The sequence below is a fragment of the Thermovibrio guaymasensis genome, from assembly GCF_003633715.1.
In the GTDB taxonomy this organism is placed as follows: Bacteria; Aquificota; Aquificia; order Desulfurobacteriales; family Desulfurobacteriaceae; genus Thermovibrio; species Thermovibrio guaymasensis.
The window spans coordinates 1-46,100 of sequence record NZ_RBIE01000006.1 but is presented as its reverse complement, the minus strand read 5'-3'; the positions used below and the strand labels follow the sequence as shown (position 1 = coordinate 46,100).

Annotated in this window: 76 protein-coding genes; 66 read left to right on the top strand and 10 right to left on the bottom strand. The window is 37.7% G+C overall.

Annotated features, from left to right (window positions below):
* From C7457_RS08870 to C7457_RS08545, 3 genes are all read left to right on the top strand, one after another.
* On the top strand, nucleotides 1–1,973 hold a 1,973-nt coding region (locus tag C7457_RS08870), incomplete at its 5' end, for a hypothetical protein (protein WP_211321844.1).
* An 83-nt stretch (nucleotides 1,974–2,056) separates the two neighbouring features.
* A complete protein-coding gene (locus C7457_RS08555; RefSeq protein WP_211321843.1) occupies nucleotides 2,057–2,392 on the top strand; it encodes a hypothetical protein in 336 nt (111 codons plus the stop codon).
* A 245-nt stretch (nucleotides 2,393–2,637) separates the two neighbouring features.
* Entirely contained in the window at nucleotides 2,638–3,150 is a 513-nt protein-coding gene (locus C7457_RS08545) for a glycoside hydrolase family 108 protein (RefSeq protein WP_121172016.1), read from the top strand.
* A gap of 98 nt (nucleotides 3,151–3,248) precedes the next feature.
* Here the strand turns inward: C7457_RS08545 and C7457_RS08540 are convergent, their stop codons facing one another.
* The 10 genes from C7457_RS08540 to C7457_RS08490 all read right to left on the bottom strand — a co-directional run bounded on the left by C7457_RS08540 (nucleotide 3,249) and on the right by C7457_RS08490 (nucleotide 8,484).
* Nucleotides 3,249–3,470, bottom strand: coding sequence for a hypothetical protein (locus tag C7457_RS08540; RefSeq protein WP_121172014.1), 222 nt, complete (start codon nucleotides 3,468–3,470; stop codon nucleotides 3,249–3,251).
* Complete coding sequence (locus C7457_RS08535; RefSeq protein WP_121172012.1) at nucleotides 3,467–3,697, bottom strand: hypothetical protein; 231 nt, start codon at nucleotides 3,695–3,697, stop codon at nucleotides 3,467–3,469. Before C7457_RS08535 ends, C7457_RS08540 begins: the two co-directional genes overlap by 4 nt.
* Nucleotides 3,690–4,235, bottom strand: a complete 546-nt coding sequence (locus C7457_RS08530) for a MazG-like family protein (RefSeq protein WP_121172010.1) — start codon at nucleotides 4,233–4,235, stop codon at nucleotides 3,690–3,692. The genes C7457_RS08535 and C7457_RS08530 overlap by 8 nt, the downstream gene beginning before the upstream one ends.
* 160 nt (nucleotides 4,236–4,395) lie before the next feature.
* The gene (locus C7457_RS08810; protein WP_121172008.1) at nucleotides 4,396–4,587 is read right to left on the bottom strand and encodes a hypothetical protein; all 192 of its coding nucleotides are present in this window, start codon (nucleotides 4,585–4,587) and stop codon (nucleotides 4,396–4,398) included.
* Nucleotides 4,584–4,877 (bottom strand): hypothetical protein, encoded by a 294-nt coding sequence (locus C7457_RS08520; protein WP_121172006.1) that lies wholly within the window; start codon nucleotides 4,875–4,877, stop codon nucleotides 4,584–4,586. The genes C7457_RS08810 and C7457_RS08520 overlap by 4 nt, the downstream gene beginning before the upstream one ends.
* Complete coding sequence (locus C7457_RS08515) at nucleotides 4,878–5,633, bottom strand: translocation protein TolB precursor (protein ID WP_121172004.1); 756 nt, start codon at nucleotides 5,631–5,633, stop codon at nucleotides 4,878–4,880. It abuts the gene before it with no gap.
* Nucleotides 5,630–6,529 (bottom strand): recombinase RecT, encoded by a 900-nt coding sequence (locus tag C7457_RS08510; RefSeq protein WP_121172002.1) that lies wholly within the window; start codon nucleotides 6,527–6,529, stop codon nucleotides 5,630–5,632. The genes C7457_RS08515 and C7457_RS08510 overlap by 4 nt, the downstream gene beginning before the upstream one ends.
* A 145-nt stretch (nucleotides 6,530–6,674) precedes the next feature.
* On the bottom strand, nucleotides 6,675–6,857 hold the full coding sequence (locus C7457_RS08505; RefSeq protein WP_121172000.1) for a hypothetical protein: 183 nt from the start codon (nucleotides 6,855–6,857) through the stop codon (nucleotides 6,675–6,677).
* On the bottom strand, nucleotides 6,857–7,189 hold the full coding sequence (locus tag C7457_RS08500) for a hypothetical protein (RefSeq protein ID WP_121171998.1): 333 nt from the start codon (nucleotides 7,187–7,189) through the stop codon (nucleotides 6,857–6,859). Before C7457_RS08500 ends, C7457_RS08505 begins: the two co-directional genes overlap by 1 nt.
* A gap of 509 nt (nucleotides 7,190–7,698) precedes the next feature.
* A complete protein-coding gene (locus C7457_RS08490; protein WP_211321842.1) occupies nucleotides 7,699–8,484 on the bottom strand; it encodes a hypothetical protein in 786 nt (261 codons plus the stop codon).
* A gap of 99 nt (nucleotides 8,485–8,583) precedes the next feature.
* On the opposite strand from C7457_RS08490, the gene C7457_RS08485 reads away from it, so the two are divergent.
* The 63 genes from C7457_RS08485 to C7457_RS08145 all read left to right on the top strand — a co-directional run bounded on the left by C7457_RS08485 (nucleotide 8,584) and on the right by C7457_RS08145 (nucleotide 45,976).
* A complete protein-coding gene (locus tag C7457_RS08485; protein ID WP_121171994.1) occupies nucleotides 8,584–8,778 on the top strand; it encodes a helix-turn-helix domain-containing protein in 195 nt (64 codons plus the stop codon).
* Between the two features lie 516 nt (nucleotides 8,779–9,294).
* A complete protein-coding gene (locus C7457_RS08470; protein ID WP_121171988.1) occupies nucleotides 9,295–9,537 on the top strand; it encodes a hypothetical protein in 243 nt (80 codons plus the stop codon).
* Nucleotides 9,534–10,250 (top strand): DNA-methyltransferase, encoded by a 717-nt coding sequence (locus tag C7457_RS08465; protein ID WP_211321841.1) that lies wholly within the window; start codon nucleotides 9,534–9,536, stop codon nucleotides 10,248–10,250. The genes C7457_RS08470 and C7457_RS08465 overlap by 4 nt, the downstream gene beginning before the upstream one ends.
* Before the next feature lie 141 nt (nucleotides 10,251–10,391).
* Nucleotides 10,392–10,565, top strand: coding sequence for a hypothetical protein (locus tag C7457_RS08805; RefSeq protein WP_170137402.1), 174 nt, complete (start codon nucleotides 10,392–10,394; stop codon nucleotides 10,563–10,565).
* A gap of 9 nt (nucleotides 10,566–10,574) precedes the next feature.
* On the top strand, nucleotides 10,575–11,291 hold the full coding sequence (locus C7457_RS08460; RefSeq protein WP_121171986.1) for a phage antirepressor KilAC domain-containing protein: 717 nt from the start codon (nucleotides 10,575–10,577) through the stop codon (nucleotides 11,289–11,291).
* 135 nt (nucleotides 11,292–11,426) lie between these two features.
* Nucleotides 11,427–11,738, top strand: a complete 312-nt coding sequence (locus C7457_RS08455) for a hypothetical protein (protein ID WP_121171984.1) — start codon at nucleotides 11,427–11,429, stop codon at nucleotides 11,736–11,738.
* The gene (locus C7457_RS08450; RefSeq protein ID WP_121171982.1) at nucleotides 11,731–12,501 is read left to right on the top strand and encodes a replication protein; all 771 of its coding nucleotides are present in this window, start codon (nucleotides 11,731–11,733) and stop codon (nucleotides 12,499–12,501) included. Before C7457_RS08455 ends, C7457_RS08450 begins: the two co-directional genes overlap by 8 nt.
* Complete coding sequence (locus C7457_RS08445) at nucleotides 12,479–13,183, top strand: hypothetical protein (protein ID WP_121171980.1); 705 nt, start codon at nucleotides 12,479–12,481, stop codon at nucleotides 13,181–13,183. Before C7457_RS08450 ends, C7457_RS08445 begins: the two co-directional genes overlap by 23 nt.
* A gap of 1 nt (nucleotide 13,184) precedes the next feature.
* Nucleotides 13,185–13,394, top strand: a complete 210-nt coding sequence (locus tag C7457_RS08440) for a hypothetical protein (RefSeq protein WP_121171978.1) — start codon at nucleotides 13,185–13,187, stop codon at nucleotides 13,392–13,394.
* Nucleotides 13,391–13,660 carry a hypothetical protein gene (locus C7457_RS08435; RefSeq protein WP_121171976.1) on the top strand — a complete coding sequence of 90 codons (270 nt, stop codon included), beginning with the start codon at nucleotides 13,391–13,393 and terminating at the stop codon, nucleotides 13,658–13,660. Before C7457_RS08440 ends, C7457_RS08435 begins: the two co-directional genes overlap by 4 nt.
* 679 nt (nucleotides 13,661–14,339) lie before the next feature.
* Nucleotides 14,340–14,747, top strand: coding sequence for a hypothetical protein (locus tag C7457_RS08420; RefSeq protein WP_211321840.1), 408 nt, complete (start codon nucleotides 14,340–14,342; stop codon nucleotides 14,745–14,747).
* A complete protein-coding gene (locus tag C7457_RS08415; RefSeq protein ID WP_121171970.1) occupies nucleotides 14,744–15,319 on the top strand; it encodes a hypothetical protein in 576 nt (191 codons plus the stop codon). Before C7457_RS08420 ends, C7457_RS08415 begins: the two co-directional genes overlap by 4 nt.
* Nucleotides 15,316–15,480 carry a hypothetical protein gene (locus C7457_RS08800; protein ID WP_170137401.1) on the top strand — a complete coding sequence of 55 codons (165 nt, stop codon included), beginning with the start codon at nucleotides 15,316–15,318 and terminating at the stop codon, nucleotides 15,478–15,480. Before C7457_RS08415 ends, C7457_RS08800 begins: the two co-directional genes overlap by 4 nt.
* Nucleotides 15,477–16,007: a hypothetical protein gene (locus tag C7457_RS08865; protein ID WP_211321839.1), complete on the top strand. Its 531-nt coding sequence runs from the start codon at nucleotides 15,477–15,479 to the stop codon at nucleotides 16,005–16,007. Before C7457_RS08800 ends, C7457_RS08865 begins: the two co-directional genes overlap by 4 nt.
* The gene (locus tag C7457_RS08405) at nucleotides 15,991–16,353 is read left to right on the top strand and encodes a RusA family crossover junction endodeoxyribonuclease (protein ID WP_121171968.1); all 363 of its coding nucleotides are present in this window, start codon (nucleotides 15,991–15,993) and stop codon (nucleotides 16,351–16,353) included. Before C7457_RS08865 ends, C7457_RS08405 begins: the two co-directional genes overlap by 17 nt.
* Nucleotides 16,354–16,489: 136 nt before the next feature.
* Nucleotides 16,490–16,729, top strand: coding sequence for a hypothetical protein (locus tag C7457_RS08400; protein ID WP_121171966.1), 240 nt, complete (start codon nucleotides 16,490–16,492; stop codon nucleotides 16,727–16,729).
* Nucleotides 16,730–16,792: 63 nt separating this feature from the next.
* On the top strand, nucleotides 16,793–17,011 hold the full coding sequence (locus tag C7457_RS08395) for a DUF551 domain-containing protein (protein WP_121171964.1): 219 nt from the start codon (nucleotides 16,793–16,795) through the stop codon (nucleotides 17,009–17,011).
* A gap of 120 nt (nucleotides 17,012–17,131) precedes the next feature.
* The gene (locus tag C7457_RS08390; protein WP_211321838.1) at nucleotides 17,132–17,350 is read left to right on the top strand and encodes a hypothetical protein; all 219 of its coding nucleotides are present in this window, start codon (nucleotides 17,132–17,134) and stop codon (nucleotides 17,348–17,350) included.
* On the top strand, nucleotides 17,347–17,673 hold the full coding sequence (locus tag C7457_RS08385) for a hypothetical protein (RefSeq protein ID WP_121171960.1): 327 nt from the start codon (nucleotides 17,347–17,349) through the stop codon (nucleotides 17,671–17,673). Before C7457_RS08390 ends, C7457_RS08385 begins: the two co-directional genes overlap by 4 nt.
* Nucleotides 17,673–18,083 carry a DUF551 domain-containing protein gene (locus C7457_RS08380; protein ID WP_121171958.1) on the top strand — a complete coding sequence of 137 codons (411 nt, stop codon included), beginning with the start codon at nucleotides 17,673–17,675 and terminating at the stop codon, nucleotides 18,081–18,083. The genes C7457_RS08385 and C7457_RS08380 overlap by 1 nt, the downstream gene beginning before the upstream one ends.
* Complete coding sequence (locus C7457_RS08375) at nucleotides 18,080–18,289, top strand: hypothetical protein (RefSeq protein WP_121171956.1); 210 nt, start codon at nucleotides 18,080–18,082, stop codon at nucleotides 18,287–18,289. Before C7457_RS08380 ends, C7457_RS08375 begins: the two co-directional genes overlap by 4 nt.
* Nucleotides 18,286–18,501, top strand: a complete 216-nt coding sequence (locus C7457_RS08370; RefSeq protein ID WP_002061614.1) for a hypothetical protein — start codon at nucleotides 18,286–18,288, stop codon at nucleotides 18,499–18,501. Before C7457_RS08375 ends, C7457_RS08370 begins: the two co-directional genes overlap by 4 nt.
* Before the next feature lies 1 nt (nucleotide 18,502).
* Complete coding sequence (locus C7457_RS08365; RefSeq protein ID WP_121171954.1) at nucleotides 18,503–18,703, top strand: helix-turn-helix domain-containing protein; 201 nt, start codon at nucleotides 18,503–18,505, stop codon at nucleotides 18,701–18,703.
* Nucleotides 18,704–19,082: 379 nt separating this feature from the next.
* Entirely contained in the window at nucleotides 19,083–19,280 is a 198-nt protein-coding gene (locus tag C7457_RS08355; RefSeq protein ID WP_121171950.1) for a hypothetical protein, read from the top strand.
* The gene (locus C7457_RS08350) at nucleotides 19,277–19,480 is read left to right on the top strand and encodes a hypothetical protein (RefSeq protein WP_121171948.1); all 204 of its coding nucleotides are present in this window, start codon (nucleotides 19,277–19,279) and stop codon (nucleotides 19,478–19,480) included. Before C7457_RS08355 ends, C7457_RS08350 begins: the two co-directional genes overlap by 4 nt.
* Nucleotides 19,470–19,697 carry a hypothetical protein gene (locus tag C7457_RS08345; protein ID WP_121171946.1) on the top strand — a complete coding sequence of 76 codons (228 nt, stop codon included), beginning with the start codon at nucleotides 19,470–19,472 and terminating at the stop codon, nucleotides 19,695–19,697. Before C7457_RS08350 ends, C7457_RS08345 begins: the two co-directional genes overlap by 11 nt.
* A gap of 54 nt (nucleotides 19,698–19,751) precedes the next feature.
* A complete protein-coding gene (locus tag C7457_RS08340) occupies nucleotides 19,752–20,192 on the top strand; it encodes a terminase small subunit (RefSeq protein ID WP_121171944.1) in 441 nt (146 codons plus the stop codon).
* A complete protein-coding gene (locus C7457_RS08335) occupies nucleotides 20,155–21,591 on the top strand; it encodes a PBSX family phage terminase large subunit (RefSeq protein ID WP_211321837.1) in 1,437 nt (478 codons plus the stop codon). The genes C7457_RS08340 and C7457_RS08335 overlap by 38 nt, the downstream gene beginning before the upstream one ends.
* A complete protein-coding gene (locus C7457_RS08330; RefSeq protein ID WP_121171940.1) occupies nucleotides 21,584–23,005 on the top strand; it encodes a DUF1073 domain-containing protein in 1,422 nt (473 codons plus the stop codon). Before C7457_RS08335 ends, C7457_RS08330 begins: the two co-directional genes overlap by 8 nt.
* Nucleotides 22,992–23,162, top strand: a complete 171-nt coding sequence (locus tag C7457_RS08795) for a hypothetical protein (protein ID WP_170137400.1) — start codon at nucleotides 22,992–22,994, stop codon at nucleotides 23,160–23,162. Before C7457_RS08330 ends, C7457_RS08795 begins: the two co-directional genes overlap by 14 nt.
* Entirely contained in the window at nucleotides 23,163–23,933 is a 771-nt protein-coding gene (locus C7457_RS08325; RefSeq protein WP_211321836.1) for a phage head morphogenesis protein, read from the top strand.
* A 28-nt stretch (nucleotides 23,934–23,961) separates the two neighbouring features.
* Nucleotides 23,962–24,189, top strand: a complete 228-nt coding sequence (locus tag C7457_RS08320; RefSeq protein WP_121171938.1) for a hypothetical protein — start codon at nucleotides 23,962–23,964, stop codon at nucleotides 24,187–24,189.
* A gap of 600 nt (nucleotides 24,190–24,789) precedes the next feature.
* Nucleotides 24,790–25,191 (top strand): hypothetical protein, encoded by a 402-nt coding sequence (locus tag C7457_RS08315; protein ID WP_121171936.1) that lies wholly within the window; start codon nucleotides 24,790–24,792, stop codon nucleotides 25,189–25,191.
* 382 nt (nucleotides 25,192–25,573) lie between these two features.
* On the top strand, nucleotides 25,574–25,759 hold the full coding sequence (locus tag C7457_RS08305) for a hypothetical protein (RefSeq protein ID WP_121171932.1): 186 nt from the start codon (nucleotides 25,574–25,576) through the stop codon (nucleotides 25,757–25,759).
* A complete protein-coding gene (locus C7457_RS08300) occupies nucleotides 25,756–26,169 on the top strand; it encodes a hypothetical protein (RefSeq protein ID WP_121171930.1) in 414 nt (137 codons plus the stop codon). The genes C7457_RS08305 and C7457_RS08300 overlap by 4 nt, the downstream gene beginning before the upstream one ends.
* Nucleotides 26,159–26,341, top strand: a complete 183-nt coding sequence (locus tag C7457_RS09045; RefSeq protein WP_057095432.1) for a DUF1653 domain-containing protein — start codon at nucleotides 26,159–26,161, stop codon at nucleotides 26,339–26,341. The genes C7457_RS08300 and C7457_RS09045 overlap by 11 nt, the downstream gene beginning before the upstream one ends.
* Entirely contained in the window at nucleotides 26,334–26,651 is a 318-nt protein-coding gene (locus C7457_RS08290; protein ID WP_032032940.1) for a hypothetical protein, read from the top strand. Before C7457_RS09045 ends, C7457_RS08290 begins: the two co-directional genes overlap by 8 nt.
* A gap of 1 nt (nucleotide 26,652) precedes the next feature.
* Nucleotides 26,653–27,045 (top strand): hypothetical protein, encoded by a 393-nt coding sequence (locus C7457_RS08285; RefSeq protein ID WP_121171928.1) that lies wholly within the window; start codon nucleotides 26,653–26,655, stop codon nucleotides 27,043–27,045.
* Nucleotides 27,046–27,706: 661 nt separating this feature from the next.
* A complete protein-coding gene (locus tag C7457_RS08270) occupies nucleotides 27,707–29,059 on the top strand; it encodes a DUF2213 domain-containing protein (protein WP_121171920.1) in 1,353 nt (450 codons plus the stop codon).
* Nucleotides 29,059–29,553, top strand: a complete 495-nt coding sequence (locus C7457_RS08265; protein WP_211321835.1) for a structural cement protein Gp24 — start codon at nucleotides 29,059–29,061, stop codon at nucleotides 29,551–29,553. The genes C7457_RS08270 and C7457_RS08265 overlap by 1 nt, the downstream gene beginning before the upstream one ends.
* Before the next feature lie 10 nt (nucleotides 29,554–29,563).
* Complete coding sequence (locus tag C7457_RS08260) at nucleotides 29,564–30,556, top strand: major capsid family protein (RefSeq protein ID WP_121171917.1); 993 nt, start codon at nucleotides 29,564–29,566, stop codon at nucleotides 30,554–30,556.
* A 79-nt stretch (nucleotides 30,557–30,635) separates the two neighbouring features.
* A complete protein-coding gene (locus tag C7457_RS08985; RefSeq protein ID WP_274540979.1) occupies nucleotides 30,636–30,761 on the top strand; it encodes a hypothetical protein in 126 nt (41 codons plus the stop codon).
* 3 nt (nucleotides 30,762–30,764) lie between these two features.
* A complete protein-coding gene (locus tag C7457_RS08255) occupies nucleotides 30,765–31,115 on the top strand; it encodes a hypothetical protein (RefSeq protein ID WP_121171915.1) in 351 nt (116 codons plus the stop codon).
* Nucleotides 31,116–31,117: 2 nt separating this feature from the next.
* A complete protein-coding gene (locus C7457_RS08250) occupies nucleotides 31,118–31,570 on the top strand; it encodes a DUF4054 domain-containing protein (protein ID WP_121171913.1) in 453 nt (150 codons plus the stop codon).
* Nucleotides 31,571–31,696: 126 nt separating this feature from the next.
* Nucleotides 31,697–31,825: a protein NinD gene (gene ninD, locus C7457_RS09040; RefSeq protein ID WP_170137399.1), complete on the top strand. Its 129-nt coding sequence runs from the start codon at nucleotides 31,697–31,699 to the stop codon at nucleotides 31,823–31,825.
* Between the two features lie 466 nt (nucleotides 31,826–32,291).
* A complete protein-coding gene (locus tag C7457_RS08240; RefSeq protein ID WP_121171909.1) occupies nucleotides 32,292–32,477 on the top strand; it encodes a hypothetical protein in 186 nt (61 codons plus the stop codon).
* A gap of 66 nt (nucleotides 32,478–32,543) precedes the next feature.
* Nucleotides 32,544–33,245 (top strand): DNA adenine methylase, encoded by a 702-nt coding sequence (locus tag C7457_RS08235; RefSeq protein ID WP_121171907.1) that lies wholly within the window; start codon nucleotides 32,544–32,546, stop codon nucleotides 33,243–33,245.
* A gap of 106 nt (nucleotides 33,246–33,351) precedes the next feature.
* Nucleotides 33,352–33,786, top strand: coding sequence for a hypothetical protein (locus C7457_RS08230; protein ID WP_211321834.1), 435 nt, complete (start codon nucleotides 33,352–33,354; stop codon nucleotides 33,784–33,786).
* Nucleotides 33,783–34,196 carry a hypothetical protein gene (locus tag C7457_RS08225; RefSeq protein ID WP_121171903.1) on the top strand — a complete coding sequence of 138 codons (414 nt, stop codon included), beginning with the start codon at nucleotides 33,783–33,785 and terminating at the stop codon, nucleotides 34,194–34,196. The genes C7457_RS08230 and C7457_RS08225 overlap by 4 nt, the downstream gene beginning before the upstream one ends.
* A complete protein-coding gene (locus C7457_RS08220) occupies nucleotides 34,193–34,690 on the top strand; it encodes a phage neck terminator protein (RefSeq protein WP_121171901.1) in 498 nt (165 codons plus the stop codon). The genes C7457_RS08225 and C7457_RS08220 overlap by 4 nt, the downstream gene beginning before the upstream one ends.
* A complete protein-coding gene (locus C7457_RS08215) occupies nucleotides 34,680–36,143 on the top strand; it encodes a DUF3383 family protein (protein WP_121171899.1) in 1,464 nt (487 codons plus the stop codon). Before C7457_RS08220 ends, C7457_RS08215 begins: the two co-directional genes overlap by 11 nt.
* A gap of 12 nt (nucleotides 36,144–36,155) precedes the next feature.
* Nucleotides 36,156–36,605: a phage tail fiber protein gene (locus tag C7457_RS08210; RefSeq protein ID WP_121171897.1), complete on the top strand. Its 450-nt coding sequence runs from the start codon at nucleotides 36,156–36,158 to the stop codon at nucleotides 36,603–36,605.
* Nucleotides 36,606–36,650: 45 nt separating this feature from the next.
* A complete protein-coding gene (locus C7457_RS08205) occupies nucleotides 36,651–37,076 on the top strand; it encodes a phage tail assembly chaperone (protein WP_016049011.1) in 426 nt (141 codons plus the stop codon).
* A 244-nt stretch (nucleotides 37,077–37,320) separates the two neighbouring features.
* Nucleotides 37,321–39,369, top strand: coding sequence for a lysozyme family protein (locus C7457_RS08860; RefSeq protein WP_211321833.1), 2,049 nt, complete (start codon nucleotides 37,321–37,323; stop codon nucleotides 39,367–39,369).
* 7 nt (nucleotides 39,370–39,376) lie between these two features.
* Nucleotides 39,377–39,994, top strand: coding sequence for a phage baseplate protein (locus C7457_RS08185; RefSeq protein ID WP_211321832.1), 618 nt, complete (start codon nucleotides 39,377–39,379; stop codon nucleotides 39,992–39,994).
* The gene (locus C7457_RS09050; protein WP_484600300.1) at nucleotides 39,991–40,266 is read left to right on the top strand and encodes a phage baseplate plug family protein; all 276 of its coding nucleotides are present in this window, start codon (nucleotides 39,991–39,993) and stop codon (nucleotides 40,264–40,266) included. Before C7457_RS08185 ends, C7457_RS09050 begins: the two co-directional genes overlap by 4 nt.
* Before the next feature lie 130 nt (nucleotides 40,267–40,396).
* Nucleotides 40,397–41,290, top strand: a complete 894-nt coding sequence (dcm, locus tag C7457_RS08175; RefSeq protein WP_170137398.1) for a DNA (cytosine-5-)-methyltransferase — start codon at nucleotides 40,397–40,399, stop codon at nucleotides 41,288–41,290.
* Nucleotides 41,291–41,325: 35 nt separating this feature from the next.
* Nucleotides 41,326–42,216, top strand: a complete 891-nt coding sequence (locus C7457_RS08170; protein ID WP_121171889.1) for a baseplate hub protein — start codon at nucleotides 41,326–41,328, stop codon at nucleotides 42,214–42,216.
* A complete protein-coding gene (locus tag C7457_RS08165; protein ID WP_121171887.1) occupies nucleotides 42,197–42,841 on the top strand; it encodes a hypothetical protein in 645 nt (214 codons plus the stop codon). The genes C7457_RS08170 and C7457_RS08165 overlap by 20 nt, the downstream gene beginning before the upstream one ends.
* Nucleotides 42,842–42,986: 145 nt before the next feature.
* Entirely contained in the window at nucleotides 42,987–43,340 is a 354-nt protein-coding gene (locus tag C7457_RS08160) for a contractile injection system sheath initiator (protein ID WP_121171885.1), read from the top strand.
* Complete coding sequence (locus C7457_RS08155; RefSeq protein ID WP_121171878.1) at nucleotides 43,337–44,521, top strand: baseplate J/gp47 family protein; 1,185 nt, start codon at nucleotides 43,337–43,339, stop codon at nucleotides 44,519–44,521. The genes C7457_RS08160 and C7457_RS08155 overlap by 4 nt, the downstream gene beginning before the upstream one ends.
* Nucleotides 44,521–45,147, top strand: a complete 627-nt coding sequence (locus tag C7457_RS08150; RefSeq protein ID WP_121171876.1) for a baseplate wedge 1 family protein — start codon at nucleotides 44,521–44,523, stop codon at nucleotides 45,145–45,147. The genes C7457_RS08155 and C7457_RS08150 overlap by 1 nt, the downstream gene beginning before the upstream one ends.
* Entirely contained in the window at nucleotides 45,140–45,976 is an 837-nt protein-coding gene (locus C7457_RS08145; protein WP_211321831.1) for a gp53-like domain-containing protein, read from the top strand. The genes C7457_RS08150 and C7457_RS08145 overlap by 8 nt, the downstream gene beginning before the upstream one ends.
* Nucleotides 45,977–46,100 lie beyond the last annotated feature (124 nt).

The window sequence follows — 46,100 nt, the reverse complement described above, 5'->3', positions numbered from 1 at the left end:
CGTTCGCTGAAAATGGCGATAAAAACATTATTCCAGAATCAGTTGGCGCTGAACCGCAAAATGCGACCATGCAAGTTGGATTCCCTCCAATCACTCAACAAAAGATTTCTGAGGGGGGTATTCCTCCTGAGCGAAATGATTTCAATGGAATGTTCAACCTAGTTACGCAACATTTAGTACATCTTAACAACGGCATGTCTTATGAGTTCGATCAAGAGCATGCAGATAAGATAGGTGGTTATCCGTTAAATGCTCGTTTGATGCTTGATAATGGTGATATTGTTCAATCAACAATTGCTAATAATGTCAATAATCCGAATATTGGCATGGCTGGTTGGTTGATGAAGCTTAAAGGTGTTGTTAGCTCAAAAGTAGAATTAGAAGGGCTTTCAGGCAGTGATGGTCAAGTTGTACTGATGACTGGATATTACGTGGGGCAATATCTGGGTGGCGATCATTTTAAATATGACTCTACGCAATCCTCAATAAACAACGGCGTAACAGTTATTAATGGCTGGGTAAAACAGTTTTCATCAAATGTGCTGACTGTATCGGCTTGTGGAGCAGACCCGTCTGCAAGTGACCACTCCGCAGCACTGGATTTAGCTGTAAACATTGCAACGGCGTTAAAAGTGAAATTGATTGTAGATTTCGATCTAAAAGTCAACACAACTACAGAACTAGACGCAACTCTCAGAATCGAAGGTGATGGTGGGGCAGTTCAATTTAGCAGAAGCATTACAGCTACGGCTGACATCCCAATATTTACAGTGAAAGCAGGGTTTAGCTCTGAGTCGTCTTATTTCGGTAAGTTGATGTTTAAAGCTAGCACTGGTGGAACAGCTACAGCGTTTCGAAGCACAAGCAATGGATATTTATCTCAAAGCACTTTTGATCATTGTGTTTTTGACAGATCATTGCGTTACGGGATCGATGCTAACTTAATCTTATGTGATTTTCAAAAGTGTGATTTTGGAACATACATGTCTACCACAAACTCTGTCGGATTTAAAGCTATTCGATCACTTGGTATAGTTGGTACGCGAGAACCAAACGCCAACACTTTCTACAACTGTATCTTTAGAAGGGGTACAGATGATTGTATGATCGAATGGGACTCTTACGGTACGCAATGGCACTTCTTCGCATGTGATTTAGAACAAAATCTCTGCACAGAAGCTTTGATTAAATGTACAGCATCTAGCCCAATCATGTTCATAGGTGGTTATATTGAGGCTAATACCAGTACGCCATACGTGATTAAAACGTTGGGTAATAGTGCAACTGGATTTGTGCCTCTGATCAAGTTTCAAGGCATACACATGAACCGACCTTGCTCTGTCGCCATCGGAAAAAATACTATGGCTAACTACCCGAAATACATTTTTGAGGGGTGTTACGGGCAGTTAATCAGTGCAATAGTTGAAAGTAGTATAGGTGTGTTAAACGATGTTGCGCTTATTGAAAACTCTATAGCTAACCACTTTACACTGGCTACAGGTGGTTCTATCGGAGACATCCGAACTTTAACAATGCCATCGGGATTTAATGCAGATTCCAGGAATTTTCAGGCAGCTAAAATCACGAATCTGACTAGCTACAAACATAACTATAAAAAAACTATCAATAGAGATTTTACAGTTGGTAGTTCTGTGGGTGTTGCCTCCCTATCCCACCCCAGTATTTCTGGTGCATCTTACGGAGGTAGACTTTTAGTCAATGCTATCTTTGGAACTACAGCAACTTCAGGTACTAATAGTGCCGTATATGAGTTGCTAGTCACAGCTATTGGGAGCACCAAGTACATTACACAAATTGGAAGTGTTGGATTGACAACTGGTGCATCCGCAAGCAGCCCATCATTCACATGGTCAATCAATAGCTCTGACGTGTTGGTTGCAACTGCCGTTGGTTCCACTTCTGGTAGATTTGCAATGGAGATCTTTGCGACAGGAAATGTGCAAGCTACATAATTAATATTTCTACTTAATGAATTGTAAACCCCCTCGGGTGGTTTTTGCTATTATAAGTAAAACTTATATAGGATGAATCTATAGTGGATTTTGTTAACATGATTCTGGAGTGGCTAAAAGCTCATGTAGGCGTCATATTTATGGGGGTGGCTGGCGCAACAGTCACCGCCCTAGTGCCTTCTGGCAAGCCATTAGCCGAACGAGTTATTAGCTGGGTTGTTGGCGTTATCTTGTGCGCAGCTCTTTCAACCCCAACAGCAGGCCTTCTAACTGGCGGTGGATATGTTGAAGTTTTCGGCTTTATTTATGGCATGGGTGGCATTACGTTAGCAAAAATGCTAATTAAAGCTATCGAAAAGCGTAGTAAGGTAGAAATTGAATCTAAAACGGGAGTGAAGTTAGATGATGACGTTTCTTAATTACCTAAGCTTTTTTTTGATTACTGGTAGTTTAATGTTTGTGGTGTTCCATCCTAAGATTAGCTTTCCCGTACATGTTGACGTAATCATGTTCATCCTTGCTATCGGTGTTACTGCAATGTTCATCAATACATTACAAGGCAAAGATTTATATGGACACATGCAAGATGCTGAAATATTGGTCCGTCTTGGTCTTGGTTGCTTAACAATCCGTTTTATCCATGAATACTTAAAGGTGAAGAAACATGAACTTTGACAAAGCATTTGATACAACTATCGGCCATGAGGGCGGCTTTACACTCAATAAAAACGATGCTGGCAACTGGACAGGCGGCAAAGTTGGAGTTGGCCAGTTAAAGGGCACTAAGTACGGAATTGCCGCAAATAGCTACCCAAATCTGGATATTAAAAATCTTACTCTTGATCAAGCAAAGGCAATTTATAAGCGCGATTATTGGGATAAGGCAAAATGCGATTTATTGCCAGAAGGCTTAAAATTCCATGTTTTTGATGTATCGGTAAATAGTGGTGTTAGTCGTGGTATCAAGACACTTCAGCAAGCTGCTGGTGTTAAAGATGATGGAATTATTGGCCCTAACACATTAGCAGCTATAAAAGCGATTGATGAAAAGGAATTACTGTTAAGGTTCTATTCTTTTCGTATTTCTTTTTACACGTCATTAAGCTCATTCTCTAATTTTGGCAAGGGATGGATGAATCGTGTTGCGAATAATCTTAAGCTTGGCACTAGCGGTTAATATGGTGGGCTGCACCGCCCACTCAATCAAAAATAACATTCACGTTGTAGTCTGCGTTCAATGCGTGAATTAAGAAAGCCCCATTACGGGGCTTGTCTTTATTTTTTAAACAATTCTTTCATTTCAGTTTTTGAAAGGTGTAGCAACTCCAAATGATCACTAATAAATATAACCTCAATATCCTTCTTTGAGAGAATAGATCTTATCTGGTCAAAGTAACCTGAAATCACATCTGTATTATTTACATAATCATCATTACTAAACTTAACAATCAAAACTTTAGTATCGTCGTTTAGTTGCTCAAAATCAAAATCTTTCATTTCTTAATCAACCTTATTGCCGTAGATCCAAATTCATCACAAGCGGCATTCCATCCAAACTTGTGACCTGCTTCAAAACCATTTTTATAAAAAGCATAAAAACAACGCCAATGCTTATCTATATTTTCATCTTCAAACTTATAATGATTCTTTTCACAAGTTTGATAATTCATATTAGATGCATCAATACCTAGAAAACCCAATGACTTTACAAATTTATCAAGCACTGTAATTTTCCTCCATTGAGTCTTGATACATTTTTAAAACATCATTGTAATTTTCATCAGTACTTTTTACGAATGTTCCATTCCAAAGTACTCCAACTCGATCTTTAATTTCATTATATGAGTACTCAACACACTGTTCTAACGTTAAGTCACAATGTAATGCTATTGCATCAAGATGACTTACCGCCATATCTATTGGAGCAATATAATCATCTAAATCAACTTCTAGTTCATTGCTTTCTGATATTTGGTATAAGCATTCAGATAAATCAATTATGGTTTTCTTTGGATTAGTAGATCTCCCGTAAGACCCAATATGATCACTTATGCTGTGACCATGCATTTTACATAAGTTTGTTAAAACAACAAAACAGTCTCCAACCCCATCGATAATTCCATTTAGATTTGATTTTGCAATTGAATCCGCAAGCTCACCGAACTCACTAAATAACTTCATGGCTTGGTCAATTGGTTTTGAACCTTTGATAATATTTCTGTCTGATGCCCATTGTTCGATTTGTTTAATTAATTGTTCCATTACTTTCTCCACCACACTTTTTCACGAATAGGATTAAATTTACGTTGATCATCTTGTTTTCTTTGCACGTATCGTTTCCGCTTATATGCCTCATATAAATATAAAACAACCACAAAAACAAAACTCAATGCAAAAGATAATAAAATCATTGCTATTGGGTTCATTTTGGCCTTTCCTCTAGTGAATCTTTCCAATTCCCCTCAAATGTTTGTTTTGTGTGTTTTGGATTCAACGCATACCAACAAAAACCACCATTATAGGGCTTCTCCGCATAACCAAAGGTATAACCGTCCGAATCTGTTGCAATCCAATTAACCTCTTTAGGAACATTCGACCAATCATATTTACTCATTTCTTCAACTCCAAATATCTTTGCCCTCTATTACGCATCACTTCTAACGCACCTTCACGGTTTAAATTCTTGATAAATTCCACTCCATATTTAAACCATTGCGTCAAAAACAATTCATATCGTTCTTTGCAATAGTCGTTAATTTCATAATAATCAGCATCTGAAAAATAAATTTCAGCCACCTTCCCATTTTTACGCATAACAATATTGCCTTTACGCTCGTTTAAGTTATGCCCACCTTTCTGCATCCAAACAACAAACATAAAGACCAATGATTCTTTAATTTTCATTTATCCTCCAAAAACTAAAGTCTTGGCATATTCTCTAGCCATTTCGACTTTTAGTTTAATTAAATCAACTTTCTTTTGATCATATTCAACCTTATATGATGAAATACGATCACTAGGACTCATTTCTAAAACATAATCGATATGTAAGTATTCATCATCATATCTAGTTAAACACTCTTTTGGAGTCGGCATTAGAATAAAATCAAGATAAGCCTCATTAATTATTTTAGGCTCACAATCGTGATTCTCTCTTAATAACCACATATACCCCAATTGTTGCCAATCATAACCAGCATCTAAAGCCTTACTCTCAATATCTTCTTTAAAATACTCCATAGTCCAATATGACCACGGACACTTTGTATCACGTATTGCTGTGTTAGTAATAATGTCTGGTTCGCCAGTAATCCAGTCATTAGTAAAGCGAATCGTATTTTTTTCAGCACTAATAAACTTCTGTTGCATTAGAAACAAGATTGCGTCATCTTCAACCAAATTACCTTTTCTTGTCTCTTTACTTCCAGTAAACTTACTTGGAGCTTTATGTCTTAACTGCCTAACCTTTTCCTTAACCAATGTTTTAGCTGTGGCCGATAAGGTTTTATCCAAAAGATCATCTAAAATCTTCTGTTCTTCATCGGTACGCTTTTTCTTTGCCTTTATTGCTTGAACTTCTTCTGTGAGAAATGCAGAGTCAATAGACTTTGCATTTCCCATTAGTCGATGCAGTTCAGAACATCGAAAAATTAGATTCATAACGCCTCAACTATTTTCTTTTGTTCTTCGCTTAATGCGTAAATATCTGGATTTAAAGCGTGCTCTTTAGTTAAACTTCCAGCTTCAATAGCCGCCACGAATTGCGGGAATTGATCCTCAGAAATCAATCGAGCTAATGGCTTTTCATTCTCTTGATCATTATCAACATATGAAGCTTCACCATCTTCATTAATCACAGCTTGATCAAATTCAATCGCTTGTTGGAGCTCAACCGACATAGGTGCATATTTTGAGATAAGCAACTTAATGACAGTCTTTTGACACATTGCATCCCAATTCTGATGCCATACAGAATAGCTTTGCCCTTTCGACTTTGCAGTCTTATACGTCTGACTATACTTGCTTGCATGCTGCTCAAGTTCTTCATTAGTCATTGTTAAATGAGCTTCAAACCCTGTCACAGTCTCAAGATAAGCTAGATACCCAATAACCTCACCACTAACTTTTTGTGGAATGAATGAAGTTAAACGAGCCTTTACGCTTTCTTCTGTATCGGTGTCATAAACTGCAATTGAAGCAATCTTTTTAATCTGACCAGAGCGCTGTGCTAACTGCAAGTAGCCTTTCCACCCCATCTGAAATTGTGCTTCTTGGTTGCCAGTTTGTCGATTTTTGAACGGAACAATATAAGCAAACCCAAGATTATTATTTAGTGGCAAATTAAGCGCACAAGCCGTATAAACAGCGCCTATCACGGATTCTGGAGTTGATTGCGCCAGTAATCCGTTTGAATTAATAACCTGCATTACAGACGTAATATAGCTATCAGATTTACGCCCTATCATTTCCTCAATGCGCTTCATCACCGATGGATTGCTAAGCGTTTGTTTAATCGCTAATGCATTTTGTTTTTGCTGTTGAGTTAAGTTGCTCATTTTACCACTCCAGTTTTTTTAGCTATTTCTCTTTTCAAGAGAGCTATTTTTGATGAATAATGACAACCCATAATTGAATTCGGATCATACGTTTTGTACAAGTCTTGCGCATTTTTTAACTGTTTTTTTAGATAATTTAAATCACTCATTTAGAAATCTCCAATAATTTAAGTAATGTTTCCTGTCTTTCTTGGTGCTGAATATCTCTATATTCATGCATGCGTTTTCTGTACTCTTTAGAGTCAATCACATTCATTTGATAAGCTGTTTCAATTGACCAGAAGTAAGCATCCGCACCATGTTCTTTCACATCATCAAGCCAACTCATTACATTTTCTCCGCAATTTCATTCTCAATAACTTGAACAATGTTTGATACTTCTTTGCTAGGTAAAACATAGTCTTCTGTTTCACCATCTTCGTTGTAAACTTTAACGTCATTTACAGACTTAACTTCAACATCATTCCATGATGTATATCCATTACCATCTTTAAAGAATCGACCTTCAAATTCAACTTCTAAAACCAAATCACCAGACTTAATGGCAGCTACGTTATGCTCCATATCTAATGACTCAACTTCATATGGGCCAGTAATAACTGGTTTACCTGAACATGCAGCTAACGCAACAGAAGCAGCTAAAATTAATGCATTTTTCATAATGTTTACCCCTTGTTTATATTCTCAATAGTAAATGAATTGAGTATTAATGTCAAGCGTAAATGTTAAAAAAAGCTCCCGAAGGAGCTAATTTTTTACCAACTAGATGAGTCGCAGGATGAGCTACTAGATGAATCATAACTTGAGTTACTAGATGAGTCGCAGCTACTTGATGATGAGCTATAGCTATTAAGGCTAGACATTGTTAAAATATATCCAGTTGTATTGATTATGTTTGTATAATCATCACTACTGTTTTTAGATTTAAATGAAATGCTTGTTTTTGCATTTTTTGCCTTTGACTTTTTAACAAGCTCATTTACTTTCTTTTCATCATATTCCTCAAAATAACAACGAGAAGTATCTAATGTTTCTAGCGTCTTGGCATTTGTATATGTCGCCAAATGTCTATTTGTTCTTTTACAGTAAATTAAATATTTCATCTCATTCCACACTCACTACAGCAATTATTTAAAAACAATTTGTACTTGCAACAAATCTTACAAAACTCAACCACCGATAGAACCCTTCAAAAAGAACAGTGCTGTTAGAATTACAATAACAATCAGAATGATGATTCGTTCGCGCTTGATCTTCGATTTAAGGCTATTTACATCTTCTTCAGATTGCTTGTATTGATTAACAAAGTAATCCAATTCAACTTTTGTTCGATCCAAATCAATTTTTGCACCAATAAGATTTCCTTCTACCTCGACCAGTGTATTAATATCCTTATCATGAATTTTCTTAGCCTCATCGTTTTGCTTGATCAATCCACTGATCGCCAAGTCTTTACTTTCGATGATCTTTTTAAGGGCTGAGATTTCAACCTCTTTGGAATTATTTTCTATAGTGATTTCCGTCTTACCACTCATAACTTTTGCATATTCTTTCGCTTTACAAAGCTTATCAAATTCCAAAAGCTCGTCAATTTCTTTAATAACCTTATTCTGCACCTTCTCACTTTGCGGCTGGTTAAGCATCTTAGCGATATAAGGTCGAGATTTACCCATTCTTAAAGACAATTCGCTATTGTTTAAACCAAGTTCTTTTTTAGCTTGGTGAATTTTTTTGATCATTTCATTTTCTGAATGCTTCTGAATAAACTCTTTACATGTAAATTTTTTAACTCCATTTTTATATGTGTGGGTATATGTTCCAGAAAGAACATTAATTCCAAGACAATCTGAAACTCTAGTTCCAACAAATCTCAAACCATTTGATTTTAAAATACTCTCTACATCTTTTCTTGACTCTTTGGTTAAGCATTCAATAAAACAATCATTAATTTTCATCTTTGTTTCTCCTGTTAAGATATTCCCTATAGTAAACTATTATTTAATATTTGCAATAGCTAATTTAATAATTTAAACTAACAAAAAATGGAGGGTCTTATGGACTGGAAACAAATTATTGAAGAAGTTTTAGAATATCGTGAAATTAATCAAGCTGAACTAGCAAGAAAGACGGGAATTTCAACCGTTCACATTCACGGTCTAGCAACTGGTAAACGCCTGCACCCAAGCTTTGAAAAGGGCTTGGCTATTGTTAAGCTCCATCCAGACACAAAAAAACTTTTGGAAATTTAATAATTTACAGCAATCAACCCTCCTAGTGAGGGTTTTATTTTGCATATATAGTTTACTATTGAGAATTAATTAGGTAAGATTGGTTTTATTTTGAGGTGTTTATGCATTATTTTTTTGAAGACTTAACTAGGCTTGTCGTTTTCCTGATAATCATGTGGGGAATATGCTTTGCTGTCGATAAATACCATGCTAAGCGAGATAAAGAAAAGCAAGACAAATGCCCACATGATCAATGCAAGCAAATTAATAAAACTACAACTTTCGATACCAATTTAAATCAAACTGAGATAATTACGCTCAGATGTTTGGATTGCAAGAAAGTTATTGAGGTGAAGAAATAATGGTAATTCAATATTTGAAAAACAGAAACAACAACATGTTTTATCGAGTCATTGGTAATAGGTTTGTGTCGATGTGGTCGCCAAATGTAAAGCAATGGATAAAGTGTTGTACCAACTATAAGGATATTATTTTTACAATTGATAACTTTATCTTGATTGATGAAAAGGATGTGAAATGAACCACGTAATTAATGACGGCTTTATGAACCCTGACCGTTTTGGCTATGCAGCTATACCATTTAAGATTAGCGATAAAGAGCCTAGAAAGGATATAAGCCCAAATGTAATTGCAAGGTCAAATGCTAGGTCTATGGGCAAGAGATTTTATGAGCATACCAAGCCTTGCAAATGCGGCTCATTACTAAGACGTGTTTATAACAATGAATGTTTTGATTGCTGGAAGGAGAGCAAGAAATGATTAATTTAATGCATGGTGATTGCCTAGAACTAATGAAAACTATACCAGATGGATCAGTTGATATGGTTTTAACAGATCCACCTTATGGAACAACTGCATGTAAGTGGGATAGCGTTATTCCGTTTGAGCCGATGTGGGCTGAATTGAAGCGAATTATCAAACCTAATGGTGCGATTGTATTGTTTGGTTCAGAACCTTTTAGCTCATTGCTGCGTTGCTCCAATTTAAAAATGTTCAGATATGATTGGATTTGGGAAAAATCAAAGGCTACAGGATTCCTTAATAGTAAAAGGCAACCTTTAAGAGCACATGAAACGGTATCAGTTTTTTACTCTAAACAACCAATATATAAACCACAAATGACAAAAGGTGAAGCTTATAACAAGGGTGTTAGGAAAGAGCAAACAAATAATGATGTTTATGGTCAGTTTAATCAGGTTGAGGTGAAAAGTGATGGTCTTAGGTTTCCTAGAAGTGTTCAATATTTCAAAACAGCAGAAAGTGAAGGTGGTTTTCATAAAACCCAAAAACCTGTAGCTTTGCTTGAATACCTGATCAAAACTTACACGCAGGAAGGTGAAACGGTACTGGACTTCACAATGGGTAGCGGTTCAACTGGCGTTGCATGCGTGAATACAAACAGGAATTTTATAGGAATAGAACTTGATGAAAATTACTTCAATATAGCCAAACAAAGGATTGAATCTGCATAAATTAAGCCCTTCGGGGCTTTTTATTTGCCATTTATATAAGTTTTTATTATTAACTTTAATTTAATTGATAAAAATTATTTATTAGACATGACTAATAAAACATCACATAATGACATCACACAAAGCAAAAGGAGATTAGAATTGTCTAAGCCAGCAACTTCATTTTTATTTTTAGGCGAATTAAAGCTGCTTGAAAGTACGATTATTGAAAACACTAAGAGAACAAAAGTCCGTGATGCTATTCGCCGATATGGTGATCGAAAGTTTAATACAACTCAAGTTGGAAACAATGTAATTGTAACTCGTATTCAGTGAGAATTAAAAATGAAAAATCTACAAGTGCTTAATACCACTTCAAAGCAAATCCCACAAATGTCATCGTTAGAAATCGTGGATTTTATTAATGAATATCGTGCAAAAAATGATGATCAACCAATTCAGCTTCGCCACGCAGACTTTATGGCGAAAGTTCAAAAGGTTCTTGGTGAGCTGAGCGAAAATTATCGTTCAGTGTATAAAGATGCAAGTGGTCGATCATTGCCATGTTATGTATTTTATAAGCGTGAAGCGTGTCTTATGGCTATGTCTTACAGTTATGAATTGCAGGCATTGGTTTTTGATCGAATGACAGAATTGGAAAATAAATTATCAAAACCGCAATTACCTGATTTCACAAATCCAGTTGAAGCTGCAAGAGCTTGGGCCGATGAAGTTGAAGCAAAGCTGATTGCTCAAAAACAATTAGAGCTTGCTGCTCCAAAGGTTGAATACTTTGACCGTGTAGCGGATGTGAATAATTACATGAATGCCACTACGGTAGGTCAAAAGCTTGGCATGAGTGGCACAGCATTGAATAAGCAGTTAGAGCAGTTCGATGTTTATAACCGAGCAATCAAGACAGGTCGAGTATTTCAACAATGGTTTATCGACAAGGGCTTGGGCGTGATGAAAAAGACTGACAATGGCTATAACCAGTCACGCTTCACGAACAAAGGCGAACAATGGGTAATAGAGAAGCTTACCAGTGAAGGTATAGTTTAAGCACAAGATGCGCTCAATTTTGGGCGTATTTTTTTAACTTATATATCAGTTTTTCTGATTTTTTATATTTGAATTATTGATTTTACAAGTACCAAATTTAGTACTATATTTTAATAACAAATTAAGGAGAACTGAATGATTACCAATATTTTAAAACTAAGTGAAATTAAGAAAGATCCAGCTTTATTGGTTGGATTGGCTCGCCCGGCAATTATAACAAAGTATGGAAGCCCATTAGCTTATGTTTTGCCACCTAAGCGCATGAATCAATTGCTAGAACGTGAAGAAAATAATAAAACTTTGCAGGAAGCAATTAAGTCATGCAAATCAAATTTGCAAGTAGCTATCCGTGAAGCAAAGTATGGTTATGGTGATGTTGTTTTGTCTCACATTGCAAGCGCCATTGATGATATTTCCCACTTGTGCGAGTCAGATAAAGATGAGTAAGGTTTATGCGCCCAACTACACGCAAGTCCCTAATGTTGTAATTGATGATTTAGCGGCAAAGTTAAGTGATTCAGCATTTAAGATTTATGTTGTTCTTATCCGCAAAACAAAAGGATGGGATCAAAAACGTGATGCTATTGCAATTAGTCAATTCATGGAACTAACAGGAAAGTCAAAGCCAACTGTAATTAAAGCTATTGATGAGTTAATAAATCTTGGTCTTATTAAGAAGACTAGATTTACAAAACACGGTAATGAATATGAATTAAATCTTTCATTTTCTCATGATGGTGTTTTCTTAAAATTTAGAGGTAAAAAATCTTTACTAGTAAAAAATTTTAACATCAAAGGTAAAGAATTTTTACTTCTAAAGGTAAAGAATTTTGACACACAAAAGAAACTATCAAAAGAAACTATTAAAGATACTAATATTAATAAGGGCGAAGTAAAAAAATTTGACCCTGTTGATTGTGAACTACCTTCAAACGTAGAAAAGAAAGATTGGATTGATTTTGTTGAAATGCGTAAATCAATCAAGAAACCACTTTCTGAATTGGCAGCAAAAAAGATTCTGAAGAAGTTAGATGGTTTTGGTATTCATGCAAAACAGGCACTGGAAAATTCGATTGTTTCAAGTTGGTCTGATGTTTATATGCCAAAGCAAGATAAACATTTCAGTCAACCACAAAACAACCGAATGCAAGAACTTCAACAATTGAGCGAACAATGGGAGTTAGAAAATGCAAATTACACACCATACTGAAAAACAAGTTGAGCCAATCAATCCAGTAAACGTAGCCGCAACAATCAAGGGTATTGCTCCACGTTCATTTGAAAAAACCTTTGCTGGACTGACTAGTGAACAAATTGCCTATGCGTTCAAGTTGTGTCTTGATGGCTTAACACGAGATCAAATTGAAAAGGGAATGATTCAAGTGCGCGACAATGGGTATTGTCCAGATCCAGCTATGTTCCGTAAATGGTGTCTTGGGATTAAGGGATTTACTTCTGATATTGACCCAATACATGCGTCATATCGCACTAAAAACGCCGCATTGGCGAATATTGAGGCTTGGTTGATAGATTGCACAACTAAGATCACAAACGCGGAGAGAGAGGCTTACAATCGCGTTTACGGCATGTTTAATCAGTTGCAATGGGCTAATAATTACGAGAAAGCAAAATATTATGCTTATGAGGCATTTAAAGATGCTTATGTAGAGGTGGTAAAAGAGTTTGTTGCTAAAGGTGAAAGTCAATCTATTTGGATTGAACCGCCTAAAATTGATAAACCAAAATATAAGGCTATTCCTAAGAACTATTTAGAGTTTGAAACAGAAGAGCAAAAGGAAAAGTGGGATGAAACAAAAGCTAAATTGCAAGCCCTTGTGGACTCTGGAATGACAGTTCAGCAAGCTTCATTGCAACTTATTAAAGGTGATTAATATGTCAATATTTGAAAAACGAATTGAGATGCTTCACTACTTAAGTTTTTATGCAAAAAAGTATTTTAGTAGATTGGATTTTGAAGAATACTTTGAGATTTCTCAACCGCAAGCTAACGTAATTATTCGAGAGTTTATTAAGCTTGGATTTGTTGAAAAAGACGGTAATTTTTACAAAGTAACAGAAAAAGCCAAGAGGATTTTTAAATGAATTTAATTGATAGATTGGGTGGATATGGGGCAGCAAAAAGCTTAAAAATGTCGCAAATAGGGCTAAAAAAGCACTATGATGAATTAAAATCAGCTTTACTCGAATACCGCCGACAAAACAATATTTTTGAAATAGGCGACCTTGTTGTATTTAAGGAGGAATATAGCAAAGACAGTGTTATCCACAAGATTGATAGTTTGCGCGCAGGTACTAAATGTTTACGTCACGCAACGGATGAAGAGATAGAGAAGGGGTGTAGATTGTGAAAAATATACTAAAATCTTGGTTTAGAAAATCAGATGATAGATTTTATAATTTCGACAAAATGATGCGTGATTCATTTATTGGTCAAACATGTTTTTATGACTCTAAGTACAAAACAAGGGTTATTCTAATAAGTTCGAGTTGTCGGGATGGTGATTTTATGACTTCGAATTATGAATTTGTTGCTGCGGGACCGGCTGGCTTGCGTCGGCGTTATTATCCAAACAAGGTTATCTTAAATATATTTGATGCGAGATTTAGGATTAAACCCATAATCACATGCAAATAATTTAAAAAACAGTTGCAATTGTTCTCGATAGTATTTACTATTGAGAATATAAATTAACAGAGAGTTTTATTATGGAATTGGTTTTAGTTTTTACAGTAATTATGTATTTCGCGCCTAGTATTATTGGTTTTATGCGTGGCATGCAAGTAAATGGTCAATCTTTGCAATGAATTTGTTTTTAGGTTGGTCTGTATTGTTCTGGTTCTGGAGCTTGTTCTGGTCATTGTCAAATAAAGGCGGCAACCAGACAGTAATCGTAAATAACCAGATTAACAACAAATGAGCAAAGAGTTTATAGAATTTGCAAAAGTCATGGTTTTGTTTTATTTGATCGTGATTTTTGCAGTAATGGGGTTAAGTAAGTTAATTCACAATATGGTGTGGGGTGTGTGATGGAAGATTTAAAAGATAATGATTTGATTAGCGGTGCGGATGCGTTGCGAGCTTTGGCGGATGGCGTAAATCCAGAGGAAATTGAGGGTAAGTTTTCAAGTGGAATTGAAACGTACTTTCTCTCAATGGATGGTAAGGTTGATGTTTTTTTGAAGTATTTAAATGAAAAACTATTCCGCCTAAAACCCCAAACCGTCAAGCTTGAACTTGAGCTGCCGAAGCCTTTTGAGCCTAAGGTGGGTGAAAAATATTGGTATTTAAAGCTTCTTGGTGGAAAAGATTATGATTGGGCTTGTGTTTGCGGAAATGAAAACGACTCATATTTTCAAAGATTTGGCGCTTGGAAAACCGAAGACGAGATCAAGCAAGTCGTAGAGCAGCTAAGAAAAATCAAAGGTGCTGTATGAAAAAGCGAAATAAAAAATACAACGGGAAGCAGGTTGTAAAGCAGAAGGTTCACAAGTTTCAAATGACTTGGGAAGTTAATGAGACTAAAAATATTATTGAGCTTCATCACTTGCTTAATGGTGTGGATCCGCAAGAGTCTACCCATACTCCTCTTAAAGTCTGGATGAAGGCGCATAAGGGTGATCTAGCTTTAGCATTAAAGACGCAGACCATCCCAGCAGAGCAAAGTTTTCATATCGTTAGTCGAATTCATGCGGTTAATGAGAAAACAGGCGAAACGGTTGATTGTGAGTTTCAACTAGCTACCGATACCGTTATGCATTTGTGGCAGTTCTTGGGTGACATTGAATCTGACATTTATGTCAATGATGGTGGGTTTAAAAAGAAATGGCTTGGCTTTAATCATGAGCTTGAGGCTTATTTGAAAGAAGTGGGTAATGGTGAATTTGTGGTTAAGACTAATCATTGTTGCTTAACATGCTTTTCTACATTCAAAAGCTTTAGACATGAAATGGAGTTTAAATCAATTAAGTTAATGAATCCTGAATTTGGATTGGGAGTTGAGGGATGAGTTTAAAGAAATTGCGCGACAAGATTAACGGGTCTGAGCCTTTAATTGATGGCGAAACGAAAGAAATGCTAATAGAGCAATGGAAAAAGATTCACCTTGAGCTAGAAGCTAAGAAAAGTGAAGATGAACGTAATTATGTTTTATGTGAGGGTGAGAAATGAAAGAATGGTTATTAAAAACTGAAGATGGAAAGTATCATTATTATCGTGATGATATGGATTGTTGCCCAAAGTATGTTGAGAAAATTGAAATTCCAGAAGATGCTATCGAAGCTCGACTGAATGTAAGCGGTGGGATTAATTTTGTTAACGATAAAAACTGTTTTATGAATACTGTCACAAATGGACGGTGGGTTAAATATACTTCCATCAATAGTAAAAATGCTGATAAATTAGTTTGGGATAGAAAAGCTCATCAAACAGGAGATGATTCTGTTGTGGGTGCTGATTTTTTCACTGAAAAGAAACACTCTCATTATTTTAAAGATGTATCTAATTTGCTTGAGATTGATGTTTACCGTGTATTGAAGTTATTTGATGTTACGGATCCGTGCATTCAGCATGCAGTTAAGAAATTGCTTTGTGCTGGTGGGCGCGGGGTTAAAGATGTGGATAAAGATGTTCATGAGGCAATTGATTCTTTATTGAGATATGAGGAAATGAGAAAGGAAGATGAAGTTAATTCTTGATGTCGAAGTTCCGCTAGTTGCTCCGTCAGTAAATACTTATTGGCGGGCAAATGGAAATAGAAGGTTTATCACGCCAAAAGGAGTTAAGTTTACAAAAGATTTGGCGCATTGGGTAAAACCATTGATGAGTGATAAGCGGCTTAGACTGGATATTGTTTTTTGCTATCCAGATAAGCGTAAGCGCGATTGCGATAATTCGCTTAAATCGGTTATCGATAGTCTTGTTAAAAATGGGTTATGTCATGATGATGAGCAGTTTGATATTTTGCATATTGAACGCGGGTCAGTTATTAAAGGTGGTTTAATCAAGATAAAAGTTTTTGAATTGGATGTTGCAATTAACTAAAAATTTGCTATAGTTAGCGAACTGAAAAACTTTTTATATCCGTATCTAACCCCAAGATGCGGATTTTTTTTGCATAAAATTCTTGCATTAATTATAAATATAATTTACTATTGAGAATATAAAGAGGAGAGATAAAATGATTCTAGTTAAAGCTTTATGGTTGGCAATTGTTGATGTGGCTAAGATGTTTAAACATGCGCCTAAATTGTTGGTTGAGTTGTTTTGGGCTTTAGCTGGTGTTTTATCTATAATCCTAAGTGTGGTTTTATTTCCATTAATTGTGGTGCGCAAATACAAGGTATTGAAAAATGGATCACCAAAAAGAGTTAAGGGTAAATCTAAGGGTATTAAAGTACGCGGTAACAGATTTGCTTAGAGGGTCGGTGTTGATTGCATATCACGCTGTAATGATCGTATTTAATTGGTTAAGGGGTAAGTGATGGAATGGATTAGTGTTGATGATAAGCTTCCGGGCCCTAATGAATTAGTAGCTTGGTTAAAAATGAATAATCCAATTAAAAATGGAATAAATAAGAAGTGGATATCAAATGTGGATGGTATTTGCTGGGCAGATTGTCATGACGGATATCGTAGAAAAGTAGCTGATATAGATGCTACCCACTGGATGCCACTACCAGAACCGCCAAAACAAGGATGATTGAAATGATCTATAAATTTTTAAAACGCCTATTCTGCCGACATGAGTGGGAAATAAAAGAAAGTAATTTAACTGGCGAGACTTATAAAGTTTGCCGTAAATGCTGGAAGGAGGTGGATTGTGAGTGAATTTAATGCAATCTATCGAAAGGTTTGCTTGGGTGAGAGATTTGATATAAGCGCATATAAGCAATGCGAGAAAATTTATAATCACCAGCAACAAAAGATTGATGATGTTGCGGGCCACATCAAGACGTTAAAGGCTTTACATAAAGAAGGCAATTTAACAATGGGTGATGTGATGATGTTTTTAAAAGGTGTAGAAGGGGTTTTGAAGTGAAAAAATTATTAATTGCGTTATTGATGGTTCCAAGTTTTGCAAACGCTGGATTTTGTGATGCTGTGTATGACTTTGCAGAAGCAACTATGCTGATGCGTCAAGAAGGCTATGCAAAGTATCAAGCAAAAGAAGTGGTTGAGGAAATGCGCAGTGTAGATAATACATTAGCTAATTTAATGGATGCTAATGTGGATTGGGCTTATTCATTCCCTGTTTATAATGGTGAGGATAAGTCCATAATTGCATCAAACTTTGCTAATGAGTCATACCAGATTTGCAAAGATGAAGAAAAACGTGCGGCTAATGTTAAGGAGTTTTACTAATGACAGATCTTAATAAGTTAAGAAGTGAGTTTGAGGCATACGAACATTCAAAAAAACCATGTGCAATAAAAGCAAGTTTGTTTGAAGTTTTTACGAAAGATAGCCTTGATGAAGATGAATATTCATATATTGGGAGATATGTTGATAGTTTCATGCAAGAAAAATGGGAATTGTGGCAAAAAGCCAAAGCTCAGGCGGTGCCAACTTGGATCAGTGCTAAAGATGAAGAGCCACCAACAGACACTATGGTTTTAATTTGTTGGTCAGACTCACCGGATGTTCAACCAGAAATTGACTATATGACCTGTGATGAAGACTTAAATCATATTTGGGCAAATTTTGAGATAGAACCACCAACTCATTGGATGTACTTTCATAAAGTGCCAAGCGAATCGGGAGCTGAACAATGAGCATAACTCTTAATGGTCACCAATTAAAAAGCCTTCTCGAATTTGTAAATCCAGATGGTGAAAATGATTTAGATCAACTTGAAACTGAACTAACTATTAAATTTTTTGAAGATGGGCACAGTGGCAAAGGCTATTACTTTTGGATGAGCGAATATCCAGAGGAAGGCAGCATGTTGTTGGATGTTGAATCGGGAGCTGAGGGATGAGTGAATTTGAAATACTTGAATCAGCACCAAAAGATGCTACCCATTATTTTCTTGTGCCTAATGGATCTGGTGAACCTTATTACGTTCTTGAAAAAGAAAAAAAGTTCTACTGGTTTCACGGTCAGGATGAAATAACTAAGCCACACATTTTAAGTTGGATTAAGTCAATTGAATCACTGAAAGAAGTTAAAGCGGAAAGTAAGGAGGGGTGAAATGACAGAAATAACCATAGAGCAAGACATTGACGAAGCTATAGCCAAAGGTGAAAGCTTTTACAAGATTAGAAAACGTTTTGAAAAAGCTATTTTGGAAAGGGCTTTGATTAAGACTAGAGGCAGCCAAACTGAGGCAGCCAAAATGCTTGGGATTAGTCGAACGGGGTTGAGTGGTATTTTGAAGAGGGTGAGTCGATGAAATATAAAATTGGTGATCGGGTTTATTATCGACAAACGAAGGTTAGGATAGTTTTTATTAGCCGAATGGGTGAAATAATGGTTAGCCTTCACGGCTATAATAATTGGGTGTTTAATTCTGAAATTAAACCAATCGTGAGGTGTAATAATGAAATTCAATTTAGATAAAACGGATTATATTTTATATCCAGAATCAATATACAAGATTAAGGTTAGATTTATGCTATTTGTTGGTGTGTATTGGGTTTGGTGCTTAGTCTGGTTTGGTATTGCTTTGTACAATATTGTGGTGAATCACAATTATGTTGATGGATTGATTTCAGGTGTGATTCACATTTTATGTTTGTTTATGTCGGCTTCTTGGATTGAGGATTTGATAAATGACCATTAAGCACAAATATTTAGTCGGAACGGTATGTAAGCAAAAAATATCATCAATGATCATTGCTAAGCCGATTCATGAATTTCCATATACTGAAGAGGTTTTAACAGATATAAAACGTGTAGCAATCCAACATACTATGGATGAAGAAACTTATCTTTTATCTGTGACTTATTTGGGGGAGTTTGAAGAATGACCATTGAAGAAATTAGAGCTAATGCTCCGAAAGGTGCAACGCACTACAGAATTATAAAAGCTGGTCGTGAAGTTGAGTATTACATGAGACCGCCATATGGTATGAATTTAAAATACTGTAATGGTGTGTGGAGGATAACTGGTTGGTCACATAATAGGTTTATTAAGCCACTTAATTTAGGATTGCATTATGGATATTGAAGAAATTAGGAAGAATAAGCCAGAGGGTGCTACGCATTATCTTGAACTGGGAAATAGGGGCGTGATATTTTTCAAAGCAAAATGGCTGGACATTCTTGTCTTGGATAGCCGTGAAGGATGGAGAAAAATAGATAAGTTCTCTGGTGTTAAATGGCTTTTTGGTTGGTGGTATAACGATCCAGACGGTCTTTATGTTCATAGAATAAAACCGCTTTAACGCGGTTTTTCTTTTTGTGGTATTATTTTGGGAGGCTAAAGAGAGGTTTATATTATGGCTAGTGTTGGTAAGCCTAGAGCTATTGAAAGCCCTGAGGATTTTGAAGAATTGGCTTTTGAATATATTGAGTGGGTAAAAAATAATCCTGTTATGAAGACGATTACTGCGTCTTTTCAAGGGTCGATTAGCTACGAGAAGGTTCCTCATGCTCGACCTATGACGCAATACGGCTTGGCTGCTCATATGGGCATTGGATTGAGTACGCTTAAGGATTATGGACAAAGAGAAGAATATTCGGCTATGTTCAAGCGTATATGCGCGATTATGACGGCTCATAATGTGGATGGTGCAACGAGTGGAGATATGAGCGCTAATATTATTTCTCGTATTGAAGGACTAGCTGAAAAGCAAGAAGTTGTTTCAAATGTTACTGTTAATAATAGTTTAGATGATTTCTATGCAGACATCCAAGCCGAAACCAAAGCCGAGTCTTAATCCTGTATTAAGATCGTTTTGGACAACTAAGGCGCGTAACAAAATCTTATTTGGTGGCCGCGCAAGCTCGAAAAGTTGGGATGCGGCTGGCATGGCTATTTTCTTGGCTAATCGTTATAAGCTAAGGTTTTTGTGCGTCCGTCAATTGCAAAACAAGATTGAAGAATCTGTATATTCGTTGCTTAAGATTCAGATTGAGCGATTTGGTCTTCAGGATAATTTTAGGATTTTAGACAACAAGATTATCAGTAAGGTCACTGGATCTGAATTTCTGTTTTATGGATTGTGGCGACACATTACGGAAATCAAGTCTATCGAATCTATTGATATTCTTTGGTCTGAAGAATCACATGCTTTGACCGAAGCGCAATGGGAAGTATTAGAGCCGACTATTCGTAAAGAAGGTTCAGAGTGTTGGATTATCTTTAACCCAAACTTAGTGTCTGACTTTGTTTGGCAAAACTTTGTTGTAGATCCCCCAGCTAATACGCTGATACGCCACATTAACTACAATGAGAACCCATTCTTAAGCCAAACGGCGCTTGATGTAATTGCGGATAAAAAACGGCGTGATCCTGATGGATTTGCACATATCTATGATGGCATGCCGCGCGCTGATGATGATATGTCTATCATCAAAGCTTCATGGGTTGAAGCTGCTTTAGATGCTCATAAGCTGCTTAATCTTGATGATACTGGTAGATCGTATCTAGGGTTTGACGTTGCTGATGCTGGTAAAGACAAGTGCGCTCTTGTTCATCGCAAGGGCATCGTTGCTTATTGGTCTGATGAATGGAAGGCGCGTGAAGATGAATTGCTCAAATCTGCAACTAGAACCTATAACGAAGCGATTAGATTGAATGCGTTGATTCATTACGATTCGACTGGTGTGGGTGCTGGTGTTGGTGCAAAAGTTAATGAGTTAAACAGGGAGAAGAAAACCAATGTTCAGCACAGTAAGTTTGTTGCTGGCGGTGGTGTTCATGAGCCTGATAAGTTTTACCAGCCAAAGATTACAAACAAAGACTTCTTTGCTAATGCGAAGGCTCAGGCATGGTGGCTTGTTGCTGATAAATTCCGTCTAACCTATCAAGTGATTCAAGCGATTAAAAACGGAACCGAAATTCCAAAGCATAAGCCAGAAGATTTAATATCTATTAGTTCTGATATGCCAAACTTACACAGGCTTAAAGTTGAGCTATCCATTCCTCATCGTGATGAAGATAGATTGGGGCGTGTTATGGTAGAATCGAAACAAGATTTAGCTAAGCGTGATGTTAAGTCGCCAAACTTAGCAGATGCGTTTATTATGGCTTATGCTCCTGTTAAGCGCTCAATGAATTTAAACTCTTCAGCATTGCAAGATGCTTATTCTAGTTTAGGAATTAGAAATGTTTGATTTTTTCAAAAAGAAAGAAGTTGTAAGTAAGCCTATTCCTAAGTGGAGTAAGCTAACCAGTGCAATTAAGAATGCGGCAGAACATCCGCCAAACTTTTATGCTGCTCCCGCCTTACCTGCTGGAGTTGTTCCAGAAGGGCATGACATTATTGCAATGGATGGATTTTGTACGGCTTCGCAATATGTTGGATTAGAGCCACAGTTTTATAGTGAGTTTTTGGGCTATCAAAGACTTACTCAATTGGCGCAATCTACTGAATATCGCTTAGTTACAGAAACATTTGCTCAAGAGATGACACGCGAATGGGGTGAGGTGAAGGGCGATGATCAGAAGCGTGTCGATATTCTTATGGAAGAGTTTAATAGGTTGGATATCCGCAACCTTATCCGCAAGCACATCGAAAATGATTATTATTATGGCGGTTCGCAGTTATACATTCAGATTGAAGGTCAAGAGGATAAAACTGACTTACCTTTATTGATTAACGAGAAAGGCATCAAGAAAGGTTCATTAAAAGGGTTTACAGTTATTGAGCCTGTTTGGTCTACGCCTAGTGTGTACAATGCAAGCAACCCTTTAGAAAGCGATTTCTTTGTTCCTAAGCAATGGTGGATAATGGGTAAAAATGTCCATCAGAGCCGCTTATTAACTTTGGTTATGCGTCCAATTGGGACAATGTTGCGACCAGCTTATAATTTTTATGGTATGTCAATGTCACAATTGATGTTGCCATACGTTCAGCGCCATCAATCTATTGTAGATTCTGTTGCTCAAGTTATCACAATGTTTAGCTTGACTGGCTTGAGTACAGATATGACTGGGCTTTTGCAGTCTTCTGAAGGCGGTGTCAATCAATTGATTGAGCGCGCCAAGTCAATGGCTTTGATGCGGAAGAACGATGGAATTGTTATGCTGGACAAATCCACAGAAGAGTTTTTCCAAATCAACACCCCTTTAACTAGCCTTGATACATTGCTAGACAAATTTACACAGATGCTTGCCTACCCTTCTAAGATTCCAGTATTAAAGATATTCGGAACTCCAACGGCTGGACTTGGCAATACTTCTGATGGTGAAATACGGGTATTTTACGATTGCGTATCAGCGCAACAAGAAGCGTATATTTTGCCACAGATCAAAGTTATTCTTGACTGTATGCAGCTAAGCTTATTCGGAAATATTGATGAGAGTATTAAATTTGTCTTTAATCCGCTTTATCAATTGGACGACAATGAGCAAGCAGATGTAAACTTGAAGAAAGCACAAACGGCTCAGATTTACATTCAAGAAGGCGTGATTGATAATGAAGAAGCACGTCAAGCTTTGAATGATGATGAAGATAGTGGGTATCAATTAGAGGGTAATGCGCCTGAGCGTGACCCTTACGGAGAGAATGAAAATGAACAGATTTGAAATTGGTGATAAGGTTTTAATAAGTGATGGGATGGGCAGGAAATTGATCGCCCTGATTAACAGCATTGACGGGGATTGGTATTTGGTTGGTTGTGATTACATGCTTGAGCATGAAATAAAAATAGCTCCACCTGAATCAAAATTCGGCTGGGTGTAAATGGAAATAACCCTTGAATCAATAGCGCCTAATGCATCCCTGACCAAATGGTACAGGGAGCAAATGCAAGGCATGATGGATGAAATGCGTTCTGATTTAATTCAGGACGTAGTTAAGCCGATGCGGTCTGAAATTGCTATGGATGGCATTTTAGATTGGATGGGACATGTTATTGATGGATTGGTTAGTCGATGGCAAGATCGTTTAGATAAGCTATCAACTCAAGTGGCGCAAGAGTTGGTAAGCAAAGCTAAAACCAACTACGACAAACGATTGTTAGGAATTCTCCGTAAGCGTGGATTCACTGTTAATTTTCGCAATACGCAATATGTGGAAGATCAAGCGCAAATTGCTCTAGGTGAAAACGTTGCTTTGATCAAGTCTATTGGCAATGAGTATCTTGATAAAGTTCGTTCTGCTGTTTGGCGTAGTGTTAAGAATGGCTATGATGTTGAATCGCTAATCAAGCAACTCAAAGAGATTGACGGTGTAACAGATCGCAGAGCGAAGAATATTGCTAAGGATCAGACTGCTAAGTTGAATCAGGCTTTTGAGAAGGCTCGCGCTGAAGAGCTAGGAGTCAAAGAAGCTATCTGGTTGCACTCATCGGCAGGTAAAACTTATCGCCATGACCATGTTAAGGCCAATGGTACACGGTATGAAATTGCCAAAGGTTGTTTTATTGGGGGAGAGTTGATTCAGCCAGCAGAAAAGATCAATTGCCGATGTAGAGCCAAGCTTATTATCGAAATTCCTGATTCTATGGTATAGTTTAAGTTCCACAATTGGACATTAAATTATGAAGCTAGGATTAAATATTTATCTTGATAGTAAACTTATCTCAATATCCGTGATTGAGCTAGGGAATGATGAACTGGTCAATATGTTTGGTGATATATTGAAATATAATGATTTTGATAAACTTGTAAAATCAGAACCAGACAGCGAAAAAGAGGTTCTTATTAAGAATATAAGCAAGGTTCAAATCAGGTTCTTTAATTTAACTGGTATTGATATTGATGAGTAAAACCAATAACCCATATCAAAACAACTGATTTGTATTTTTAGTTTGGTTTGGTATTATTTGATTATTGGTCGAATCTGTGGGCGACACAGTAAGCATAGATGAATAGCAATTAACTTTGCTTTTCGGAGTTTATGGCAAGAGCCGCAACTATTCGCACGTTGCCGATCAATAAACAACTTAATGAGTACGCATAGGCCAACTGGCGAAGATAGAAAGTTAAGTTTGACTGCTAGGAAAGACTAGCAAATTTAGAGAAGTGAATAGCTACGACCCCGAAGGAGCATTTAAAGTCTCTAACAGAGTAGGGCGAGACATGGTAATAGTAGGACTATTCCCTGTTCACTTCACCTAAGTTTAAATTCAGACGAAAGCACAACCCCGAAAGGGATATTACGTCTTGCGAAGCGAATCAATGAAAGTGCAATCGCTAGCCCTTAAACACAAAAGGTTTTCGCGCATAAGGCAAAATGCAAAGTGTGTTAGTTAAGCCAATAGAGCCACCTTCCGGTGGTTTTATTTTATCTAAACTATTTTATATTTACTATTGAGAATTATATTTGAGAGTGGTATGATTTAGTTATTCAGTAGAAGGGGTTTGGAATGAGAGATTTTGCAAAAGAGTTAATCGAAATTAAAGAGAATCACGAGTTAGCTAAAAAGATGACTAAGACAAACACAATTGATCTTTTTGATAGATGTAAGGATTTAATTATCTTTAACATCAAGAAAAATCATATTCAAGAAAAGCCGATTTATCTTGAAGATGCAATGCTTGAGTCACTAAAAGAAGTTGTTGGAGATAGTGTTTTAAATGGCTGGTGTTATGCGTCTGAAGCAAATAAAGGTATTGGAGATGGGTTGTGGTGTAAAACACAATTTTTTGCTCCAATGTGGTTCTCTAAGAGGAGACTAGATCCAAAGCTATTCTTGAAATTGTGTTCCGATCATATTGAAGAAAGTGGATTCAAAATTAATGTTCATGATGAAATAAAAGGGGTTTGAAATGATTTGCTTTTTGGAGTATGCAATACCTATTTTAATCATAATTTTTAGTGTTGTTTTTGTCATTTGGTTATTTAGATATAAGCCAAGTGATTATCTAAACTCAAGATTGATGATTATTGGGTTTCCAGTATTTTTAGTATTTTCGGTAATTTTTATTATTATTGCTATATCAATGTTAAATTTCGGTCATTGGATTGGTGATTAAAATGATTAACGTAGTTTATTTGGTTTTGGTGTTTCACTCTAATTACAATCATGGTGTTGGTGCAGCAGTATCCATACCTCAGGCTAACATTAAGCAGTGTGAAGTTAATTCAAGATACTATTCAAGTAGAGGAAATGTAAAATCAACCTATTGCATCGTAGGAGTAATGCCGAAATGATTAAAGCAGAAGTGGTCTCAAAATCAAAAGGAAATACTAGAAATTTATTGGATAAGGTGGTTTGCAGTAAAGAAAAAATACCACATACAGATTACATGTTTAATCCTAGTTACGTTGATAAGAAAGTTTCCAGAATTATCAATAGAGCAAAAGAGCTTGGTCTTATAGAGGATGTGAAATGAAACCAGAACAGTTTATTCGTGAGTTTGGGGTGGAGAAGGCGAGAGAGGTGGTTGAGGGTCATAGCAAAGCGTACATGCCTGAACTATTCAAGTATTGGTCAGAGGAGTTAAACGATTATGTACTAGCTCCTAGGTATGCATCGTTCTTAGTTGAAGACCTCAAGCGTCTAGTTGATAGCGTGGAGTTGGTTAACAATTGCGGTGGTTTGGCTATCGCAAATAAAATCACATTTCAAAAAAGACTGAGAAATGAAAAAGCAACTCATTTCATACAACATCCTGAAAATCAAAAATTAATACAGCTTTTGGGGCGAAATCAGCGCAAACCTAAAGAAGCCATTAAATTCGATTTATTTGAACAAGCCATCCGCGACCACGAATCAATATACGGAGGCGGGGATGATCTATAAGCACAATAAAACAGGGAATCTCTATTGTCTTATCGCTACTGCAAACAAGTGTGATAACGAGAAATTCCCAAAGATGGTTGTCTATCAAAGTTTGGCTGACGGGAATATTTACGCAAGACCTTACAAAGACTTTTTCAATGCTTTTTCAGTTCAAGGAGCCAGCCATGAGTGAGTTTAAAGTCGCTGTTAACAACGAATCAGACTTCAATAGCGTAATGGCCTTAGCTGAATCAATGGGCTACTACAACGGACTTGAGTTTAAGTACATCCCGAATGTGAAGGTGTTATTTCTTCCAAGTGATTGCAAGCATATTTCATGGAGCCACCGTGGAATTGAGAAATATAAAGGTAAGTATGGAAAGGTAGTTTCAATAGAGGAATTGAAGGTAATAGCAGCAAGCCACCGCATTGACAACGATATGGGCGACGACTTCCCCATAGAAAACCGCATCAGCCCGCTGTGTAAATCAAAGGATGTTTGAGATGGATAAGAAAGCACTATTAGAACAGTTTGAGCAGACCAAAACCTATGATTTGTGCAAATCATGGAAAATTGAGTTTGATGAAAAAACTGAGATCTATTACTCAATTAATCCAGCTTATCACAATGATGTAGTTGCACTTAACGCAGCATGGAGCATGTTTCAAGAACAGCAAGCGAAAGTGGAGGAGCTGCAAAATAATATCAACTTACTAAATGAAGCTTTGGATATTAAAGAGCAACTTAATCAAAAACTTCGTGGGCGTGAAGATGAGCTGCAAAAGCGGGTGGATGCGGCACTAGGGCATCTCGATGATGTAAATTTCCCGCCAGATTATGAGGATGCATGGGAGAGCTTCTATAATGCAGAGCAAGCGCTCAAGGGGGAAGGATGAAATATTTAATTCCAATACTCATAATTTTGGTGATTGCAGCTTTTAAGTGGGATCAGTATTTCACTAAACTTAGACTTGAGAAATGTGCAGAGCAGAAAACCAGTATGGTTATGGTTTATGGTAAAGCTAGATCTTGTCCACAGGGAAACAGTAATGACTGAATGCAACCATGAATATCAATATTGCTGGATCTACAAAGCTTATTTATGCATACATTGCGACAAGATGAGGGTTGAGAATGAACATTGACGAGATTAAGAGGAATGCGCCTGATGGGGCGACACATAAAGCAGGAAGAATTTACATAAAAAACTTACGAGATAATACACCAAAGGATAGTGCTTACTATTGCGGATATATTTATGCTTATGATTTTTGGGATGGTAAACGATGGCAGGGTTGTGTTTGCAAGCCGCGCGACTTCTTTAGAATAAAGTCACTTTAACCAGTGGCTTTTTTATTGCATAATAAGAAAAACTGATATAGGTGAGTGATATGAATATCGCAGACATAGAGGTAAAACTTAGCTATGAAAAAACATGGCGAACCGAATTTGTTTTGAATTTCTGTAAATTCATGGTTTTTTTGAAGTTTTGGTCAGACGATAAAGTAGCAGAATATTTAATAAAAAGACTGAAAATTAAAGTGGAGGATGTTAATCATGCCTCTAATTAAAGGTAGTTCACAGGATGTTATTCATAAAAACATTCGTGAGCTAATTGATTCAGGAAAACCGAAAGATCAAGCGATTGCTATTGCCTATCGTGAGGCGGGCATGGCGAATGATACCGACTTTGATAAGTTGGAAGAATTGTTTGATCAATGGCTTGAGGAAGAAAAGCAAGAGCCAGAACATGCAATGGATAAGTCGGCACGTAGCTATGACCGCAATGGCCATCTAATTGTTGATAAAACCATTATCACGAAAGCCGCAGTAAATCCTTATCGTGGCGATTCTATCCCGCGCTGGAAGGAATTAGGCTTAGACCCAAACAAAGAATACATGCTACTGCGTGATCCTGAAGAGTTGCGTAAGTCATTAGACACATTCAAAGGATTGCAGCTTCTTAAACGCCATATCCCTGTTGACGCATCTCAACCAGAAAAAGAGTCAACTATTGGCTCTATTGGTACAGATATAACAATGGATGAAGATGGCCGTGTCTGGTCATCATTGCGCGTATTTGACCAAGAAGGGATTGACTATATCGAAAGTAAGGCATTAGGAGAATTAAGCGCTGGTTATGCTTATGATGCTGTCATGAAGTCGGGTACTTTTAATGGTGTGCCTTATGATGGTATTATGACAAATATTCATGGTAATCACGTTGCTATCGTTGAACGTGGTAGGATTGGAAGTGACGCGATTATCGCAGATTCAATAGAGGGTCAATTAATGGCTAAAAATGTTGTTTTAAAAAAGGGCAGCCTTGCCAAATTGCGTGAGCAGTTAGGCATGGACTCTGCCGAAGATTTGAAGAAAGTTATTCTGGCGGTTCATGGTTCGCTTGCTCTTGATGAAGATGACAAGAAAGCCGAGGACGAAGAGGACAAAAAAGCAGAAGATGAGGACGATGTAGAAATCGTTGAAGATTCTGAAGATGATGACAAAAAAGCGAAGGATGAGGATAAACAAACTCAAGCCGACAAAGATAATGAATCTGAAGCTATGCGTCTTAAAGCACGCGAAAAGCGTGAAGAAAAAGACCGTGACGAAGATAAGAAACAAGCGATGGATGCGGCAGAAGTTCGCGGCTCTATTATGAACATCTTTAAGGCTGGTCGTGAAGTGGAGCCTTTAGTTGGTGTTATTGCTCTTGATGGCTTTAACTCTGACCATGAAGTTTATGCCTATGCGCTTAAACAAAAAGGTGTGGATACTACTGGTATTAATACTGCTGGTTTGGCTGCTCTTGTTAAGACGCATAAAACTCCAGCCGTTGCGATGGATTCAGCGCCTAAAGCTGGTAAACTCTCTGAAACTACACTTAAAGCATTACGAGGGCTTAAATAATGGGTTTTCAAACTAGCGTAAACTTATATAACCCGATTGGTATTCCGGGTGCATTTGCTTCTATTGGTCCTTATCATTCTGTAATTGCTGGTGCATTTCAGTTTGTTGCTGGTGATGCTGGATTAGCAATCGCGGCATTTGCTTGGGGATCTTTGGTTGATGGTAAGACAACCAACGCAAAACCAGCCGATACAACCAATCATTCATTGGGCTTTGTTAGCCGTAACTCAAATATTGCGGTTATTACTCAATGGCAAGGTCAATCATCAAATTTAATTCCTTCTGGTCTCGAAGTTACGCTTCATGATCGTGGTGACTTCTATGCGGTGACAAAGACTGCTGCTACCGTTGGTCAAAAGATTTTTGCGTCTGACACAGATGGAACCATCCAGACTGGAGCGGCTGGTGCTACTGTTGAGGGTTATACAGAAACTCCGTTCTCTGTTACTACTCCGGGTCAAGCAAATTCAATCATCAAGATTTCAGCATTTTAAGGGGTAGATAATGAATTCATACGACATTCATGTATTAAACCAACGCTACAACATGAACTTGAATCCAAACTCTACAGTGTTAGCGATGGATGATATTAATGGCGGTGTAGCACAAACTATTGCAAACAGTGGTGTACCGGCTTTTTTAAGTACGTTCATTGTTCCGGGCTTCATTGAAACCTTAACCGCGCCTATGGTATTGGGCGAAACATTTGGCGAGCGTCAAATGGGTTCAAGTGCTGATATGCAAATCACTGTGGCTATCTCTGAGCTTTACGGTCAAACGTCTAGCTACGGCGATTATAACGACAATGGTATGTCTGAAAATAACGTAAACTGGGAATACCGCCAGCCTTACCGTTATCAAACAAACATTACTATTGGTGAACTTGAGCAAGAACGTGCTGCACAAGCACGTATTCCATTAGCAGAGCAAAAGATTAAGGCGGCTACATTAACCCTTAATCAAACTCAGAACTACATTTACATTTATGGCGTAGCTGGTCTTAAGAACTACGGTTTGTTAAACGACCCTAGCTTGCTTCCTGACTCTGTTGGTGTTAACTGGTATAACTTAACTTCTGAACAGCTTTATAACGAAGTGTTGCGCTTATACACTCAATTAGTTGAACAGTCTAATGGTGTGTTTGCTGACCAGAATGCGAAGATGACATTAATCATGTCGCCAGTGATGAAAGCTAAATTACACGCGGTCAACCAATTTAGATTGAATGCCTGGAAGACTATTAAAGAGAACTTCCCTAACTTAGAAGTTATTGGCGTTCCTCAGTATTCAACTGATGCGGGTGAAAAGATCCAATTAGTTGTAAACAGCTTTATGGGTCAAGACACACTTGATCTTGCTTTTGTTGAGAAACTACGTGTTCACGCCGTTGATGTTCGCACATCTTCTTGGTATCAAAAACGTTCTCAATCTACATTAGGAGCTATCATTTATCGCCCATTCTTGATTGCTAACCAATTGGCAACCAATACGCCCTAATCAATAACAAGAAAGTGCTACCCTAGCGGTAGCATTTTTTTTAAGTTAAGATAACGTTATCAAATAAGAGGCTTTATAAATGAGTTACGAGCAGTTTAAAGCGCAGCTTATTCTTAACTACATTGAGGATAACGGTGAATACCCGAGTGACGAAGTGTTAGCTGAGATTAAAAAACTTGCAGATTTTGCATATTTAGGAGACTAAACAATGGCTACAGTAACAATCGCTTGCCGACTTCCCAATGGTTTAACTTTGGAAGTTGACGGAGTTAAAAAAACAATTAATGGGTACAACTCGGTTGCATCATCTTTAATTGTTGGAGAGCACAATAAAATTGGTATCACCGAAGATGTTGACAAATCATTTTGGGATAAGTGGCGTGAGACTTACAAGGATTACCGAATCTGCACCAATCAGTATATTTACGAAACCAAATCTGAAAGCTCGGCAAAAGCTCAAGCCAAGGAATTGAAGGGCGTTAAATCTGGTCTTGATCAAAAAACCACACAAGAGTTAGACAAAGCTACTGGTGCTAAAAAAGACTCTGACGAGGTGTAAGCATGTCTAACGTTTTCGTTTTTGATCCTGCTGCGTTTAAGCTTGCTTATCCGCAGTTTGCAAAGTTCACTGATGAGCAGTTAAATTTCTTTTTCAAGTCTGTTGAAAATAGAATTGTAGATAATACTGAATCATATTGTCTCAGTTTAGATGACCGTGAAATTTGGTTTTACTTACTTGTTGCACACAAGGCAGAATTGCAAAACAGGATCAATGGCGGAAACAGTGGCTTGGTTGGTCGCATTAGCTCTGCTACAGAAGGCTCTGTATCTATTAGCACTGATTACTCTATGGGTAGCGGTGCTTTGGAGCAGTGGCTCAAACAAACGCCTTATGGCGCTGAATTTTATGCAATGACAGCACCATATCGCAAAGTATTGTGGGTTGCTGCAACCGCCCCAATGCCAGTTAAACGAACTAAGGGACCTTATCCTTTTGGGTGGGGTAATTATTAGGAGATGATAATGAAAGAAGGTTATGGTATTAGCTCAGAAGGTTGGGATGGTTAACCCATATCAAAAATATTGATTTCACATTTAAACCCTGTCGATTGACGGGGTTTTTACTATAATGGAAGTGTTATGAAATACATAAGATGCCATAGATGCGGAAAATTAAAAGAAAAAGAGCAATTCAATAAAATAACTCCAATTTGGAGTACATGGTGCATTAATTGCGAGAATACACCTATCGGGCAAATGCCAAGATGATATACTATCCATATGCAACATAGGGCTTTTTTATGTCAATAAAACGCACAGGCTCACTAGACCAAGCATTAAACCGCTTAATCTCTAGTAATGATCAGTATGTGAAGGCTGGTGTCTTAGAAGGGTCTAAATATCCAGACGGCACCAGCGTTGCTACTGTGGCTTATAAGAACGAGTACGGGTTTAAGAACATTCCAAGTCGTCCATTTATGAGAACCACTGTAAGAGAGCAAAAGGAAGCTTGGGTAGAGCTAACCAAGAAAGGCATTAAAGCTGGCTACACATTAGAGCATACTCTTAATTTGGTTGGGTTGAGTATGCAGAATGAGATTCAGTATTCCATTATGATATGGTCGCAACCTCCAAACGCGCCATATACTATTAAAAAGAAAGGGCAAAATTCGCCGTTAAGGGATACCATGTTGATGCACGACTCAATCAAATACGAAATCGTTGAGGGTAAGCTATGAAAGTATCAATAAAAGTGAACTCAGAGCGTCTTTACCAAAAGATTGAAAAAGCTATTGAATATTTCAAGGATGCAGAATCAAGACAACTGAACAATGTTGATCTTGGTAAATGTTCGGATGATTACATTAAGGCGTTACTGATATTTGATCAAACACTCTTTACAACAAAAGTTATAGATTAATTAAAACACCTATTGCATTCTGAGCAGTAAATAAATGTAATTATCAAAACCGTTAGAGGCTTAAACATGAAATATATGGGTAGCAAGAATCGCATAGCCAAACACTTATTGCCAACTATGCTCGTTGAAGCTGAAAAAAATAATATAACCACATGGGTAGAGCCTTTTGTTGGTGGTGCAAACATGATTGATAAAGTTCCAGATACCTACAAACGTGTCGGGTATGATTTCAATGATCATGCCATTCATGCATTAATTGGCATTAGGGATAATGTTGAACAATTTCCAGATAATCTAAATGAGAGTGAGTATAATAAATTAAAAGGATTGCCGCCTTGTACGATAGGATCATGGGTTCGTATAGCTTGTTCTTTTGGTGGTATATTTGAGAGTAAATTGGCAGCCGATAAGACGGGTTTAAGAAATTACGCCCAAGAAGCAAAGCGGAATGCCTTAAGACAATCACCAAAAATTCAAAATGTGGATTTTATTTGCGATTCATATGAAAACCTAGATTTTGAAAATTGCCTAATTTACTGTGACCCGCCATATCAAGGCACAAGCGGATACAAAACAGGTGCTTTTGACCATGAAAAATTCTTCGATTGGTGTCGCAATCAAGCAAAGAAAAATATTGTTTTTGTTTCTGAATATAATGCACCAGATGATTTTACTGAAGTTTGGCGTGGTGAAGTAAAAACAAATTTTGCAAGTACAAGAAAGAAAGCAACTCATAATGCAGTAGAAAAACTATTTAGAGTTTATTAATGATAAAATAGCCTCATCAAACGATGGGGCTTTTTTAATGAGTCTAAGATTAAGAAGTATAGCTAACAGCATCACAACGGCAGTAAATAGCAATACAGAAGCACTATTGAAAGTTGCTGAAGGTTTTACTGTCACGCCAGATGGAACACAAGTTCCACAATACATTGTACAGCCTAAAGTCGTGCAAGCTCAGTCAATGAGCGTGGAGGATTTGAAGCATCTTGGATTTGCTAACCAGCAAGGGCAATTCTTATCTATCTATGCTGATGGCATGATTCCAGCGATCAGACGCGCCATGCAAAAAGGTACGTCTATTATTGTTATGAATCCATATGGTGAAGCATTCCCTACTGAATGGCAAGTTAAAGCTGTTCTTGAGTCGTATTGTGATGAAATCGCCGTTGAAGGTGAAAACAATTATAGTGGTTGGGTGAAAGTGCTAGTTCAAAACACTGGCAAGGAATCGCCACATGATGCCCGCTATTTTGGTTTTGCTGGATCTGATGCCAAGCCCTTTAATCAAGGAGTATTTGCGCCATGAATAAATGCAACAAAGTTTTTCAAGATTCTTTTGGAAAAAAGGGAACTTGCGTAACAGCATGTATAGCATCTCTTTTGCAAATTGATTTTAATGAGGTTCCTAGATTTATTGATCTAGTGGAAGGGATTGAGCCTTATCAAGAAAAGGCAAATGAATTTTACAGGCTAATATTTAGTTTCTTAAATGATAATGGCTATGCTATGGCGCGGTATCACTATGGCAACAAAGATGAATACCTGCCTTTTCATAGTGATGAGAACTTCTTTTATATAGTCTGCGGTACATCAAAAAGAGGTAATGATCACGCTGTTATTTACAATAACGGATTCCCATATCATGACCCTCATGGTGATGATGGATTTGTTAGCGACCCATTTGTTGCTGAAGTGATATATAAGGTGAGTGAATGAGTATATTAACCGACCTTTACACAGATATGCGCCAGTATCTGCTTGAAACCTTTAATCTGCCTGCAAATGATACAACAGTTATTAGGGGTTATAACAGCCTAAACCCAATCCCCAAAAACGCTATCATCATGACTTTTATGCAAGGTCCGCCTTTAGATCAAAAGTCGGTTGATTATAGTGGCAACAAGCAAATCATCTTCAACTCTATGAAAGGCACAATGCAATTGGATTTTTACGGTGACAACTCAATGGATCGAGCACAAGAAATACTAACACTCTGGAATAGTCCCTATACTACTGATACGCTAATTAATTGCGTACCGCTAGGGAATCCTTCGCGTATACGTGATTTATCTTTCGTTAATGAGGCTGGAATGTATGAATTGCGCTTTATGATTGAAGCCGACTTGCAATACAATACAAAGTACGAAAAAACAGTTAATATACTGGAAGGCGTTTCTCAAATCGATTTGGAGTCTATCAATGCAGTTTAACTCAATCCCAGCAAGTAATATTGCTGCTGTCTACCCTGCCGTAATTGGTGGCGGTGGCAATCCACTAGGATTAAACACAACTTTATTTGTAAATGAAGCTGTATATCCAAACTATGAATATTTTTCCAATACTTTGGTAGGTCAGCACTACGGTCTAGAAAGTGATGTTTACAAGTTTGCGACCGTTTACTTTAACGGCTTTACAAACGCAACTACTCGACCAAATTCGCTATTCATTGCGACATATAATTCAGATGAATACCCTGCCACTATTATCGGCGGTGATATTACAGGTACAAGCATTGCTGACCTTAAATTGATCAATGGTAGCTTGAATATCGTTGTTGATGGTGTATCAAAGAACGTTACTGTTGATTTAAGCACTGCAAACTCATATAGCGATGCAGCGGCTTTAATTGGTACAGCACTAACTTTGACTTGTATTTACCAATCCACAACCAAAGGTTTTGTAATTCAATCAGGCACTACAGGCGAAGGCTCAACTATTAGCTTTGCGACTGGTACTGTGGCTGATAAGTTAAAATTAACTCAAGACACTGGCGCAATCCTAAACAACCACACAACGCAAGATACGCCTGAAACTGCCGCATTGAATGCAATTCAGTTTAGCAGCAACTTTGTGAATTTTACTTATGCAGATGGCGTATTTGATGATGATGCTCTAAAAGCTTTTGCCACTTGGATCACTCAACAAAATAGCCGATTCAAGCTTTACACATGGGGTCTTGACCCTGTTGCACTTGGTCAAAGTGGCGCTTCATTTGGCGAATGGGCAGTAGCAAACACAAGTGGCGTAACACCAATTTACGGAACTTTTGACAAAACTGCTTTCTTATGCGGTGTTTCTGGTTCAATTAACTATCAAGAAACTAACGGGCGCACAACTACTGCTTTCCGTAGTCAAGATGGTTTAGTTCCAGACGTAACCAATGAAGCTGATGCAGAAACATTAGTTAAAAACGGTTATTCATTCTATGGCGCTTGGGCGACTGCTAATGACCGATTCCAGTTTGCTGGCAATGGCTCTGTGACAGGTCAATATAAATGGATTGATAACTTTGACTTCCAAGTGTTCTTGCGTACTCAATTACAGCTTGCGTATATGAATATGTTCCAAGCTCAAAAGACAATCCCATACAATGATCAAGGTATTGCTACAGTTCGTGCATACTCACAAGATCCAATCGATCAAGGTATCAACTTTGGTGGCATCCGCGCTGGCGTGAACTTGTCTAACGCTCAAAAATTCCAAGTGAACCAAGAGGCTGGTTTTGATGCTGCTAGTCAATTATTCGCACAAGGTTGGGCACTATCTATTACTTTGCCAGACTCGCAAACTCGCGTGGCTCGTGAATCATTTATTATCAAGTTATTCTATACGGACGGCTCTAGCATGCAACGTTTAGAAATGACAGCTACCAACGTTCAGTAAGGAGATTAACTTATGGCAATGGGTCTTAATCCGAACACAATTACAGCCGCCAATACGGTCATATCAATGCGCTGTGCTGGAATTTATGATGACTGGATTACGCTTGAAGGAGCGCAAACAGATGCGTTTTTATCATTTGAAGATGTGACGTTTGCACAAACTGAAGTGGGTGTAGATGGTAAATTGTCAATGGGCTTCATTCCACACAAAACCAACAGTACAATTTCTCTAGCTCCTAACAGCAGATCTGTCATGGTTTTTGAAAACATTTACAAAAACTTTATTAAGATGATGGACGTATTACCGATTGAGCTTCGTGCTTACTATCCTTCTGTTAAGCGCTCTCAAACAATCAAAGGTTGTTTTGTGGGCAAGGCTGGTGGTACTGGTGTAGGGGCTTTATTAGCTGGTAGCACATACCGCATTGAAGGCATTTCAGAAGGCTTAATCGAAGTTAACTAACCATAAGGGGAGAAATCCCCTTTCTATTTTTTAGAGGCTAAAATCATGTCTGAAGGCTTAAAGACAAAAACAGTTACTATTGAAGATGGTCGTGATAAAGGCAAAGTATTTAAAATCACGGAAATGCCAGCGATTCAAGCAGATGAGTGGGCGCATCGTCTTTTAGAACAAGCGGCAAATAGTGGTGTTAACTTAAAAGATGTTGATGTGTTGAATCTTGATACAAAATCAATGGCTGGAATGATTGAAATTGGCGCGGCAGTGTTTACCGTGCTGGGTCGTATTCCACATGAAATTTCACGAGAATTAAAATTTGATTTGCTTGATCGCTGTGTACAGATTGTTCCTAAATCTGGCGAACCGCGTATTTGCATGTGGGATCAAGAGATTAAGGATTTTAAAAACTTTACAATTCTGGCTGCTCATGCAATTGGGATTCATATTGATTTTTTAGAACAAGGCGAAGCTTAATACTTGATTATTCTTATCGCAAGGACGCGATGAGCAATCAGGATTTAAAAGAAGGTATTTTAGCTAACCCTCTAAATGTGTCTGAAACAGTGTATAGGGCATTATTGACTGGAATGTGTAATTATCACCAGCTAAACACTTGTATCGGTCTTGAGGGTGCGCTAAACATGATTGAGGTTAAGCAAGTCGCCGACTACAACGAAGCAAAAATTAAGTATTTTGCTAGTCAAGAACAGAGGTAAAAATGGCTGAAAATATTGTCGAGTCGATAATTGTAAAACTTGGGTTAGACGGCTCACAATATAATCGTGAAGCCGAAAAAGCCAAGTCAAATAATGACAAGCTGAATAAGTCTGTCAGTGAAACAGATAAGATCGTTGGCAACGTAACAAAGACTTTAGCGCGGTGGTTTAGTGTAGCTGCCGCTGCTACTGGTATTCTTAGAATGGTTGATCAAGTTCAAAAGCTTAATGACGAGCTTTATCATCTTGAGCGCAATTTAGGAATGTCAGCAAATACTATCAAGAACTGGCAAGGCGCTGCTGGTGCAATGGGTGGTTCTGCTCAGGGCATGACTGAATCAATCAAATCCCTAAACATGGGAATGAACGATTTTGTCACAATGGGCGATACTACCCTATTGCCATTCATGAATGCTTTGGGTGTTGGCATGGTCGATGCTCAAGGCAAACTAAGAAAAACTGATGATGTGATGTTAGACCTTGCGGATTCATTCTCTAAAATGGACCGTGAGCAAGCATTTTCTATTGCCTCAAAAATGGGAATTGATGAAGGCACATTCAATACGCTTGTACAAGGGCGTAAAGAAATGGAGAAGATGCTTGAATATCAATCTAAGATGTACAAGTCCTCCGAAGAAGAATTAAAAGCATCTCGTCAATTAGCGCAAAACCGTGCTTTGCTTGGTCAGCATTGGGAATCACTTAAAACAATGATGGCAAATGCTATCATCCCGTTATTTGTGAAGCTTAGCGAGGTTGCGCTTGGTATATTTGAATATCTTCAAGAAAACCAACAAGCAGTACAGGCGGTATTCAAAGGAATATCATTTGTAGTTGGCGCTATTCTCATCCCAATTCTGGCAAAGGCTACAATTGCGGCTTTAGCGTTTATCGCTCCATTCGCTCCATTTATTTTAGTTGTAGGTGCTTTAGGTGCGGCATTTGGCTTGCTATATGATGACTATAAAACTTGGGCAGAAGGTGGTAAGTCTTTATTCGATTGGGGCGCATTCAGAAAGTATATTGATGACTCAACCTTATCGACTGATAATCTTAAAAATGCATTTAAAAACTTAACCAAAGAAATCATGAGTAGCGCAATGCCTACTTTGCAAGGCTATGCTGAAGTAATTCAAAAATTATTGAGTGGCGACTTCAGAGGCGCTGGCGCTCAAGCTTGGGCAATGATTAAACAATTTGGTGCAAACGTTGCTGGTGTTGTTGATGATTTAACAGGCCAAGCACAAGGAACACTAGCTAATGCTGTTGGCAATCTTGTAAATCCAAACACCCCCTCCCCTTCTTCTCCATCAATTGCAAGCGCAACATCAAAAGGCGGTAATGCAATTTTAGACTTGATTGCAAAAGGTGAAGTTGGAACCACTGGCGCAAGTGGCTACAACGTGGCTTATCGCGGGGCCCGAATCTCCGCACAACAAAAATTTGGTAAAGACTTATCTCAATTAACAATTGGGCAAGTTAAAGAATTGCAAAAGGCTAATCTAAATGAACAGAAATCTAGGGGTATTCCTGCTAACCGCAGATCCTCGGCAATGGGTCGTTATCAGTTTATTTATTCTGGCTTTGATGACTATATCCGTGCTGCTGGATTAAGCGATAAAGACATGTTTAGCCCTGAAAATCAGGATGCTATGGCTATGGCAATCTTAAGCAAGGGTAAGTATGGATTAAATGCGGTACGTGCTGGCAAGGCCACCCCTGAGCAATTCCAGAATAACGTACTTGCGGCTCGTTGGGCTTCTATTCAGAAAACTACTGGTGGCGGCGTTCATGATGCGGCTGGATTTAATAAGGCTACAATTGGAAATCAAGCTGTTGCTGCCGCACTTCAATCCACTCGTCAAGGTGATTTTATTGACTTAACCAAAGCTAGACAGAATCAATCTGCTGCAAACAAAGCCAATGAAGTTCAGGTGAATGTAGGAGATATTAATATTCAGACTTCATCAAGCACTGTAACTGGTAATGTTCAAGACGCAATGGGCGCTGTTAAAGATCAATTCTATCAATTCCGAAATTCATTTAATTAGGTGATATATGTTAGCTGGAATGCCTTCTGTACCCGACTTTATACCAGTGGAAGCTTTGACAAATGTCGGTCTTTCATTAGGTGGCGCTGCTTTAATCAATGGTGTATTCGGCAAAACATGGGGGATTGTCAATCAATTTGGCATACCTATTGTTTTAGCTGATACTGTCGTAAGCATGAATTACGATGCTGGATCTAGCATTTCAAAATATCCAGTAGAGCAAGGTTCATTTGCTTCATACAACAAAGTTAATGCTCCTTCTATGGCTACTGTTTCAATGGCGAAGGGTAGTGGCGGCCCACAAGAAAGAGGTGGTTTATTAGCTCAGATTGAAGCTCTACTAAAATCAACTGTAAGCTTTCATATTATTACCCCTGAATACGTTTATCTAAATTATCAGATTGTTGGTATCAATCATGCCCGCTCTGCTCAAGATGGGGCAACAATGATTACAGCAAACATTGACCTTGAAGAAGTGCTAGAAGCTAAAGTGGAATATTCTATTGAAGAAGTAAAAGCGCCTAGCGACTCCAAAACAGTAGATGGTGGAGCTAAACAATCTGTTAGTGTTCTTGGTGGCAATAATGCAATTGGTAATGCAGTAAGAGGAATTTTCGGATTATGATTTATCAAGTTCCTTTAGCACAAGTCCCGAACCAATTTTTCACCACATCACTAAATGGCGTTACTTGGGCAATCACGCTAGAAACTCGATTAAATAATTTATATATCAGTTTATCTAATAACAATGATGGCGATGTATTATTAAATCGCATATGCCTAAACCAAACCTACTTAGGGCATGGTTTTATCTTTGTCGACATAGATGGAAATAGTGATCCTGAATACACAGGCTTAGGCACTCGTTATTTACTTATATGGACAGACGAAGTATGATTTTATAGTGCCTAGCCTGACGGGGTGAAAGTGAAGATAGCCTATTCACGTGGCACACCAAAATCATTTAAATTGGTTATTGCATTCTCAATAGTAAATATATATAATAAATAAAACAATGGAGATTAATGTGAATATTTTAAGTTTATTTAATGGTATTAGTGGCTTGCATTTGGCATGCGATAGAGCAGGAATTAAGGTTGATACTTGCTATTATTCTGAAATTGATAAATACGCAAATAAAGTAACTGAACAGCATTATCCAAATGACATTGCTTTGGGTGATGTAACAAAATGGAAGGATTGGGACATTGACTGGTCTAGCATTGATCTAGTTGGAGCTGGTTTCCCTTGTCAGGCTTGGAGTGTCGCAGGTAAACAACTAGGTGATAAAGATGAGCGTGGAATGTTGTTTTGGACAACACTTGATATTATTGCTCACGTTTTAAAACACAATCCAAATGCGAAATTCTTGATGGAAAATGTCAAGATGAAGAAAGATTTTGAACAATACATCACGCATCACACAGAACAAGCTCTAGGTTATGTTGAAAAAATATTAATTAATTCAGCATTGGTTTCAGCTCAAAATAGAGAAAGGTATTATTGGACCAACTTCAAAGTTAATCAACCAGAAAATAGGTCTATTATGCTAATAGATGTTGTTGAACATATTACTAATCCAGTTGAAAGACCTTGCAACATTAGAATAAATTCATCCTCCTCTAGTGTAGGATTAAAACATGTTGGCAATGCGACAGACATTAACGGACATGAGCAAAGAAAAAGGGTTTACAGCATTAATGGAAAATCCCCAACATTGCAGTCTTGTAGTGGCGGGAATCATGAGCCAAAAATTCTCATAAGTAATAAAGGATACAGAAAGCTAACACCATTAGAGTGTGAAAGATTGCAAACACTTCCCGACAATTGGACTGAATGTTTATCTAAAACTCAGCGCTATAAGTCTATTGGGAATGGTTGGACTATTGATGTTATATCTCACATCTTAAAACATATTTAGTGTTAAACTAGTCTCCAATACGGAGGCTTTTTATTGTGAAGAAAAAGGTCATTAAAATAACGCTAACATTGCAAGATGGCGTTCAAACTTTTACAGCCGAAGGTGACAACCGATTGTCGTCTACTGGATTAGCCATATCCACAAATATCACATATGGTAATGGGGCGATTTCACCGACTGCTCAAATCACTGCTTACGGCCTCCCCCTTTCTACAATGAATAAGCTTATGCGTATTCAATGGAATACCATGCAAGCTATTTTAAACATGGTCAAGATTGAAGTTGGGGAGCAAGGACAGCCATTAAAAGTTGCTTATGAAGGGAATATTACCTTTGCAACAATCAATATGGATGGCGCACCAAACCCACCATTAGTTATTACTAGTCAAATGGCTGTAGTTGAAAAAATGCGTCCCACTGATCCATTTACCATTCCAAAAGGTGAAGAAGTTGATGCGGCTGATATTGTTAAATTCTTAGCAAAAGATATGCAGTATGAATTTGAAAATTACGGGGTTACTCATATCTTAACAGACACCACACTGAACGGCTCAAATATAGAAAAAATTGAGAAGTTAGCTCAAATGTGCGACTTTGATTTGTACATCGAACAAAGATTGATTGTTATTTGCAAAAAAGGTGGAGATAGGGAAGTTAAAATCCCAGTAATTACACCTAAGACGGGATTAATTGGCTACCCTGCACCAGATCAAAGAGGGATAACATTTAGTTGTGCGTATGATCCGCTTGTTAGATTTGGTGGTATTGTGCAAATCAGAGAGAGCATTATAGGTGATGTTGTCAATCAAGATTGGCGTGTATATGGTCTTGTTGCTACACTTGAGGCAAATATCCCGCAAGGCAAGTGGCAAATGAATGTGAATGCAACTTGGAGGAACTCAAAAGATGCAGCAGTCCAACGCTAGTGGCTTTAACATCAATAATCTTGGTGGGGCTAAAGAATTTAAAGCAAATATTCTCTCAATTCTATCTAGTGAACTAAACACTGGTGAAGTTGTAGAGATAACAGAAGTTTATTCAAATGACAATGGTCCAGTCGGTTTTGTTTCTGTTAAACCTATGCTTTATCGTATTGGTGCGGATAACAACAATCTAGAGCTAGGAGAAATCCATAATGTGCCGTATTACCGAATACAAGGTGGAAAGAATGCAGTTATATGTGACCCACAAAAAGGCGACATAGGATTTTGCGTATTTGCGACTCGTGACACATCATTGTTAAAGCGAACTCGCTCAAGAGTCGGCCCAAACGTAAATCGCATTTGCGACCAGTCGGACGCATTCTTAACAATGACATGGAGCAAAGAAGAAGCTGAACAATATATCTGGTTTAAGGGTGATGAAATCCATATCAAGGCAAATTCAAAAATTGTTCTTGATGCTCCTGAAGTTAGCATAACAGGAAAATTAACAGTATCAGGCATAATTGAATCTTTAACTGATATAATCACTAAAGGTATTAGTTTGTTTACTCATAAACATGGTGGAGTTCAAAGAGGCTCTAGCGATACAGATGGTCCAAAGGCTTAATTATGCAATTACATGAGTTATTCTGGTTCTTTATTGGTTTTGTGGCAGCATTTATTGTTTTGCATTCAGCAAGAAGTATTGCTTATGCAGTGGCGGCATTTTTCACCTTGTTGATCGTACTAAATATCATGGGGGTGAATATTTTATGAAAACAATGTTCTTAAATCCGAAAACTTGGGATTTAGCTTTAGACACACAAGGAAATATTGCCGTAGCTACCGAAGAGTATCAACAAGCACAAGACATTGCGTGTTCATGTCGTGTTTTTCTTGGAGATGACTATTACAATAAGAATGATGGCATCCCTTATTTAGAGTCAATCATGGGCAAATTTGGCTATCCAATATCTTTATATCAACGCCATTTACAAGAAAGATCCCTGCTTGTTTCTGGTGTAGTATCAGTTAATGTAAAATTGGCTTTGGATAAAGATCGTGTAGCGTCTGGATCTATTGAGTTTACGAATGATAAAAATCTTAGCGGAGTAGTGGGCTTATGATCCCAAAGATAGAAATAACTGATGTTGGTTACTCGGTTCCAGATACCGAACAAATCAACAATGGCACATGGGAAATGATTGATGACTCCTTTGGGGGTAATGTTTCTCGTGTTCAAGGTTCGCCTCAGTACCAATTAAACACTTCATGGACTGCTGTAATTAAAGATTGTTACGACAAGCTTGTTTATTTGGCCAATCAATATGACCCACGTTACGCGCAAGGTATTTTTCAAGATGCTATTGGTGAGCTTTATTTTTTAACAAGAAAGCTTGCTACCCGTTCTCAATGCCCTGTTGTGTTTGAGGGCTTGTCTGGCGCTCCTATTCCAGAAGGTTTTGCTGTTCAGGATTTGTCTGGTCGAACTTGGCGAACTAATGGGACTTATAATATTGGTTCAAATGGCAAAGTGACGATTACAGTAACTTGTGATGAGGCTGGAGCTATTGAAGCACTACCAAACTCTATTGTTGTTATCCCAACATCCATTAATGGTCTTGACCGTGTTTACAATGAAGATAGTGCGGTAATGGGGTATGACGAAGAGAGTCGTGTTGATTTTGAGGTGCGCCGAAAAGAGTCTGTAGCAATCAATTCTAAAATGACTGATTCAGCTACACTTGGCGCAGTTCTGGCAGTTCGTGATGTTGTAGATGCTTATGTAATTTCAAATCCAACTGATGCTACTGTAACAGTAGGCTCAACAAATTATCCGTTAATCCGCAATTCTATTTGTGTTTCTGTTGTTGGTGGCAATGATTATGATGTAGCAAAAGCCGCTTTTATTAAAGCTGGTACTGGCTGCTCTTGGAATGGCAATACAGACGTGACAGTAATTGCTGAGGATTATCCATCTAACCCGCCACAATATCCAATTAAGATTTTACGTCCTGATTTTCTTGATATTTGGGTAAAAGTTATTGTTAAAGATAAAGATGCGATTTCTTACACTATTGAGCAAGAAGTCATTAATCATATTCTGACTAGCGCCGCTTCTGGTGAAAATAAGGTTCGCATTGGCAAGGATTTTATCCCAGCCGATTATATTTGCGGTATGCCAAAAATCGGATTAAAGGGAATTGTAGCAAGCACAGATAATGCCACATGGGTTAATGAAATTCCTATTGGCATTGATCAATTTCCGTCTTTAAATTCTTTCAGGATTTCTATTGAGGAAAGCTAATGGAGAATATTAAAGATACGATAATGTCGCAGTACGCACATAGCCCTACAATATTGGCACTTATTGATGGCATTAATGAAGTAATCGATCCTCAATATTTTATTGATGATTTTTATGAAAAGGTTTACCGACTGTCTAGTGCAGAAGGCTTTGGCTTAGATATTTGGGCAGATAAAGTTGGTGTATCTCGTTTTGCCAAAACCGCCGATCCCAATGCTAAGACATTTGGCTTCCAGCCAGATTATCAGCCATTTAATACCTATCCTTTTTCTGATGGCGGTGCGTTTGCCTCTTATCGCTTAACCGATGCAGACCTAAGAAAACTAATCATCATCAAGGCAGCTTCAAATATCCTCTATGCAACTGCATGGAATATTAACAAGTTCTTGCTAATGGTTTTTGATGGTCGCAAGGCTTATTACGATATTATAGGTCATATGTCAGCCGAATATGTTTTTGAGTTTGCATTAACTCCATTTGATCGACTTATTGTCTACACTCTTAAAATGTTACCAATGCCTTCAGGTGTTGGAATATCATACAAAGAGATTGATGTGGATAGGACATTTGGCTTTAATGGCTCAGAGTTGAGCAACTTTAACAATGGAGTTTTCTATAGTGGCTAATCCTATATTTATCCCGATAGCATTTGCTGCTAACGGAATTAAGAATCTTATTCAAAAGGTTCGGCAAGTCGGACAAGATCCAGAAGATTTTACATGGAATGAAGGCGCGCCCTTAATTACTATGACAAAAATCGAAGATGGCGGTAAAGCGCCAAAAGGTCAAGATGTAAATGGTGTTCTTAACGCCCTGTCTGAGCATGTCATCTATGGTCAAAATGGCAACCGTTATATATGGTCGCAAGATGTTGTGGATGAATTTGGTGGCTACGCATTGGGAGCAATTGTTCAATCCAATGACACAACAAAAGAATTTAGAAGCCTTGTAGCTAACAACACAGTAAACCCGAATAATGGGCTTGGTGGAGCTTGGGATGTTTATAGCGGGCAAGGAAGCATTCCGACTGCAACAAGTACAACCGCAGGCATTACGAAGGTTTTAAATGTCTTAAATAGTAATGATGTTGGATCTGCTTTAAGTGCTGCTCAAGGCAAAGCTTTGAAAGACATCTTTGATAAGTTTTCGCTTAATACTGGAACAAATGGAGAATTGAAAATACCTATTGGTAATTTGACATTTGTTGCTAAATGGGGGAAAACCCCAAATCAAGATGTTCCCTCAAGTGGATCGCCTGTTAGTGTATCATTTGCAACAGCATTCCCGAATGCATGCTTAAACCTACAATTAACACCAGACGCAACTGGCGGCACCAATCCAAATGCATTTGCATCGGTTTTAACAAAAAGTCGAACAGGATTTACCGCTTATTTATATGAATACACACCAACAACACAGAATGTTGGTATTTCATGGCTCGCAATAGGATACTAATATGACCAATCCATCACTCATTACAACCTCGTTCGCTGAAAATGGCGATAAAAACATTATTCCAGAATCAGTTGGCGCTGAACCGCAAAATGCGACCATGCAAGTTGGATTCCCTCCAATCACT

What these genes read in the sequence shown, in the direction of transcription:
- C7457_RS08500 (WP_121171998.1), bottom strand. Translation starts at nt 7,189, where the DNA reads ATGAAAAATGCATTAATTTTAGCTGCTTCTGTTGCGTTAGCTGCATGT.
- C7457_RS08435 (WP_121171976.1), top strand. Translation starts at nt 13,391, where the DNA reads ATGAATTTAATTGATAGATTGGGTGGATATGGGGCAGCAAAAAGCTTA.
- C7457_RS08490 (WP_211321842.1), bottom strand. Translation starts at nt 8,484, where the DNA reads ATGAAAATTAATGATTGTTTTATTGAATGCTTAACCAAAGAGTCAAGA.
- C7457_RS08470 (WP_121171988.1), top strand. Translation starts at nt 9,295, where the DNA reads ATGAACCACGTAATTAATGACGGCTTTATGAACCCTGACCGTTTTGGC.
- C7457_RS08800 (WP_170137401.1), top strand. Translation starts at nt 15,316, where the DNA reads ATGAGTTTAAAGAAATTGCGCGACAAGATTAACGGGTCTGAGCCTTTA.
- C7457_RS08205 (WP_016049011.1), top strand. Translation starts at nt 36,651, where the DNA reads ATGTCTGAAGGCTTAAAGACAAAAACAGTTACTATTGAAGATGGTCGT.
- C7457_RS08340 (WP_121171944.1), top strand. Translation starts at nt 19,752, where the DNA reads ATGGCTAGTGTTGGTAAGCCTAGAGCTATTGAAAGCCCTGAGGATTTT.
- C7457_RS08225 (WP_121171903.1), top strand. Translation starts at nt 33,783, where the DNA reads ATGAATAAATGCAACAAAGTTTTTCAAGATTCTTTTGGAAAAAAGGGA.
- C7457_RS08220 (WP_121171901.1), top strand. Translation starts at nt 34,193, where the DNA reads ATGAGTATATTAACCGACCTTTACACAGATATGCGCCAGTATCTGCTT.
- C7457_RS08320 (WP_121171938.1), top strand. Translation starts at nt 23,962, where the DNA reads ATGAAGCTAGGATTAAATATTTATCTTGATAGTAAACTTATCTCAATA.
- C7457_RS08530 (WP_121172010.1), bottom strand. Translation starts at nt 4,235, where the DNA reads ATGGAACAATTAATTAAACAAATCGAACAATGGGCATCAGACAGAAAT.
- C7457_RS08235 (WP_121171907.1), top strand. Translation starts at nt 32,544, where the DNA reads ATGAAATATATGGGTAGCAAGAATCGCATAGCCAAACACTTATTGCCA.
- C7457_RS08450 (WP_121171982.1), top strand. Translation starts at nt 11,731, where the DNA reads ATGAGTAAGGTTTATGCGCCCAACTACACGCAAGTCCCTAATGTTGTA.
- C7457_RS08380 (WP_121171958.1), top strand. Translation starts at nt 17,673, where the DNA reads ATGACAGATCTTAATAAGTTAAGAAGTGAGTTTGAGGCATACGAACAT.
- C7457_RS08300 (WP_121171930.1), top strand. Translation starts at nt 25,756, where the DNA reads ATGAAACCAGAACAGTTTATTCGTGAGTTTGGGGTGGAGAAGGCGAGA.
- C7457_RS08520 (WP_121172006.1), bottom strand. Translation starts at nt 4,877, where the DNA reads ATGAAAATTAAAGAATCATTGGTCTTTATGTTTGTTGTTTGGATGCAG.
- C7457_RS08465 (WP_211321841.1), top strand. Translation starts at nt 9,534, where the DNA reads ATGATTAATTTAATGCATGGTGATTGCCTAGAACTAATGAAAACTATA.
- C7457_RS08455 (WP_121171984.1), top strand. Translation starts at nt 11,427, where the DNA reads ATGATTACCAATATTTTAAAACTAAGTGAAATTAAGAAAGATCCAGCT.
- C7457_RS08515 (WP_121172004.1), bottom strand. Translation starts at nt 5,633, where the DNA reads ATGAATCTAATTTTTCGATGTTCTGAACTGCATCGACTAATGGGAAAT.
- ninD (WP_170137399.1), top strand. Translation starts at nt 31,697, where the DNA reads ATGAAATACATAAGATGCCATAGATGCGGAAAATTAAAAGAAAAAGAG.
- C7457_RS08185 (WP_211321832.1), top strand. Translation starts at nt 39,377, where the DNA reads ATGTTAGCTGGAATGCCTTCTGTACCCGACTTTATACCAGTGGAAGCT.
- C7457_RS08265 (WP_211321835.1), top strand. Translation starts at nt 29,059, where the DNA reads ATGGGTTTTCAAACTAGCGTAAACTTATATAACCCGATTGGTATTCCG.
- C7457_RS08865 (WP_211321839.1), top strand. Translation starts at nt 15,477, where the DNA reads ATGAAAGAATGGTTATTAAAAACTGAAGATGGAAAGTATCATTATTAT.
- C7457_RS08415 (WP_121171970.1), top strand. Translation starts at nt 14,744, where the DNA reads ATGAAAAAGCGAAATAAAAAATACAACGGGAAGCAGGTTGTAAAGCAG.
- C7457_RS08255 (WP_121171915.1), top strand. Translation starts at nt 30,765, where the DNA reads ATGGCTACAGTAACAATCGCTTGCCGACTTCCCAATGGTTTAACTTTG.
- C7457_RS08485 (WP_121171994.1), top strand. Translation starts at nt 8,584, where the DNA reads ATGGACTGGAAACAAATTATTGAAGAAGTTTTAGAATATCGTGAAATT.
- C7457_RS08350 (WP_121171948.1), top strand. Translation starts at nt 19,277, where the DNA reads ATGACCATTGAAGAAATTAGAGCTAATGCTCCGAAAGGTGCAACGCAC.
- C7457_RS08395 (WP_121171964.1), top strand. Translation starts at nt 16,793, where the DNA reads ATGGAATGGATTAGTGTTGATGATAAGCTTCCGGGCCCTAATGAATTA.
- C7457_RS08290 (WP_032032940.1), top strand. Translation starts at nt 26,334, where the DNA reads ATGAGTGAGTTTAAAGTCGCTGTTAACAACGAATCAGACTTCAATAGC.
- C7457_RS08420 (WP_211321840.1), top strand. Translation starts at nt 14,340, where the DNA reads ATGGAAGATTTAAAAGATAATGATTTGATTAGCGGTGCGGATGCGTTG.
- C7457_RS08510 (WP_121172002.1), bottom strand. Translation starts at nt 6,529, where the DNA reads ATGAGCAACTTAACTCAACAGCAAAAACAAAATGCATTAGCGATTAAA.
- C7457_RS08795 (WP_170137400.1), top strand. Translation starts at nt 22,992, where the DNA reads ATGAACAGATTTGAAATTGGTGATAAGGTTTTAATAAGTGATGGGATG.
- C7457_RS08210 (WP_121171897.1), top strand. Translation starts at nt 36,156, where the DNA reads ATGGCAATGGGTCTTAATCCGAACACAATTACAGCCGCCAATACGGTC.
- C7457_RS08375 (WP_121171956.1), top strand. Translation starts at nt 18,080, where the DNA reads ATGAGCATAACTCTTAATGGTCACCAATTAAAAAGCCTTCTCGAATTT.
- C7457_RS08155 (WP_121171878.1), top strand. Translation starts at nt 43,337, where the DNA reads ATGATCCCAAAGATAGAAATAACTGATGTTGGTTACTCGGTTCCAGAT.
- C7457_RS08545 (WP_121172016.1), top strand. Translation starts at nt 2,638, where the DNA reads ATGAACTTTGACAAAGCATTTGATACAACTATCGGCCATGAGGGCGGC.
- C7457_RS08335 (WP_211321837.1), top strand. Translation starts at nt 20,155, where the DNA reads ATGCAGACATCCAAGCCGAAACCAAAGCCGAGTCTTAATCCTGTATTA.
- C7457_RS08355 (WP_121171950.1), top strand. Translation starts at nt 19,083, where the DNA reads ATGACCATTAAGCACAAATATTTAGTCGGAACGGTATGTAAGCAAAAA.
- C7457_RS08240 (WP_121171909.1), top strand. Translation starts at nt 32,292, where the DNA reads ATGAAAGTATCAATAAAAGTGAACTCAGAGCGTCTTTACCAAAAGATT.
- C7457_RS08345 (WP_121171946.1), top strand. Translation starts at nt 19,470, where the DNA reads ATGGATATTGAAGAAATTAGGAAGAATAAGCCAGAGGGTGCTACGCAT.
- C7457_RS08400 (WP_121171966.1), top strand. Translation starts at nt 16,490, where the DNA reads ATGATTCTAGTTAAAGCTTTATGGTTGGCAATTGTTGATGTGGCTAAG.
- C7457_RS08540 (WP_121172014.1), bottom strand. Translation starts at nt 3,470, where the DNA reads ATGAAAGATTTTGATTTTGAGCAACTAAACGACGATACTAAAGTTTTG.
- C7457_RS08150 (WP_121171876.1), top strand. Translation starts at nt 44,521, where the DNA reads ATGGAGAATATTAAAGATACGATAATGTCGCAGTACGCACATAGCCCT.
- C7457_RS08165 (WP_121171887.1), top strand. Translation starts at nt 42,197, where the DNA reads ATGCAGCAGTCCAACGCTAGTGGCTTTAACATCAATAATCTTGGTGGG.
- C7457_RS08160 (WP_121171885.1), top strand. Translation starts at nt 42,987, where the DNA reads ATGAAAACAATGTTCTTAAATCCGAAAACTTGGGATTTAGCTTTAGAC.
- C7457_RS08215 (WP_121171899.1), top strand. Translation starts at nt 34,680, where the DNA reads ATGCAGTTTAACTCAATCCCAGCAAGTAATATTGCTGCTGTCTACCCT.
- C7457_RS08260 (WP_121171917.1), top strand. Translation starts at nt 29,564, where the DNA reads ATGAATTCATACGACATTCATGTATTAAACCAACGCTACAACATGAAC.
- C7457_RS08985 (WP_274540979.1), top strand. Translation starts at nt 30,636, where the DNA reads ATGAGTTACGAGCAGTTTAAAGCGCAGCTTATTCTTAACTACATTGAG.
- C7457_RS08285 (WP_121171928.1), top strand. Translation starts at nt 26,653, where the DNA reads ATGGATAAGAAAGCACTATTAGAACAGTTTGAGCAGACCAAAACCTAT.
- C7457_RS08405 (WP_121171968.1), top strand. Translation starts at nt 15,991, where the DNA reads ATGAAGTTAATTCTTGATGTCGAAGTTCCGCTAGTTGCTCCGTCAGTA.
- C7457_RS08370 (WP_002061614.1), top strand. Translation starts at nt 18,286, where the DNA reads ATGAGTGAATTTGAAATACTTGAATCAGCACCAAAAGATGCTACCCAT.
- C7457_RS08315 (WP_121171936.1), top strand. Translation starts at nt 24,790, where the DNA reads ATGAGAGATTTTGCAAAAGAGTTAATCGAAATTAAAGAGAATCACGAG.
- C7457_RS08365 (WP_121171954.1), top strand. Translation starts at nt 18,503, where the DNA reads ATGACAGAAATAACCATAGAGCAAGACATTGACGAAGCTATAGCCAAA.
- C7457_RS08250 (WP_121171913.1), top strand. Translation starts at nt 31,118, where the DNA reads ATGTCTAACGTTTTCGTTTTTGATCCTGCTGCGTTTAAGCTTGCTTAT.
- C7457_RS08325 (WP_211321836.1), top strand. Translation starts at nt 23,163, where the DNA reads ATGGAAATAACCCTTGAATCAATAGCGCCTAATGCATCCCTGACCAAA.
- C7457_RS08505 (WP_121172000.1), bottom strand. Translation starts at nt 6,857, where the DNA reads ATGAGTTGGCTTGATGATGTGAAAGAACATGGTGCGGATGCTTACTTC.
- C7457_RS08860 (WP_211321833.1), top strand. Translation starts at nt 37,321, where the DNA reads ATGGCTGAAAATATTGTCGAGTCGATAATTGTAAAACTTGGGTTAGAC.
- C7457_RS09045 (WP_057095432.1), top strand. Translation starts at nt 26,159, where the DNA reads ATGATCTATAAGCACAATAAAACAGGGAATCTCTATTGTCTTATCGCT.
- C7457_RS08445 (WP_121171980.1), top strand. Translation starts at nt 12,479, where the DNA reads ATGCAAATTACACACCATACTGAAAAACAAGTTGAGCCAATCAATCCA.
- C7457_RS08810 (WP_121172008.1), bottom strand. Translation starts at nt 4,587, where the DNA reads ATGAGTAAATATGATTGGTCGAATGTTCCTAAAGAGGTTAATTGGATT.
- C7457_RS08305 (WP_121171932.1), top strand. Translation starts at nt 25,574, where the DNA reads ATGATTAAAGCAGAAGTGGTCTCAAAATCAAAAGGAAATACTAGAAAT.
- C7457_RS09050 (WP_484600300.1), top strand. Translation starts at nt 39,991, where the DNA reads ATGATTTATCAAGTTCCTTTAGCACAAGTCCCGAACCAATTTTTCACC.
- C7457_RS08460 (WP_121171986.1), top strand. Translation starts at nt 10,575, where the DNA reads ATGAAAAATCTACAAGTGCTTAATACCACTTCAAAGCAAATCCCACAA.
- C7457_RS08440 (WP_121171978.1), top strand. Translation starts at nt 13,185, where the DNA reads ATGTCAATATTTGAAAAACGAATTGAGATGCTTCACTACTTAAGTTTT.
- C7457_RS08330 (WP_121171940.1), top strand. Translation starts at nt 21,584, where the DNA reads ATGTTTGATTTTTTCAAAAAGAAAGAAGTTGTAAGTAAGCCTATTCCT.
- C7457_RS08270 (WP_121171920.1), top strand. Translation starts at nt 27,707, where the DNA reads ATGCCTCTAATTAAAGGTAGTTCACAGGATGTTATTCATAAAAACATT.